This window comes from Limnohabitans sp. JirII-31 (genome assembly GCF_002778315.1).
Lineage (GTDB): Bacteria > Pseudomonadota > Gammaproteobacteria > Burkholderiales > Burkholderiaceae_C > Limnohabitans.
Genome location: NZ_NESA01000010.1, coordinates 1 through 52,470, shown reverse-complemented (window position 1 = coordinate 52,470; position 52,470 = coordinate 1). Strand labels below are relative to the sequence as shown.

The following is a 52,470-nucleotide window of genomic DNA, read 5'->3' as shown; positions in this document are numbered from 1 at the left end:
GCTCGTGCAAGCCCCCCGCTTTCAGCGTCAAGGCCGGAGCCCGCAATTCATCGCGCTCGCGCTTGGCCTGCAACTGCGACAGTTGCTGCGCCAGCAACTCTTCGGCCTTGAGCCGTTGCCAGGCAGGATGCGTGCGATCCTCCAACTGGGTCAACGACACATTGGGTGCAGGGTGATGCAAAAAATGCAACGACGCTTCGAGCGCCCAGCTGTGCGGGGGCAGGTGTTGGGCCGGAATGGTTTCTGAAAACGCGCCTTTGCGACCCGCATGCACCAAGCCACTGTGCACCGCACGGCGCAAATACGCCTGAGCCAAACCCGCCGAGGTGGGATAGACCGGCGTCAACGCTTGCGGCAACGGCGTGCCTGCGGCCTGGAAGTGCGGATGCATCATGGTGCGCCCCATGAAGCCCCCGCCTCGCACCTCCCCGCGCACACGCACACGGTTGCCAACCGCCAAGGCTTTTTGCTGCACCGGGTAAAAACTAAAGAATCGCAGCGTGCACGTGTCAGACCCATCGTCCACCACCACCAGCAATTGACGCCGCGGCTTGTAAGTGATCTCGCACGACACCACCGTGGCCTCCACCTGCACCGAGTCGCCATCGCGGGTATCCGCCAGGCGTCCTAAGCGCGTCTCGTCCTCGTAGCGCAACGGCAAGTGCAGTGCCAAATCGATGTCGCGATCCAGCCCGAGTTTGCGCAACGCTTTTTGAGGTGCGGAAAGAGGGGTAGAAGCCGTCTTGGCTTGCGGCGCAACGGCAGACTTGGAAGCGGGTGGCATGGCGCCAGATTGTGCCCGCGCGCAACCCGAGCACGCGCGCATTACAATTGCATCACACGTTTTTTGGAGTCTCGCTTTGAAAACTTCCACGCTACCAGCGCTACGCGTCAAACCTGAGCTGCGCGAAGCCGCGGAGCGCGCTTTGCGTCCCAACGAGACCTTGTCCAAACTCATGGAGTCGTCACTAGAAAGTTTCATCGCACACCGCGCCGCAGAAGATGACTTCATTGCGCGTGGCCTGCGTGCCGCAGACACGGCACGCCAAACCAACCGCTATGTCAGCGCCTCCGATGTGCTGGCCAAACTCGACGAACGCATCGCCACGGCCAAACGCAAATGACGCGTTATGCCCTGCGCTTCACAGAAGAAGCGCAAGAAGACTTGCTTCGGTTGTTCGACTTTTTGCTGCAATTCGACCTCGATGTGGCCTTGCGTGCCCGCGAAGCCATGGAGGACAGCCTCAAACTCTTGGAGCAATTTCCATTCACCTGCCGCAAAGCCGCCAACGGCGCGCACGGCCCCAGGCTGCGAGAACTCGTCATGTCATTTGGGGCGACGGGTTATGTGGCCCTGTTTGAAATTGACGATGCCACCACCGTCACCGTGTTGGCCATCCGGCACCAGCGCGAAGAAGACTTTCACTGAATCGGTTCGTATCAAACAGCCGTGCCAAAATCGCGGCTGTTTTCACTTGGAACGGGCCCGTCCGGCCCTCAAGCACATGCCCCAGACCTACACGCTCAGCGACTTCGACTTTCACCTCCCCGAAGCCCTGATTGCCCAGCACCCCGCCCCTGAACGCAGCGCCTCACGCTTGCTCGACGGCCGCAGCAGCCCCTTCATCGACCGCACCTTCAAAGAGTTGCCCAGCCTGCTGCGCGCCGGTGACTTGCTGGTGTTCAACGACACCCAGGTGGTCAAAGCTCGCTTGTTTGGCGAAAAGCCCACCGGCGGCAAGCTTGAGCTCTTGGTCGAGCGCGTGCTCACCCACCACGAGGTGGTGGCGCACATGAAGGTGAGTAAAAAGCCGCCCGTGGGCACCGTGCTGCACATGACCGGCGGCTTCCAGGCCACCCTGCTGGGTCGCTGGCCCGATGACAACGGCCAGCTGTTTCGCTTCCAGTTCAGCGACGAGCCGCACACCCTGATGCAGCAACATGGTCACATGCCGCTGCCACCCTACATTGAACGTCACCAAAACACAGCAGATCCACAGCACGAAAGTGACGCGGACAAAGCCGAAGACGAAGCGCGCTACCAAACCGTGTTTGCCAAACACCCAGGTGCTGCCGCTGCGCCCACGGCTGCGCTGCACTTTGACCAAGGCGTGCTCGATGGCTTGGCCGCCCGTGGCGTCGCCACCGCCAGCGTCACGCTGCATGTGGGGGCGGGCACCTTCCAGCCGGTCAAAACAGAGAACTTGTCTGAACACCGCATGCACAGCGAGTGGTACAACATTCCCGCCGCCACCGTAGAAGCGATTGCGCACACCCAAGCACACGGCGGTCGTGTGGTGGCCGTGGGCACCACCAGCGTGCGCACCTTGGAGAGTTGGGCACACAGCGGGCAGACACAAGGTGACACCCAGATCTTCATCACCCCAGGGTTCGAGTTTCGGGTGGTGGACGTGCTCATCACCAACTTCCATTTGCCCAAAAGCACGCTGCTGATGCTGGTCAGCGCCTTTGCTGGCTTTGACCCCATGCATGCGCTGTACCGCCATGCCATTGCACAACACTACCGTTTCTTCAGCTACGGCGATGCCATGCTGCTAGAAAAAAACTCTGAAAGAAAGACGCCCCATGCTGACGTTTGATGTCTTGGCCACCGACGCCCCTTCTGCCGACGGGTCTTACCTAGGCACCCACGCCCGCCGAGGCCAACTCACGCTCAACCATGGCGTGGTGCAAACCCCCATCTTCATGCCTGTGGGCACCTACGGCACCGTCAAAGGCGTGATGCCGCGCAGCTTGGAAGAGATGGGCGCGCAAATCATTCTGGGCAACACCTTCCATTTGTGGATGCGTCCTGGCTTAGACGTGATGCAAAGCTTTGGCGGCTTGCATGGCTTTGAGCGTTGGAACAAACCCATCCTCACCGACAGCGGCGGTTTTCAGGTGTGGTCCTTGGGTGCCATGCGCAAGATCACCGAAGAAGGGGTGACCTTTGCGTCCCCCGTGAACGGCGACAAGCTGTTCATGTCACCCGAGGTGAGCATGCAAATTCAAACCACGCTCAACAGCGACATCGTGATGCAGCTCGACGAGTGCACGCCCTATGAAACCAAAGGCCACCTCACCACCGAGGCCGAAGCCCGCAAGTCCATGGAAATGAGCCGTCGCTGGGCGGTACGCAGCAAGGCTGAATTTGCACGCTTGGAAAATCCCAACGCCTTGTTTGGCATTGTGCAAGGCGGTATGTTCACCAACCTGCGCCAAGAGTCGCTCGACGCCTTGGTGGAGATGAATTTTCCGGGCTACGCCATTGGTGGCGTGAGCGTGGGCGAGCCCAAAGAACAGATGCTGGAGATCATGGCGCACACCCCGCACCGCCTGCCCGCACACAAGCCGCGCTACTTGATGGGCGTGGGCACACCCGAAGACTTGGTGCAAGGCGTGGCAGACGGCGTGGACATGTTCGACTGCGTCATGCCCACCCGCAACGCCCGCAACGGCACCATGTTCACGCGTTTTGGGGATTTGAAAATTCGCAACGCCCGCCACAAGGCAGACCACGGCCCGCTCGACAGCACCTGCAGCTGCTACACCTGCCATGGCCACACGCGCGCCGATGGCAGCGTCAGCGGTGGCTTCAGCCGCGCTTACTTGCACCACCTCGACCGTTGCGGCGAAATGCTCGGCCCCATGCTCACCACCATCCACAACCTGCACTACTACTTGAACCTGATGCGCGAAGTGCGTGAGGCCTTGGAGGCAGGTCAGTTTGGCGCGTTTCGCACCAAGTTCAAACAAGACCGGGCACGCGGTATTTGAGCCGCAAGCAGATCAAGCCTCGGTGGTGAACACCGTCAACACACCGGTGTAGCCATACAGGTTTTGGTGCGCAATTTCGCCGCCGGCAAAAAAGCCCACCAGCGGCACATCGCCCAAGGCACGGCGCACGATTTGCAGCTCGGCACTGGGCCCGCCAAAGTGCGGGCCGCCGCGCCCCGCGCAGCTGACATACACCGCACCCGCCATGCGTCGGGCAGGATGCGGGCTGGCCGAGGTTTCAGCGCTCAGCACACCGGCCAGTTCTGCTGTCATTTCTTCGGGCTCTAGCGCTTCACGAATTTCAGCGCCAATGCGCATCAAGTCGGCCCGCGCAGCAGCCATGTTGCGTTCGCAAAACGTCAACCGCATGCCCACCTCTACTGGCTGGGCCACTGCCACCGCACGCTGCGCAGGGTCTAAGCCAATGATGTGGCGCACCAGCACCGCATCGTCAAACTCGCCGGTGCGTTTGATCGCTGCGTCATGCGCGGGTGCCAGCCCCACCAAGGTGGCGCGCACTTTGGTCAGGGCCTGTTGGCGTTGTTCCAGGTCAATGTGCAGGTCACGCACCAAGACATCCAAGGCGGGTTCGTCGTCCAGGGTCAGCACCACATGGTTGTCCACCGACGTGATGGTGTGCACCGGGCCAATGGGCAAACACCCTTGCGTCACGCGCGACACCATGGCCACTTCGGCATCAAAGGCCACACCGCTCAAGCCGCCCGAAAACACGCCATCGGCCTGGCCCTGTCCGGCCATGTTGCCGTCGCCGCGCTGGGCAAACTGCACCACCTGTTGGCGGCTGGAGGCCAAGCCACCAAACACATGGCCACTGACCGTGCGTTGTGCCAGTTCGGCAATCAGCTCTGGCACGTCAGGCGTTTGGGCATCGGCGTGCAACAGCGCGGTGTGCGGCACAAAGTTGCTGCCGCCTTGTCCGCCTTGCGCCAGCGGTGCCACGCCGCTGAACACGCGGTAGTGCTCGGGCGAAATGTCGCACAGCATCACGCTCAGCGCGGGCTCGTCAAAATATTCCACGTTGTTGGCTGCCACGCCCACGCCCACGGTGCCAGCCCAGTCAGTGACTTCGGGCAGTTCGGCGCTCAAATAGCCCAGCAATTCTTTGGCGTGCGGCGCGTAATGGTCGGTGATGTAGAGCAGGCCCAAAGGCGGCGCACTGGCGTACTCGGGCAAAGCCATGTGGGCACGCAGTTGCGCCAGCACCAAACCGGCGGCCATGCGCCATTGCGGATGGGTGGCGTGGCCGTAGGGGAAGAGCTTCATCAGGCTTTGCGTCGTGCAGCCGTTTTGGCCGTTGCTTTGGACGCGGTTTGGCGCGTTGTCTTGCGTGCAGCTTTTGGCTTGGCCGGGGCGCTGGGCGCTGCGGCTTTTTTGGCAGGTGCCCCTGCATGTGCGGCGGCGTTGTGCGCCATGTCGTGCATGGCTTTGTTGGCAATGTGTTGAAACTGATCGGTCAACGAACTCCACCAGTGCGCGGGATCCACTCCAGCAGAAGCGCTGGCGGTGGGCTTGCTCTGCGGTTTCGCGGCTTTCGCGGCTTGTTGCGCTGCGGCCTGCTCTGGCGTTGGCTCAGACGCCGGGGCAGGCTCAGACGCTGTAGGCGTTGCATCCGGTTGGGGTTTGACCTTGAGCGACTCGGCCAGCTCTGCAAAGCTCAGGTTCATGCCTTGCAAGGTAGCCAGGGTCATGCGCTGCACCTCCAGCGCCTGGATGGTGGCACTCACCGCCTTGGTGTTTTGGTCCAACCAGAAATGCACCGTCTTCAGCTCTTGAATGCGCTTGTCCAACTCTTCAGGATCCAGCGTAGGCGCCACCCAGCCTGGCGCAGCCGTTGAGGCCGCGCCCGCACCAGGGGTGAGGTTTTTCAAAAAGTCAAAGCCCGGAACGAACTTGGTGAAATCAAAACCGCTGGGGTTGCTCATGGGTGTCTCCTGGTGGAAGTGTGTGCTGGGATTAAACCAAACCCGAGCGATCACGAAACTGACAAATCAATGCTTGTGATCGCCGTGCTGGTGCTCCATGCCCTGCCCCATCATCGGCGTTTGTGCGCTCACGGGCAGCTTGAGCTCAAGATTTGTTTTGACGCCTTTGGCATCTTGAAACACCAAGGTCACGGGGACCGTGCTGTCTTTGGTCAAGGGGGCTTTGAGGTCCATCAACATCACGTGGTAGCTGCCCGGCTTGAGCTCCACCACCTTGCCAGCAGGCAAGTCCAAGCCATTGGGCAAGGCCGCCATCTTCATGACGTCCTTGTCCATCTTCATTTCATGAATCTCGGCCACGCCGGCAGCGGGGCTGCTCACCCCTACGAGCTTGGCGCTGTCTTTGGCGGTGAGCTTCATGAAAGCACCGGTGGCTTTTTGACCGGGCACGGTGGCACGGGCCCAAGCATCGGTGATGGTGACGTTTTGCGCGAAAGCGCTGGCAGCCAACACCGTGGTGAGCGACACGGCAATCAAGCATTCAGAAAATTTCATAGGAACTCCTTGGGATCAATGGTTGTGGTGTTGGGCCGGGGCGAGCTGCACATCCAGCAAAGCGGCTGGCAGTTTCAAGCCGCGCGTCGATGTGCCGTGGGCCGGAATATCAGACCAATCATTTTGACCGCTCTCGCAGGTCTGCAAAACTTTGACCCACATCGGACCGGCAAGGTCGGGCAAGCGGCCCATGAAGGCAAATTCATCAAACTGGTCATCGGGCAACGCCGCCTCTCGGGTGCTCGCAGCCCAACGCAACTCCACCACATCGTCGGTCACGGTTTTGCCGTGGCTGGTGTAGGGCTGCGCCAGCTTGGCGGTACGCGAGCTCAAGCTCCAGCCGGGTTTGGGTTGAGGCTTGGCACCTTCAAAACCCGTGGGCACTTGCACCGCCAGGCTGGTGGTGGCAGACCCATTGCAGCCGTGCCCCACACGCAAGGTGGCTTTGTAGTAAGTGCCCGCGACCGCTTGAGGCTCGGTCAACACGATGTGCGCTTGGGCTGCTTGCGCAAGTGCGAAAAGTCCGCTGCAAAGAGCCCCTATCAGATGTTTATTTGTCATGGTTCAACTTTCAAAATTCATACAGCGCGTGGTGTTACGTCAAGTCGTACTTCAGTTCAGCAAAGAAGGTGCGCATGGGATACAGGTGGTAATTCCAATATTTGTAGTTGTTCAGGTTGTCGATGCCGCCTGCCACCGTCCATTGCCGGTCAACTTTGTAGACCGCGCGCGCATCCACCACAAAGAACTTGCTCACGCCCGTGTAGGAATAGCCATTGCTATCGGCGTTGTTCAAGCTTCCAAACTGGTGACCGCTGTAACGCGCACCGATGGAGGTGCTGAGCGTGTCGTCCCAGCGGTAGTTGGCCAACACATTGCCACGCCATGCAGGCACGCGCGGCTGGTATTGATTGATCGTATCGCCTGCACTGACGACATAACCATCGTTTTCTTTGATGCGTGAGTCCACATAGGTCACGCTCCCCAACAAGTCGAGGCCACGCGTGAGGACATCGTTGCCAGCGTAGGCCACTTCCAAACCGCTGCTCTCTATGCGCTTGATGTTTTGCACAAAGGTGCGACTGCTTCCGTCTGAGAAGGTATTGGTTTGCGAATAGATGGCGTCGCGCGTGTTTTCAAAGAACGCGGTCACACGCCACAAGCCCGAGCCTGAGTCTTTTTCCGCCGTCAACTCGCTTGTCCATGAACGCTCGGGCCGTAAATTGGGATCGTTCAAGAACGTGGTGGTCGAACCAGACAGCGAGGTGTTGCCATACATCTCTTGCGTGGTGGGCATGCGCAAAGAACGCCCTGTGGATGCCTTCAACAACAGATCAGGCGCCCACTGGTGTGAGATGGCCGCCTTGGGAGAAAAGTGCGTTTCCTGCCGCGACGCATAGCTGCTGCTCGACGTCGCCGTGGCCACATCACCACTGTGGGCTTTCCAGTCTTCTGCACGCAAGCCCAGCACCGTTTTCCAAAGCGGCGCAAAGCGCCACGCGTCTTGCGCGTACAAACTTTGCATCTCAGTTTTGCCACCGGCTTTGCTGGCCAGGCTTGCTGGTGCCGCTGCCTCCCAGTTGATGCCCGTGTTTTGGGTGAGTGTCTTGAGCGTGTAGTGGTCTTGCTGCAAGCCAAAGTCCACCACGTGCGTGCCCTTCACACCCTCGGGTCGCCAGGTGCCTTTGAGCGCTAGGTTGTTCCAGCCTGTGCCGCTTTGGTCGGTGATTTTTCCTGCGCTTGAATACGTTGTGTCGCTGCTTTGGGTGCCTGAGGCCCGGTTCAAGTCGGTTTGGTAGTTGTACAAACTCGCCTTCATTTCCCAATCAAAAACCCCTTGGGTATTGGACTTGAGCGATAGCCCGTGCATGACATGTGTCAGCGCCTCTTGTGACGCCGTGAATGCAGGAACCGAGTAGGCGTTGACACCGTTATTCACCGTCCCGGTATAGACAGCGGCACCCGTGGACGCATCGCGCAGATATGTTGCCGGGCTGCCATTGCTTGTGTTTTGCCAGTACCCCAGCGTGTACGAGGCGCGCAGGGTGGACGACAAGTCGTAGGCCAGTTTCAACTTGGCATGGTCTTGCACGGTGTGGTACTGGGTGGTGGTGCCCAACACATCCAAAGCTGTCCCCGTGGTGCTCAAGGCGCTGACGATGCCATTGACGCGTGTACCCGTCACCCCCGTTGTGGGCGTTGCACGCACAAACACCATGGGCTGACCGCTGCTGTCCAAGCGGTTCACGTTGAACCAGTAAGACCAGTCCCCCGCCTTGCTGCCCAAGGTCGCGCTGGCATTGGCACCCCCGAAGTGGCTGTTGGTGTTGTAGGCGTCAAAGTGTTGGTTGAAGGCACTGACCTTCATGTGCGCCTCAAACGCCGTGGGCATGCGCGTGACGTAGTCGACCACCGCCCCCACCGAGTTGCCAGGATAGGCGGCAGAGAACGGGCCGTACATCACGTCAACCCGCTCAATTTCTTCTGGCGTCACCAAGCCCCAACGCGGCGCATTGGTGGCGGAATTGCCCAAGTAGTTGGACAACAAAATGCCATCGGCATACACCGCGCTGCGCGCTGGGTTGTTGGCCCCAGACGCACGGCTCGCCAACACGGCATGGTTGTAGTCGCCGATATAGCGCTTGCGCACCGACAAGCTGGGCAAATACTTCAGGGCGTCTTCGCTGTCGGTGGCGTTGATGGTTTCGGCGATCTGTTTGGCCGTGACCGACTCCATCGTGGTGGGGATGTGTGTGGGCAACGATGAAGGGTGACCCGATGTCACCACCACCACGCCCAGCTCTTTGGTTTGAGAGGCATCTTGCCCCATCGCTGCACCTGAAAGCGCCAGCGCAAGTGATGCGCCGAAAAAACCTCGCCTGAGGTGTTTGTCTTGTTCCATGAAAAATTTTCCTGCTCACGCGAAGGCTTGACGACGCGCAAAGCGTCACAGTCAATCCAACGAAAAAGGTCCGAGCGCTAGCGCCCGAGACCCACGTCAACGGTCAGAGGAAAAGTGCAGGCGGCCCGCGCGACGGCAGTGGCGGGGCGGTGACAGACGCGATGTGCGCGGCTTCAAGGGCAAGCAGCGCATGCGCCAGAGGAGAGGGCTGGGTCAAGCCCGTGTTGAACGCGGGCGGTGGTGCCACGACAGAGGCACACAAGGGGCAATCCAGGGTGTGGCTGGTGGTGGCGTCATCGTCGCCCTGCACCACCAGCTTCATGCTGCCGCTGCTGGTACACACCAAGTCCATGGCCTTGGGGCTCACCATGGGCGAGGCCACGGCCACACCAACCGACAACACAAACCACACCAGCACACAGCGGGTGAGGAGGATGGCGTGGCGCAGGTGTTGCATGGCGACGGATTCTAACGAAGCACTTTCACCAGCTTGCCCAAGTTCAACCTAAACGCGATTTCAGCGGGTTTGCATTTCGCGCACACGCGCCACATCAAACTCGGTGACCGCGCCTGCTGCGTTGCCCCATTGGGTGCGAATGTGGGTCAGCACATCGGCCATGTCACGGTCGCTCAGGGTCAACACAAACGGCGGCATGCCAAACGGCTGTGGTTGGGCAGATGTAGTGACCGAAAACCCGCCGTACATGACGGTTTGCACCAGGTTGGTGGTGTGGGCCATTTGCACCGCCAGATTGCCTGCCAAAGCGGGATACGCCTGCGCTACGCCCTGGCCTTGCTTGCCGTGGCACACGGCACAGTGGTCGTCGTACAAGGCCGCGCCGCGTTGGCTGGCGCGCAGGCTGGGCGCGCGCGGCGTGGGGCGTGGCACGTCATCCGCTCGCACATGGGCACGGGCACGCGCTTGCAAGTAGGTGGCCATGGCCGTCAAGTCAGCCACGCTGAGGTGTTGGGTGCTGTTTTGCACCACCTCACGCATGGGCCCATTCACCCAGGCGTGTGGGGCATGACCGGTTTGCAACAAGCGCACCGTGTCTTGCACGGGCACATCGCCCAAGCGCGTTTCACGTGCGCTCAGCAGCGACGGCGCGTACCAGTTGACCACGGGGATCAAGCCACCACTCAAGTCATCCAACGCGCCGCTGCCACCCAAGTCGTCACGCGGGCCATGGCAGGCGGCACAGTGGCCCAAGCCTTCGACCAAATAGGCTCCACGGTTCCATTCGGCGCTGTGCTGCGGCTGCTCCGTGAAGCGGGCTGGCTTGAAGTACAGACTGCGCCACACCGCAAAGGCGGCCTGGGTGCCAAAAGGCCAACGCAGCTCAGCAACGGGGGTAGCCTGTGCCACAGGCGCCAGGCTTTTGAAATAAGCGAACAAGGCGTCGGCATCGGCACGCGTGACCAAGCTGGTGTGGTTGTACGGAAACGCTGGGGCCAGCAAGCGCCCGTCGTAGGAGCGGCCATGGTGCAACGCACGCCAGAAGTGCTGGGCATTCCAGCGCCCCAAGCCGGTGGCGTCATCCGGCGTGAGATTGCTGGCGTAGACCTTGCCAAAGGGTGTCTCAATGGCACGTCCTCCCGAGAACGGCACTTGGCCCGGCACGGTGTGGCACGACATGCAGTTGCCCGCACGCGCCAAGTAAGCGCCTTGGGCTACCTGCTGTGCACCGTGCGTCAAGACTGGAGACATGTTGGCAGCAGGGCCCACATCCACACCGTCGGCATAGTTGTCAAACACCACCCAAGCGGTGGTGGCTAGGCACAGGGCCAGCACAAGGCCCAACACACGTTGCATCATGGCTGCCCCTTTGCCAGTGGGGCGCTGCCACAGCGCCAGGTGTCGCTGCTGCTCAACAGTTTGGCGCGCACGGCACCTTGTGCCGCAGCAGCGGGGGTGGCGTCGCTGGGCAGCACTTGCCGCACCAGGTAGTTGGCCACGGCCATCACGTCATCTGGGCTCAAGCGTTGCACTACCTGCGCCATGCAGTCTGGCGCGTGGGCGCGGCGTTGGCCCGACTGCCAGGCACCCAGCTGTCCGTTCAAATAATCGAGTGGCAACCCCAGCAAGCCGGGCACCGCAGGCGCTACCCCAGTGAGCTTGTCGCCGTGGCATGCCACGCAGGCCGGCAAACCTTTGCTGGCGTCGCCCTCACGGGCCAGCACTTGACCACGCGCGAGCAACGCAGGCGAAGCACTGTTGGCCTGCAAGGCTGGCGCTGGGTAGGGCACCTTCAAAGCAGAGAAGTACTGCGCCATGTCTTGCAAATAGGCGTCAGACAGGGGGTCGATCAAGCGCGCCATCAGGTCGTAATGGCGTCGCCCTTGTTTGAAGTTTTGCAACTGGTTGTACAGATAACCCGCAGGCTTGCCCGCCAAACGCGGGTAATAGCCATCGGGCCCGGCTTTGCCCTGCTCGCCATGGCAGGCGGTGCAGGCACGGGTGCGCTCGGCCATGGTGTTTTCAAAGCCATGCGCAGACAGCACCACGCACACCATCAGCCAAGCAGACAAAAATAATTTCATGGGGGGATTGTTTCAGATGCCTGCCTGACAGCACGGAGCCCCTTTTTGTTTTGACTGAAAATCCAAGACACTCGCTTTCCTCATGCTGCGCAAACACCCCTTTTTCACACACCCACAGACAAGCCTGCTGGGTGGCTTGCTGTGTCTATGTCTGGGTGCGCGTGCGGATGGTGTGTCGCTGACACCCCCCCTTTTGCCGCTGTTGACCGAGGTCGAGGTCACCGCCGAGCGCCGCAACGCCTTGGGCACCAGCGAGGCGGCGTCGCAAGGTGTGATTCATGCGCAACAACTGCAAGCCGGTGCGCTGCTGCGCCCGGCCGATGTGCTGGAGCACATCCCCGGCATGGTGGTCACACAACACTCAGGCGACGGCAAAGCCAACCAGTATTTTTTGCGCGGCATCAACCTGGACCATGGCAGCGACTTCGCCACCACCGTCAACGGTGTGCCTGTCAACATGCCCAGCCATGCCCATGGGCAGGGCTACAGCGATTTGAATTTTTTGATCCCTGAGCTGGTACAGCGCGTGGACTACAGCAAGGGGCCGTACTTCGCTGAGCAGGGCGACTTCTCGTCCGCAGGCTCTGCCAACTTTGTCTACCGCACGCGGCTGGACCAACCCTTTGCGGACCTCACAGTGGGTCAACGCGGCTACCGACGGGCACTGAGCGCCGGCTCCAGCCAGGTCGGCGACGACCTGCACTTGCTCAGCGCCATCGAAGTGCTCAACCACAACGGGCCGTGGACCGTGGCCGAGGGTTTGCGCAAGCGCAATGCGCTGCTCACGCTGAGCGGCGGCAGCACCGCGCGTGGCTGGTCCACCAGCTTGACGGCCTACAGCGCCCACTGGACAGCCACCGACCAAGTGCCACAACGCTTGATCGATGCAGGCAGTTACCAAGGCCTGCCCTTTGGTCGCTTTGATGCCATGGATGCGAGCGACGGTGGCAGCACCTCGCGCCACAGCCTGTCGGGCGAATGGCATGACCGCGACGCCGAACAAGCCACGCACATGAGCTGGTATGCCATGCGCTACGACCTGGACTTGTATTCCAACTTCACCTACCAAACCGCGTCCAATGGCAACGGCAACAGCGACCAGTTTGGGCAACGGGACCAACGCACGGTCTATGGCGGCAAAGCCTCACAGGCCTGGTCACTGGAGGGCGTGAATCACACCCCCATGGTCAACACGCTCGGCGTGCAGGTGCGGCAAGACCTGATTCGGGTGGGCTTGTTTGACACCACGCAGCGGCGCATCACCCACACCGTGCGCGATGACACGGTGCGACAACAACTGCTGGGCGTGTATGGGCAAAACGACAGCAGCTGGCACGACACCCTGCGCACCGTGCTGGGTTTGCGTGTGGACCAATTCACAGCCCATGTGGACAGCCGCTTGCAGGCCGAAAACTCGGGCGTCAGCAGCAGCTACCAGGTGTCGCCCAAGCTGTCGCTGATCTTGGGCCCGTGGGCGCAAACCGAGGTGTTTGTCAACGCAGGGCGTAGTTTTCACAGCAACGACGCACGCGGCACCACGGCGCGTGTGGACCCACGCACAGGCACCGCTGTGGACATGGTGCCCGGCTTGGTGAGCTCGCGCGGTCATGAAGTGGGGCTGCGCAGCCAAGCCACGCCACAGTGGCAAACCGCGTTGGCCCTGTGGCGTTTGCGCTTTGACTCAGAGCTGGTCTACGTGGGAGACGCAGGCACCACCGAAGCCGGGCGACCCAGCGTGCGCACGGGGCTGGAGTGGAACAACCACTGGACGCCCAGCGACACGTTCTGGCTGGACGCCAGCATGGCCTGGACACGCCCCCGCTACAGCGACAGCAGTTCAGAAGGCAACGCCATTCCCAATGCCGTGCGCAAAGTGGCGCACGTCACAGCGGCAGTGCGCCAGCTGGGCCCGTGGTCGGGCAGCTGGGGACTGCGCTACATCGGGCCGGCAGCGCTGACCACCGACGCCAGTGTGTCGTCGCGTGCCAACATCACCAGCAACCTGCGCCTGACACGGCACATGAGCGCCGCGGTGGACGTGTCGCTCGATGTACTGAACCTGGCCAACCGACACAACAACGACATTCAATACGCCTATAGCTCGCAGGTGGCGGGCGAGTCAGTGGCCGTCACCGACAGCCACGTGCACCCGGCAGAGCCACGCAGTGTCAGGCTCAGCACACGGATTCGTTTTTATTGACTTGATGAAGCGCAATGACAGCCGCCCATGATGGGCGCATGATGGGCTTGTTACAACAGGAGATAAACACATGGACGCATCGCATGCCAACGCTTTCAAGCAAGCCCTTGAAACACTGCGCACCAATTTATTGACCCAAATTGCCGAGCAACGTGGCGGCACCATAGGCCGCGCCGAAGTGGCCACCGAGCACTTTGCCCACAGCGAAGACTCCACGGCACAAGTGGCCACTGAGCGGGAGTTGGAATTCGCGCTCAATGAACGTGAAACCGAAGAGCTGACTGCCCTCGATGCGGCCTTGGCACGCATTGCAGCAGGCACCTACGGTCGCTGCATTGCCTGCGACGCACACATTCCGCAAGCCCGCCTGGAGGCCACGCCCGAAGCCGCGCGCTGCATCCCCTGCCAAGAAAAAGCAGAACACACCCGCCACTGAGGTCAACTGGTATTCTTGGGCGCATGAAAAGCCTGTTTCATTTCGCCTTCAACATCACCGACCTCGACACCGCACGCCGTTTCTATGGCGGCGTGCTCGGCTGCAAAGAGGGACGCAGCACCGACACCTGGGTGGACTACGATTTTTTTGGTCACCAAATTTCCATGCATTTGGGAGAACCCTTCCTCACGGCCAACACCGGCCATGTCGGAGACACCTTGGTGCCCATGCCGCACTTTGGCTTGGTGCTGAACTTGCCCGACTGGAACGCGCTGGCCGAGCGCCTGCGCGCCGCTGGCACGCAGTTTGTGGTGGAGCCTCATTTGCGCTTTGAGGGTCTGCCAGGCGAGCAATGGACCATGTTTTTCCGCGACCCCTTTGGCAACCCGATCGAGGTCAAAGGGTTCGCGTCGCTCGACACGATTTACAACGCCTAAAGCGCTGCCTGCCCGTCAGGCCAGGGGCACAATTTTTTGATCGATGGCACCAAACACGCTTTGGCCATCTTTGCCCTTCATTTCGATGCGGATGGTGTCGCCATAGCGCATGAACTCGGTGCTGGGCTGGCCGTCCAGAATGGTCTCGATGGCGCGCTTCTCGGCAATACAGCTGTAGCCCTTGGGCCAGTCTTTCTTGCCCTTGACTTCTACCCCTTGGTTGCTGATGGTGCCGCTGCCCACGATGGAGCCTGCACGCGCGCGGCGGGTTTTGCAGAGGTGTGCAATCAGTTGACCAAAGTGAAACGTCATGTCGGGCCCGGCATCGCACATGCCCACCTTGCGACCGTTCCAAGTGGATTGCATGGTCAGGTGCAAACGTCCGCCATCCCAGGCGTCGCCCAACTCGTCGAGCGTCACGGCAACGGGGCTGAAGGCCGTGGCGGGTTTGCTTTGAAAAAAGCCAAAGCCCTTGGCAAGTTCATTGGGAATGAGGTTGCGCAATGACACATCGTTGGCCAGCATGAGCAAACGAATGCCTTCGAGCGCTTGCTCAGGCGTGGCTTGCATCGGCACGTCACCCGTGATCACCGCCAGTTCGGCTTCGAAGTCAATGCCATACGACTCACTGGGGCACACCACATCGTCGGTGGGGCCAATGAAGTCATCGCTGCCACCTTGGTACATCAAGGGGTCGGCGTAAAAGCTCTCGGGGACCAAGGCATCACGTGACGCACGCACCAACTCCACATGGTTGATGTAGGCCGAACCATCTGCCCATTGGTAAGCGCGCGGCAGCGGTGCCATGCACAAGTTGGGGTCAAAGGGGAAGGCGTGGCGTGCTTTGCCCTGGTTCAAGGTTTCATAAAGGTCTTGCAGCTGGGGGGCGATGAAGCCCCAATCGTCCAGCAGCTGTTGCATGCGACTGGCAATGCCCGTCGCATAATGTGCCGTGCTGAGGTCGCGCGAGACCACCACCAATTGGCCGTCGCGTGATCCGTCTTTGTAGGTGGCCAGTTTCATGGCTTTCTCCAGGTTAGTCCGCCCAGGCCAGGCGGGCCCGAGACACATCAGATAATTACGTATAGGTAAACAAATTTAACTAAACGTAATTTTTAAACCTGATTCTATAAGATACTTAGACGCATGAAAGAACGTGCTGGCATCCAATCGGTCGAAGTCGGTTTTGCACTGTTGGCGGTGCTGGCCAAGTCGGAAGGCGCGCTGATGCTGCGCGACCTGGCGAGTGCTGCGGGCATGAGCGCGGCCAAGGCCCACCGCTATTTGGTGAGTTTTCAGCGCCTGAACCTGGTGCACCAAGACCACGCCAGCACTCGCTACGACTTGGGGCCTGCCGCCTTGCAACTGGGCTTGGCCGCCCTCACCCGTCTAGACCCGGTCAAGTTGGCCCGTGAGCGCATGGCCCCGTTGATGGCCAAGATTGGCCACACCGTGGCACTGGCGGTGTGGGGCAACCAAGGCCCCACCATCGTGCACTGGCAAGAGTCACCCCACGCCATGACAGTTTTGCGCTTGGGCGATGTGATGCCCTTGCTCACCTCTGCCACGGGGCGTTGCTTTGCCGCCTACATGCCGCGCGACTTGACTGGCCCCATGCTGAAGGCCGAATTGGCACGCGCACAAAAAATGAAACGCCACGACGTGCCCCTGACCCAAGCCGACGCAAAAGCCATGCTGGACGAAGTGCGTGAGCGCGGACTGGCGCGCGTGGTGGATGCGTTGCTGCCTGGCGTGGCTGGCTTTTCTGCCCCGGTGTTCGATTCAGACGGGCACTTGGCATTGGCCATGGTGTCGCTGGGGCCCACCTCCAGTTTTGACGCGTCGTGGGACGGCGCCCCGGCCAAGGCGCTGCGTCATGCAGCCCAGCAACTGAGCGCCGAGTTGGGCCAAGTCACCGCTGGCGCTTGACGCGGCCCGCCATGCGCCGCCCTGCACAGACCATCTCACCACGCTGGTGGTCACGCACACACCCATTCGTGTTGGTGGCTGGCGTGTTGCTGGTGCACCTGTGGTTGCTGGGCGGCAGCGCACGGTGGTTCTCGCCCACCGCACCCCAAACCACCACAGTCAAAGTGTTGACCACCCGCCACGTTGAAGTTGAAACCCCAACACCACGCGCACTGCAAAAGCCCACACCTGTCGCCGCGACCTTGGCACCCACAACGCCAGCGCAGTCCCCCGCTCTGGCCAGCGAACCGGTGCACGCACGCCCCCCCGTGGTCACCCATGCGTGGGCCTCAGCCCAAGAGTTGGAAGACTTGCATGCCCAACTCACCGCTCCGGTGGCGCTGCCAGCGCGCAGCGCAGAAGCGGTGGATTTGCCACCGTTCAACCGGGTCGCTTCTGACGCATCAGGCCAGACACAGATGACGGCGTTCAAGGCGCCAAACTCGGCCCGCTTGCAGTACGACGTGAAAGGGCAGGCACGCTTCATCGGGTACTCGGCCTGGGCCGATTTGCGCTGGCAGCAAGATGGCCAACATTACGAGGCCCGGCTGGAGGTTGGCGCGTTTTTGCTGGGCTCACGGGTGCAAACCAGCACCGGACTGCTGGGCGCCGAGGGGCTGATGCCGCTGCGTTTTGGCGACAAGTCGCGCAGCGAGTTGGCGGCGCACTTTCAGCGCGACAAAAACATCATCAGCTTCAGCGCCAACACGCCCGATGTGCCGCTGCTCAAAGGCGCGCAAGACCGCCTGAGTGTGGTGCTGCAACTGGGTGCCCTGCTGGGGGCAGAGCCAGATCGTTTTCCGCCTGGCACCATGCTGTCGTTTCAAACGGTGTCCCAACGTGAAGCGGAGATGTGGCAGTTTGTGGTGGAGAAAGAAGAGCTGCTACGCCTGCCCTACGGTGAGCTCCACACCATCAAGTTGAACCGCAATCCACGGCGCGAGTTTGACCAGCGCATTGAGTTGTGGCTGGCCCCCAGCCTGGGTTTTTTGCCGGCACGCCTGCGCATCACCAACGCAAATGGCGACTTTGTGGACCAGTTGTTGCGCACGGTGGATGCGCCAGGGTCTTGAATTCGTGGGTTTCGAGCCGATATGTTGTGTCACACTGGCACCAAAGCCTTTTGACTCGGATCGACACCATGGACATGCTCTACAACTCTGATACTTTCTCTGTGATGCACCTCAAAGGGCAGGACGAAGGCTTGGAGCCTGCACGTCCTGATGTGCCGATGCTGTCGCGCCACGGGTTTGAAATTGTCGACAAGCGCTCGGGCAAAGAGGTCTACCTCGAAGGTTCGTGGGCGGAGCTGTTTCAGGCCCATTTGCGCGCATGGCAAGAAAACTCCCCCTCGCAAGAAGAGGTAGAAGACACTCTGGCTGGTTACGCCGAGTTGGCGCAAAACCCGGTGGTGGTGCACTGATCGTCTGCGCCCGCGCGACCCCGCGCAAGGTGGGTGCTCATGCGCAAACCTACAATCGCGGCCATGACTGCTTACATCCTCAACCTGTCTTGCCCTGACCGCCAAGGCATCGTGCACGCTGTGTCTGGCTTTTTGCTGGAACGCCAAGGCAACATCGAAGAAGCCGCCCAATACAACGACCATGACACCGGTCTGTTTTTCATGCGGGTGCAGTTCGCATGTGACAGCCTGAGTCAAGACGATTTGCGCACGCAACTCGCCGCCTTGGCCGACACCTTTGGCATGCGCTGGACCTTGCATGACACCACGCAGCCCATGCGCACCGTGATCATGGTCAGCAAGGAAGGCCATTGTCTTAATGACTTGTTGTTTCGCTGGAAGAGCGGTTTGCTGCCTTTGGACATTCGTGCCATCGTCAGCAACCACCGCGAGTTTTATCAACTCGCGGCCAGCTACAACGTGCCGTTCCACCACATTGCGGTCACCGCAGCCACCAAGGCACAGGCGGAAGCCAAGCAGTACGAGATCATCCAAAGTGAGGGTGCAGAGCTGGTGGTGCTGGCGCGCTACATGCAAATCTTGAGCGATGACTTGTGCCAAAAACTGAGCGGACGTGCCATCAACATTCACCACAGTTTTTTGCCCAGCTTCAAAGGTGCCAAGCCCTACTACCAGGCGCACGACCGTGGCGTGAAGCTGATTGGTGCCACCGCGCATTACGTGACGGCAGACCTGGACGAAGGCCCCATCATTGAGCAAGACGTGGCGCGCGTGGACCACAGCAAAACCGTGGAAGACCTGACCACCCAAGGCCGTGACACCGAAAGCCAGGTGCTGGCCCGCGCCGTGAAGTGGCACAGCGAACACCGCGTGCTGCTCAACGGCCACAAAACCGTGATCTTCAAATAAGCCGGCATGACCAGCCGCATCCCGCCCATTCAGTGCTTGCTGACGTTCGAGGCGCTGGCCCGGCTGCGCTCGGTCACCCAAGCGGCCGAAGAACAATGCGTGACACCCAGTGCGGTGAGCCACCGGGTGAAGCAACTTGAACAGTTGCTGGGGGTGAAGTTGTTTGGGCGGGCAGATTTTTCGCTCACCACCGAGGGCAGCGAATACCTGGCGCATGTGCGTGAAGGGCTGTCGATCCTGGAGCGTTTTCCAGGCAAAGATGGCAGCAGCAACGGCGGCAAACGCAAGCTGCGCTTGGCGGTGACGCCCACTTTTGCGCGTTCCATCTTGATGCCACGTTTGCGCCACTTTGCCGAGGCCTACCCCGAGATCGACCTGACCTTGCAAGTGACCATCCCGCTGTTGGATGTGGTGGCAGAAGACGCCGATCTGACCATCCGTTTTGGCACCGGGCGCTATGCCGACGTGGAACACGTGTGCGTGATGAAAGACGAAGTCACGCCCATGGCATCACCCGCGTTCATCCGTGAAAACGGACCTTTTGAAACCCCGGAAGACTTGGCCGACGTCACGCTGCTGCGCAGCCCCTTAGAACCGTGGCGCACCTGGTTTGCCGCCCACGACCTGGACTGGCCGGAGCCCGTGGATGGCTCGTGCTTCAACGACATCGGTCTGATCTGCGATGCCGCCGCCCAAGGCCTGGGGGTGGGTCTGGTGCGTTTGAAGCTGGGCGCACCTTGGCTGGAGAACGGCACCTTGGTGCGTCTTTTCCAGCGTCAGGTGCCCAGCCCGCATGGGCATTACCTGTGTTGGCGCACCGGCGCGATGGACCGCTGGGAATGTGCGGCATTTGCCGACTGGCTCAAAAAGTCGGTCTCCTGAGCGCATGTAATCCGCCTCAAACGAGGCTGTAACTTTCTTCACGCGCCGGGCACCACTTTTGCCGTAAAGTGCGCCCATGAACGCACCACTCTCACCCGAACAGACGCAACACATGCAGCGCGCCGAACGACAGCGCCAAGTGGTGCAAGCTTTGCTGCATGTACTGCCTACACATGCCCTGCTCTACACCGCCGAGGACACGGTGCCTTATGAGTGCGATGGGCTCACCGCCTACCGTGCGCGCCCCTTGTGTGTGGCCCTGCCAGAAACCGAGGCTCAGGTACAAGCGGTGTTGAAAACCTGCCACACGCTGGACGTGCCCGTGGTGGCGCGTGGTGCGGGCACCGGCTTGTCGGGTGGTGCCATGCCGCACACCGACGGGGTGACACTGTCGCTGGCCAAGTTCAACCAAATTCTCAACCTCGACCCCGTGGCACGAACAGCGGTGGTGCAGTGTGGTGTGCGCAACTTGGCCATCAGCGAAGCCGCCGCGTCACACGGCTTGTATTACGCACCAGATCCGTCGAGCCAAATTGCCTGCACGATTGGCGGCAACGTGGCCGAAAACTCAGGCGGTGTGCATTGTTTGAAATACGGGCTGACGGTGCACAACGTGCTGCAAGTCAAAGGCTTCACCATCGAGGGTGACCCGGTGACGTTTGGCAGCGCCGCACTCGACACCCCGGGCTTGGACCTGCTACCAGTGGTGGTGGGCAGCGAAGGCATGCTGGCGGTGACGATGGAGGTGACGGTCAAGCTCATTCCCAAGCCCCAGTTGGCACGCTGCATCATGGCCAGCTTTGACGATGTGCGCAAAGCCGGTGACGCGGTGGCGGCGGTGATTGCTGCAGGCATCATCCCGGCAGGCTTAGAAATGATGGACGGCCCCATGACAGCGGCCGTGGAAGACTTTGTGCACGCGGGCTACGACCTGAACGCGGCCGCGATTTTGCTGTGCGAGAGCGATGGCACACCCGAAGAAGTGGAAGAAGAAATTGGCCGCATGAGCGACGTGTTGCGCGGCTGCGGTGCCACGGCCATCACGGTCAGTCGCGATGAAGCACAACGCCTGAAGTTTTGGAGTGGTCGCAAAAATGCGTTTCCCGCCTCAGGCCGCATCAGCCCCGACTACATGTGCATGGACAGCACCATCCCACGCAAGCGCGTGGCCGACATCTTGCAAGCCATCTCAGAGATGGAAGACAAATACCAGCTGCGTTGCTTGAACGTGTTTCACGCCGGTGACGGCAATTTGCATCCGCTGATTTTGTTTGATGCCAACGACGCCGATCAAATGCACCGTTGCGAGCAGTTTGGTGCCGAAATTTTAGAAACCAGCGTGGCCATGGGCGGCACGGTGACAGGCGAGCATGGTGTGGGCATTGAAAAAGTCAACAGCATGTGCGTGCAGTTCAGCGCTGACGAAAACGAGCAGATGTTTGGCGTCAAACGTGCGTTTGACAGCAAGGGCCTGCTCAACCCCGGCAAGGTGATTCCGACCCTGCACCGATGTGCCGAGTACGGCAAGATGCTGGTGCGCGCCGGGCAAATCAAGCATCCGGATTTGCCGAGGTTTTGATTTGGCTTCGGTCTAACGCGAGAAATCACGCGGCACGTTTCTTTGACTCACGCTGTTAACAATGTGCAGCGTTGAATTTTTGCCAAGGCCTCCCCCATTTTTTCGCGTGCAACGACTGTGTCGTAGTTGGTCTGCCCACGCAACCACCAACCATCGCTCAAGCCAAAGTAACGACACAAACGCAGATCTGTATCCGCAGTGATGGACCGTTTGCCCGCCACGATGTCGCCAATGCGTTGAGCAGGCACGCCAATTTCTTTAGCCAATCGATATTTGCTCAAACCTAAAGGCTTGAGGAATTCTTCTTCCAGCATTTCGCCGGGTGTTACGGGTGCAACTTTTCTCATGTCATTTCACCTCAGTGGTAGTCCACGATTTCCACATCAAACGCGCCTTCAGCACGCCACATAAAACAGACGCGCCATTGGTCGCTGATGCGAATGCTGTATTGACCTTTTCGATTGCCCTTCAATGCTTCCAGCCTGTTTCCGGGGGGCGCACGCAAATCATCCAATACCAGTGACCAATCCAGCTGTTCCAACTTGCGCAAAGCAGGGCGTTCAATGTTGGCCCAACGCGCAACGCGTTTGCCATCAAACAGCTTTTGTGTGTCTAAGCATTTGAAAGACTTGATCGCCATACGCGGATAGTAACGAGGCGCGTGATTAATGTCAATGACTACGCATCAAACTGAGTAAGTACGCCCGCCAAAGATCGCCGTGCCCACCCGCACCATGGTGCTGCCAGCGTGGATGGCGGCTTCCAGGTCGCTGGTCATGCCCATCGACAAGGTGTCGAACTGCGGCAAATTCAAAACAACCTTCATCTCGTCAAACAAGGCGCGCGCTTTGTTGTGTACGGCCACTTGTGCCTCAAAGCCATCAGCAGGGTCAGGAATGGTCATCAAGCCGCGCAGGCTCAGTCTGGGCAGCTTGGCCACGTCGAGCGCCAGCGTCAACACGTCGGCGGGCGCGACACCAGATTTAGTGCCACCCCCATCGATGTTGACCTGCAAACACACTTGAAGTGGCGGCAAATGCACAGGGCGCTGGTCGTTCAAGCGTTGTGCAATTTTGAGGCGATCGATGGTGTGGACCCAGTCAAAATGTTCGGCAACCAATTTTGTTTTGTTGCTCTGAATGGGGCCGATGCAGTGCCAGACTAAGGCGGGGACGTGAGGGTCAGCGCGCAGGGCCACGATTTTGTCGACCCCTTCTTGGATGTAGTTTTCACCAAAGTCACGTTGGCCACAGGTCGCCACGGCACGCACGTCGTCGGCACTGAAAGTTTTGGACACGGCCAACAGCTTCACGCTGTCGGGGTGGCGATCACACGCCACGCAGGCAGTGGCGATGCGTGTTTGCACGGTATGGAGGTTGTCGCTCAAGCTTGTCATCTTGTGGCTGACTTTAACAAGACGGAGGTCTTCATTTGATCCGTTGCTTGGGTGACAGTCTGCGCATGTGCGCACCCCCTATGATTCAGCGCACATTCCACAACCTTTGAGACAAGACATGTCCAGCATCAACGCCAAAACCTACGAATCCGCCCCCTCCACCCATGTGGCCTTCATTGGCATGGGCGTGATGGGCTACCCCATGGCCGGGCACCTGGCCAGTGCAGGGCACGCCGTGACGGTGTACAACCGCTCGCCCGCCAAGGCCCAAGCCTGGGTGAGCGAGTTTGCCAACAGCAAAGCCCCAAAAAGCGCAGCCACACCGCGTGAAGCTGCCAAAGACGCAGACATTGTGTTTTGCTGCGTGGGCAACGATGCAGATTTGCGCTCGGTGATTTTTGGTGCCGATGGCGCGCTGGCAGGCATGAAGCCGGGCGCAGTGTTGGTCGACCACACCACCGCATCGGCTGACGTGGCACGCGAGATTTACACGGCCGCCAAGAACATTGGCATCCACTTCATTGATGCGCCCGTTTCAGGCGGACAAGGTGGCGCACAAAACGGCTTGCTGACCGTCATGTGCGGCGGGGACGCGCCTGTGTTTGAACGTGTCAAACCCGTCGCCATGGCCTTTTCGCGTGCCTTCACGCTGATGGGTGAACCCGGCGCTGGTCAGTTGACCAAGATGGTCAACCAAGTGTGCATTGCCGGTTTGGTACAGGGCTTGAGCGAAGCCGTTGCCTTTGGCCAACGTGCCGGTTTGGACATGAACCTGGTACTGGATGTGATTGGCAAAGGCGCCGCACAAAGCTGGCAACTCGACAACCGTGGCAAGACCATGGTGGCCGACAAGTTTGACTTTGGCTTTGCCGTGGACTGGATGCGCAAAGACTTAGGCCTGGTGATGGACGAAGCCAAACGCAATGGCGCTCGCTTGCCGGTGACGGCACTGGTCGACCAGTTTTACGCTGACGTGCAGCAAATGGGCGGCAAGCGCTGGGACACGTCGAGCTTGATCAAGCGCTTGAAATAAGCCGTCACTCGCCACAGCAAAACGGCCCGCAAACTTGCGGGCCGTTTTGTATGGGCGACCCTCTTGTCAGAGGGTATGTGTCATCACTTGATCGGCGTTGCAACGGGCACGTTGGAGGTGACGGGCATGCCTGAACCCGACATCACTGGCATCGGTTGGGTCGGCTCTGCGGTTGTCGACTTGGGACGCAAGGCTTGCAACTCGGCATCGGTGATGTATTCGAACACGCGCACCACGCGCTTGACGCCACTGACTCCGCGCGCAATATCGGTGGCACGGTTGGCTTCACGCTGGGTCACACGGCCCATCAGATAGACCGTGCCACGCTCTGTCACCACTTTGTAGATGGAGGCAAACACGTCTTCGCTGTCGACCATGGCGGCTTTGACGCGCGCAGTGATCAAGGCATCTGCAGAACGGTCGCCAATGCTGGAAGCCGGGCCCACTGCGAGTTCATTGACCACGCTGCGCACGTTCTCGACGCGACCGATCAATTGTTCGATTTGCTGGCGTTCGCGTGCTGTGGGCACCTCACCTGTGATGAGCACTTGGCGGTTGTAGCTGGTGAAGTTGGCGTGCACATTGCTGCCAAAGTTTTCGCGAATGGCGCTGGCGCTGCGCATCTCAATGCCTTCGTCTTCGACTTGCGCACCAGAGGTGCGGCGATCCGACGCCACCATGACACCGCCCACCATGCCCCCAACCATGACGGGTGCACACGCCGACAAGCCGAAGCTCAAAACCAATGCGGCCAACAGGCCCTGGGTTGAAGTGTTCAATTTTTTCATTCGCTACTTTCTTGATCGCCAAGCAATTGGGTGTCGACACCATCGCACATGCAATGGATGACCAACAAATGCACTTCTTGAATACGGGCCGTGCGGTCGTGCGGCACGCAAATGTGCACATCGGTTTCGCGCAAGGCCTGGCCCATCTTGCCACCGCCCTTGCCGGTCAAAGCCACCACCGTCATTTCGCGCTCATGGGCAGCTTGAATGGCGGCCAACACATTGCTGGAGTTTCCGCTGGTGGTGATGGCCAACAAGACATCGCCCGCTTGACCCAGCGCACGCACCTGTTTGGAGAAGATGTGGTCGTAGCTGTAGTCGTTGGCAATGGCCGTCAGGATGGAGCTGTCGGTGGTCAAGGCAATGGCGCCCAGCTCTGGGCGCTCACGCTCAAAACGTCCCACAAATTCAGCAGCAAAGTGCTGTGCATCTGCGGCCGAGCCCCCGTTGCCACAGGCCAAGACCTTGCCGCCACTGGTGACGCTCGCCAAGATGGCCGAGACCGCAGCAGCAATGGGTTTAGACAGCACTTGGGCAGCCTGGTATTTCAGGTCGGCGCTGTCGATGAAGTGTTGTTCAATGCGTTGTTCGAGCATGGGGCAATGATACCTGCGCCACCTTTAACTTGCGTCAAAGGCGGCAGGGAACCATTGCAGGCCTTGAGGCTCGCAAGCCACCACATCAAAGCGGCAAGGCGGCTCATGGGCCAGGCGCATGAGGAAGTGGCGGGCCGCAAAAATAATGCGTCGTTGCTTCCCCGGTGTGATGCTGGCCAGAGCACCGCCATGGTCGATGCGACTGCGCTGGCGCACTTCGACAAACACCAAGGTGCCTTCAGCGTCGCGCATGATCAGGTCAATTTCACCGCCGCCTCGTCCAGGGGTCCGATAATTGCGCTGCACCAGTTGCAGGCCTTGGGCTTGCAGATGGCGCAACGCCAGGTCTTCTGCCGCATCCCCCGTTTGCTTGGTGGTGGCGTGACCTGTTTTTTGCACCTTGAGGTTATCCATAGTCCCCTTCGTGATGAGCGCCAACTTTGACTCAGCCTTGTCGGCCGCGCATGCGGCGGCTTCGGCACAACATTATCCGACCGGGGCCCTCTATGTCGTGGCCACGCCGATTGGCAATTTGGCTGATATCAGCCTACGCGCCCTGCATGTGCTGCAACTGTGTGACACCTTGGCCTGCGAAGACACGCGCCACACGCAAAGCATGGTGCGCGCTTACGGCATCGACAAAGCCTCGTCGCAATGGTTGGCGGTCCATCAGCACAACGAGGCTGAAGCCTCGCAAGAGGTGGTGCGACGCCTGCAAGCAGGTCAACGCGTGGCCTATGTCAGCGATGCGGGCACACCTGCGGTAAGCGACCCAGGCGCACGCTTAGCGTGGCAAGTGCGTGCTGCCGGTTTGCGTGTGGTGCCTCTGCCAGGCGCGAGCAGTGTGACAGCGCTGTTGAGTGCTTGCGGTACCCCGGCACACGATGCTTCTGGTTTTGTGTTTGTGGGTTTTCTCTCCAGCAAAGCCACGGAGCGCCAACATGCGGTGCAAGCCCTGAGCGAAGACCCACGCACCCAGGTGCTGCTGGAGGCACCCCATCGCATCGAAGCACTGGCCACTGCACTTGGCGTGTTGGGCGAGCGACCCATAACGGTGGGTCGCGAGCTGACCAAACAGTTTGAAGAAATTGCCACCATGACCGCACAAGACTTCAGCGCTTGGCTCGATGCGAACCCGCAACGCTTGAAAGGTGAGTTCGCCTTGGTCGTACATGCCCGCGCCGAGGTGTCTCCAACGGGTCAAGACCATGACCGTGTGCTGCGCGTGTTGTTGGCTGAACTGCCACTGAAAACTGCGGTCAAACTCGCCTCAGAGCTGACAGGCGAGGGACGCAATGCGCTGTATGAGCGCGCTCTGGCATTGAAAAACGCCACTTGAGATGGTGCGGCTGGCGGGGATCGAACCCACGACCCTTGGCTTCGGAGGCCAATACTCTATCCACTGAGCTACAGCCGCATCGTTGAGCCAAGCTATTGTAGGGGGCACCGCTATAATTTCGGCTGTTTTGAAGACATTCCAAGAGGATCTATCCATCATGAGCGACCATTCACACGACGAAGACCACACAGGCCCGATCAAGACGCCCAAGCAATTGCTGCTGGCTGTGTTTTATTCGTTTGTTCTTCCGGTGTTCATCATCATCGGTTTGGTCTTTTACGTGACCTCTGCCAACAAACCACAAGCTGGTTCGTCCAACGCACCTGAGGCAGTGGCTGAGCGCATTCAAAAGGTGGGTTCGGTTGAAATCCGTGATGCCAACCGCGCCATGAAAACCGGCGAAGAAGTGTTCAAGGCGCAATGCACAGCTTGCCACACAGCAGGTGCTGCTGGCGCACCCAAGTTTGGTGATGCCAGTGCTTGGGGCCCACGTATTGCGAAGGGCTTTGATACCTTGTGGAACTCTGCTCTCAAAGGCAAAGGCGCCATGGGCGCACAAGGTGGTGGCGATTTTGACGATATCGAAATCGGCAATGCGGTGGTCTATATGGCCAACGCAGGTGGTGCCAAGTTCAAAGAACCCAAGAAGCCTGAAGCTGCCAAGTGATTGACGCTTTCTCCAAAAAACCGGCCTAGGCCGGTTTTTTTATGCCTGCTGTTGAAGCGCGTTCTGTGGGCTCAGGACAAAACCAAATCGATGCGCCATATCTTGTGTCTGTATGTGCTGCGGCACCCACAGCCCCGTTTCAACGTGCTGCGCCGCAACGCCCACATCTTGGCTGTGGACGAGGCCAAAACCAACATCGGTTTCTAGGTACACATGGCCTTGTTCGTCGACAAAGCAACGTTGCGGGCACACGGTCTGCCCTGTGTGTGCCTGCACCGAGCCATCGGGTTGCAACAACCACACCCACGGTGTAATTTCTAGTTCCACAAAGACACGCTGCGGACCGTTTTGAAAATACCACCGCCCTTGTGCATCGGCCAAATAATTGCGTGCAATGAAGGCCTTGAGTTTGTCGTGCTGAAGCTTGGAGCCTTTGTTTCGTGAAAAAGGCCCCAAGGCTTGTACGCTGTCGTCACGCATGTACCAGTCACCGCGTGCATCGAGCCCGAGCCAGCCATAGCAGTCGGGTACGTTGGGCCATTTGGCCATGGCTTGTTTGACCAGTTCGTCCATGTCTGTCTTTCAGGGCAACGTCGTTTGCAACCAGTCGAGGACGGCGCAGGGCATGGCGTCCACATGGGCAGGGAAAGGCCCTGCGGGAAAACCGACATGGCCGCCAGTCTGCGGTTGCCACAGTGTCACGCAATTGCTGACTTCATTCGCCCGCGGCAAACACCAAGCAGGCACAAAGGGGTCGTTGCGCGCATTGAGTACCAATGCGGGGACACGGATGTCCGCCAGAACGGGTTTGGCTGAGGCGCGCAGCCAATAGTCATCCGTATCTTTAAAACCGTGCAGTGGCGCAGTGAAGACGTTGTCAAACGCGTACAAGGTGTGTGCTGCCAGCAGTGCATCGCGGTCAAACAAGCTCGGGTATTGCACCAGTTTTTCCAAAGCACGTGGTTTCATGGTTTGCAAAAACATACGCGTGTAGACCCACCGGTTGAAGCCTTGACCCATCGCTTGTCCACTGGCGGTCAAATCTAGCGGTGCGCAAACAGATGCTGCGCCCTGAATCATGTGGTGTGCCGCATGCCCTGCTTCTCCGGCCCAACGTAGCAACGCGTTACCGCCGAGCGAAATGCCTGCGGCCAGCAAAGGGCCCTGGTGTAACTGTTGGCACTGCTGCAACATCCAATCAATTTCTTGAAAGTCTCCCGAGTGGTAAGCCCTCGGAGCCAAATTGATTTCACCGCTGCATCCTCTGAAATGCGGCAGCGCCATACGCCAACCACGCTGTTTGGCCTGTGCTGCAAAGGATTGTGAGTAATGGCTGCTTGAAGAACCTTCCAAGCCGTGAAAGAGCACCAGCAGCGGCCTGGGTCCAGTCAGGTCGCGATTGACCCAATCCACATCCACAAAGTCGCCGTCAGGTGTGGGCCAGCGTTCGCGCTGCCAGGCTGCATCTGGCAATGATTGTGCAGTTGCCAGTTTGGCGGCATAGATGGTTTGGAGGTTGCCCCCAGGCAGCCACCCAGGAGATCGGTAAGCCCAAGTCAATGCAACACCTGAGGTACGCCCTGTGTATCGGCCACACCCGCCGCCGTGCCTGGACTGGCGTGGTGGGCGACCATGCGCCAACCTTGTGGCGTGCGTTGGTACACATTGGTCGCGACAACTAGCGCCTCTTGCGCGCCTTCATTGGTCAGAATGGCAATGCGTTCAACCACGTTGTGCATGGCACTGGTCAAAGACTCCACCTTGCACACCTGTTGGGGCTTTGCGTTGATGGTGCCATTTGCAAACATGGCCTCAAAAGCTGTGCGTATGGCTGTACTGCCAATCAAACGCGGCCCGCCGGGGTGAACACAGACGATGTCATCGTCATCGGACCAGCAAGCCATGAGTTTGTCGAGGTCGCCGGTTTGCAGCGCCTCATAGAACGAAGATTCGATCTCATCGGCAGAACCGCCAACTGTGGCTGCGCGTAATTTGGCTTTGGGCATAGCTCAAATTGTCTCTTGATTTCGTGCCTCCATGAAAAAAAGCCCCAGTCCAAAGACGGGGGCTTTTCATATTCAGCGTTGAGGTCGGTTATCGTTTGCCGCGATAGCGACGCAAGGCAGCCAGCTCAGCAACCAAGATGCTCAATTCAGAACGCGCACGCGCCATATCGACATCGCTTTTTGCATTCTTGATGGCTTCTTCTGCCGCTTGCTTGGCTAGGTTGGCTTTTTCTTCGTCCAGGTCTTTGCCGCGCACCGCAGTGTCAGACATGACCGTGACGCAGTCAGGCTGCACTTCAAGAATGCCACCAGCCACGAACACGAATTCTTCGCCACCATCAGCCGTTTGGATGCGCACCGAACCGGGTCGAATGCGCGTGATCAGTGGCGTATGGCGCGGATAGATACCGAGCTCGCCAGCTTCGCCTGGCAAAGCCACAAAAGTGGCTTCGCCAGAGAAGATGGACTCTTCTGCACTGACGACATCTACGTGGATGGTACTCATAGGATCTCTCAGATCTTTTTAGCTTTTTCGAAGGCTTCGTCGATGGTGCCGACCATGTAGAAGGCCTGCTCTGGCAGGTGGTCACACTCGCCGTTGGTGATCATCTTGAAGCCACGAATTGTTTCAGCCAAAGTCACGTATTTACCGGGCGAACCAGTGAACACTTCTGCGACGTGGAAAGGCTGTGACAAGAAGCGTTGAATCTTACGAGCGCGGGCAACGGCCAGCTTGTCTTCGGGAGCCAACTCATCCATACCCAAAATTGCAATGATGTCACGCAATTCTTTGTAGCGTTGCAAGGTGCCTTGCACGGCACGCGCAGTGGCGTAGTGCTCTTCACCAACAACCAGCGGATCCAACTGACGGCTGGTGGAGTCCAAAGGATCCACAGCGGGGTAGATACCCAGTGCAGCAATGTCACGGCTCAACACAACCGTTGAATCCAAGTGAGCAAAGGTGGTCGCAGGCGATGGGTCGGTCAAGTCGTCAGCTGGCACGTACACGGCCTGAATGGACGTGATCGAACCCACTTTGGTAGACGTAATACGCTCTTGTAAGCGGCCCATTTCTTCTGCCAATGTAGGCTGGTAGCCCACAGCAGAAGGCATACGACCCAACAATGCTGACACTTCGGTACCAGCCAAGGTGTAACGGTAGATGTTGTCCACGAAGAACAACACGTCGCGGCCTTCGTCACGGAAGGACTCGGCGATGGTCAGACCCGTCAAGGCCACGCGCAAACGGTTACCAGGTGGCTCGTTCATTTGACCGTACACCATGGCCACTTTGGATTCACCCAAGTTTTCCAGGTTCACCACGCCAGAGTCAGCCATCTCGTGGTAGAAGTCGTTACCTTCACGGGTACGCTCACCCACACCTGCGAACACGGACAAACCGCTGTGCGCTTTGGCGATGTTGTTGATGAGCTCCATCATGTTCACGGTCTTGCCCACACCGGCGCCACCAAACAAACCGACCTTACCGCCTTTGGCGAACGGGCAAACCAAGTCAATCACTTTGATGCCGGTCTCAAGCAACTCTTGCGAGGGGCTGAGTTCGTCATAAGCAGGTGCCTTGCGGTGGATCGACGCGCTTTGCGTCATGTCAACAGGACCACGTTCGTCGATGGCGTTACCCAACACGTCCATGATGCGGCCCAGCGTGGCTTTACCCACAGGAACCGTGATCGCAGCACCGGTGTTGGTAACCATCAAACCGCGACGCAAACCATCAGAGGTTCCGAGTGCGATGGTACGGACGATACCGTCACCCAGTTGCTGCTGCACTTCCAGCGTCAGGGCCGTGCCCTCGAGCTTGAGTGCGTCATACACCTTGGGCATGTGGTCGCGTGGGAACTCGACGTCCACCACAGCGCCAATACATTGAACTATCTTGCCCTGAACGCCAGCGTTCATGTGGGTGGTCTCATGAGCCATACTCTTTGCTCCAAAAATTAAAATCAGACAGCAGCCGCACCAGCGACGATCTCGGAGAGTTCCTTCGTGATCGCTGCTTGACGCGTCTTGTTGTAAACCAGTTTGAGTTCGTTGATCACGTTCCCAGCGTTGTCGGTCGCGGACTTCATCGCCACCATGCGTGCCGACTGCTCGGACGCCATACTTTCAGCCACGGCTTGATAAACCAAGGCCTCTACGTAGCGAATCAACAGCTCGTCAATGACGACATGTGCATCGGGTTCGTAGATGTAATCCCAGCTGCGCTGGCCTTCGTGCACCTTGAGTTTGTCCGCAGACAAAGGCAGCAATTGCTCAACAACGGACTCTTGCTTCATCGTGTTGATGAAACGCGTGAAGCACAGGTACACCGCGTTGATTTCGCCGTTCACATAGGCATCCAACAACACTTTGACGGGGCCAATCAGCTTGTCCAAGTGAGGCGTGTCGCCTAATTGAGTGGCCTGCGATACAACTTTGACGCCTGAGCGGTTCAAGAAACCCAAGCCCTTGTTGCCAATGGCCACAGCTTGTGCTGACATGCCTTCCGCTTGCAAGTCACGCAACTTGTGCGTCACAGCGCGCAGCACGTTGGTATTCAAACCACCGCACAAGCCTTTGTCTGTGGTCACCACGATCAGGCCTGCAGCCTTAGCTTGGTTGATCTCCATGAATGGATGCACATACTCAGGATTGGCTTTGCCCAGGTTGGCGGCCACGTGACGAATTTTTTCGCTGTACGGACGCGCAGCACGCATCCGGTCTTGCGCTTTTCGCATTTTGGACGCGGCCACCATTTCCATGGCCTTGGTGATCTTCTTGGTGTTTTCCACCGATTTGATCTTGCCGCGTATTTCCTTACCTGCTGCCATCAGAGGCTCCTTGTATGGTCAGGTAAGTTCAAGCAAAAGTTTTCTTGAATGCGGCAACAGCTGCATTCAATTCAGCTTCAGCGTCTTTGTCCATGGCTTTGTCGGCTTCGAGTTTGGCCAACAAAGCGGCATGCTTGTCTTTGAGGTAAGCATGCAACTCATGTTCAAAGTGCAGCACTTGCTTGACTTCAACATCATCCAAAAAGCCTTTGTTCACGGCGAACAACGTGGCACCCATCAAGCTGATCGGTTGCGGGCTGTATTGAGCTTGCTTGAGCAGCTCAGTCACACGCGCACCACGGTCGAGCTGTTTACGTGTGGCTTCGTCCAGGTCAGAAGCGAACTGCGCAAACGCGGCCAATTCACGGTATTGCGCCAAGTCGGTACGAATACCGCCGGACAAATTCTTGATCAGCTTGGTTTGAGCCGCGCCACCCACACGAGACACCGAGATACCGGCGTTGATCGCAGGGCGGATACCAGCGTTGAACAACGAGGTTTCCAAGAAGATTTGACCGTCAGTGATCGAAATCACGTTGGTTGGCACGAAGGCGGACACGTCACCGGCTTGGGTTTCAATGATAGGCAATGCCGTCAATGAACCTGTTTTGCCTTTGACTGCACCTTTGGTGAAAGCTTCGACGTAGTCGGCGTTCACACGGGCAGCACGCTCCAGCAAGCGGCTGTGGAGATAGAAAACGTCGCCAGGGTAAGCTTCGCGGCCTGGAGGACGACGCAACAGCAAAGACACTTGGCGGTAAGCCACGGCTTGTTTGGACAAATCGTCGTACACGATCAGGGCGTCTTCACCACGATCGCGGAAGTATTCGCCCATCGTGCAACCTGAGTAGGCTGACACGTACTGCATGGCAGCAGACTCAGAGGCCGAGGCCGCCACCACAATGGTGTATTCCATCGCGCCAGCTTGTTCCAAGGCACGCACCACGTTTTTGATCGATGAGGCTTTTTGGCCAATCGCAACATAAACGCAGGTCATGTTCTGACCTTTTTGGTTGATGATGGCGTCAATCGCGACAGCGGTTTTACCAGTCTGACGGTCACCAATGATCAATTCGCGCTGACCGCGACCCACGGGGACCATGGAGTCAATGGACTTCAAACCCGTTTGCATGGGCTGGCTCACTGATTCGCGAGCGATCACACCAGGCGCCACTTTTTCAATCACGTCGGTCATCTTGGCGTTGATGGGGCCTTTGCCGTCAATAGGCTGACCCAATGCATTCACCACACGGCCAATCAGCTCGGGGCCAACAGGCACTTCCAAGATGCGACCGGTACATTTGACAGTGTCGCCTTCGGAGATGTGCTCGTACTCGCCCAAGATCACCGCACCCACCGAGTCACGCTCAAGGTTGAGGGCCAGGCCAAAAGTGTTGTTTGGGAACTCCAACATCTCGCCCTGCATCACATCAGACAGACCGTGGACACGGACGATACCGTCGGTCACCGACAACACGGTGCCTTGGTTGCGAACATCGGCGCTCGACGTCAGACCTTCAATACGGGTCTTGATAAGTTCAGAGATTTCTGCGGGATTGAGTTGCATGACTCTTTCCTTCTTTCTTGTTAGGGTTGACGCTCCTGAAGCCGGCGGCTCAGGCGGTCAACGCCACTTTCATTTGATCCAGACGGGCTTTGATAGAAGTGTCCAACACCTCATCACCCACCACCACACGAATACCACCAATCAGCTCAGGCTCCAGCTTGACGGACACGTTCAAAGCACGCCCAAAACGCTTTTGCAAAGCGTCGCTCACTTGAGCAAGAGAGGCTGCATCGATGTCGTATGCGCTGTAAACCACGGCATCTGACGAACCATTTTGTTTGTTCAAATGCTCGCGGAACTGAGCTGCGACTTCTGGCAATGCGCTCAATCGACCGTTGTCGATCACGGCACGCAAAAAGTTTTGCGCAGTTGTTGGCAGTTTGGATTTGGCAATGCCAGAGATCAGCTGAAACACTTGCTCAGCGGTCACTTTAGGATTGTCAGCAAACTGTAGCAACTGAGCGTTGGCGCCAATCGCTACCAGCTCATCAAGCCAAACAGCAGTGGCGCTCAAGTCAGACAGCGAAGCTTTGTACAAGGCTTCCGCGTAAGGGCGGGCAATGGTGGCAAGTTCGGCCATGTCTTCCTCTTACAGCTCAGTCTTGAGACGGCCCAACAAGTCGGCATGGACACTGGCGTTGACTTCCTTACGGAGAATCTGCTCAGCACCTTTGACAGCCAGCACGGCAACTTGCTCACGCAAGGCTTCACGGGCTTTCACGACTTGTTGCTCGGCTTCCACCTGAGCAGCAGCAACAATTTTCTTCGCTTCTTCCGAGGCGCGAGCCTTGGCTTCGTCGATCAAGTGTTGCGCGCGGCGCTCAGCGTCAGCCAACAAAGTAGTGGATTCATTGCGGGTTTCAGCCAGCTTGAGTTCCACCTCTTTGTGTGCATTAGAGAGTTCAATCTTGGCATGTTCGGCCGCAGCCAATCCATGGGCAATTTTTTCTGAACGTTCGTCAAGCGCGTTTGCGATTGGGGGCCACACGAATTTCATCGTGAACCACACCAGAACCGCAAATACGATCATCTGGACGAACAGGGTTGCATTGATGCTCACGGCAACACCTTTCTTATGGTTGTTGCTGGATTACTTCAGGACGAAGGGGTTCGCGAAAGCGAACATCATGGCGATACCAACGCCAATCAGAAAAGCCGCGTCAATCAGACCAGCCAGCAAGAACATTTTGGTTTGCAATTCGTTCATCAGTTCAGGCTGACGAGCGGCTGCTTCGAGGTATTTGCTACCCATGATGCCGATACCGATACAAGCGCCGATAGCGCCCAGACCAATGATGAGACCGGCTGCGAGTGCGACATAACCGAGGACGTGTTCCATTTTTGTTGCTCCTATGAATGGATGAGTGAGAAAGTTAAGAAAAGGAAATCAGTGGGCGTCGTGCGCCTGACCCACATACACAAGCGTCAGCATCATGAAGATGAAGGCCTGCAATGTGATGATCATGATGTGGAAGATGGCCCAGATAGAACCAGCGATGACGTGCCCGATAGGCAACAATACCCCCGGCAAAGTGGCCGCCGCAGCGCCCCCCATCAAGGCAATCAGCATGAACACCAGCTCACCAGCGTACATATTGCCGAAGAGTCGCATGCCGTGCGAAACGGTCTTGGCCGCAAATTCAATCATCTGCATGATGAAGTTCACAGGCCACAACAGGGGATGCGCACCAAAGGGAGCACAGAACAGTTCGTGGACCCAACCACCAATGCCTTTGATCTTGATGTTGTAAAACACACAAACCAATAACACCGAAGTTGACAGGCCCAAGGTCGTTGACAGGTCAGCCGAAGGCACCACGCGCATGAACGCATGATGCGCATCATGCCCTGCGGCACCGTAAATCATTTCCCAGATTTTGGGAAACAGGTCCACGGGAAACAAGTCCATGGCGTTCATCAGGAAAATCCAGACAAACACCGTCAAAGCAAGAGGCGCCACCATTTTGCGACTCTCCGCGCTGTGAATGATGCCTTTGGCCTGGCTGTCCACCATTTCGACCAAGATTTCAACAGCTGCCTGGAAACGACCCGGCGCATGAGCCGTTGCGCCGCGCGCAGCCTTCCACATGAAAAAGCTAGCCACAAGACCCAGCACAACCGACCAGAAGATAGAGTCAAGGTTGTACACAGAAAAGTCAATGACGCCAGCCATCGGCTTGTTTTGCAGATGGGTTAAGTGGTGAACTATGTATTCACCAGCGGTCGGACCATGTTCAACTGACATTCGTTCGCTCTTTTTAAGTTGGACTCGTTGGATAAAACACCCGGCGCATGCCAAGTGCCAACCAATACACCTTCATCGTCACCACCAAGCCCACCAACATGGCAGGCCAGCTCAAATCTTTCACCCAGTGAGGGGCCGCAAACAATATTGCAAGCGTCAGGCCAATTTTGACCAACTCCCACAGGAAAAAACCAAACACTGCAGCTCCCGCGTTGACCGATGCCACCGGACTGGTTAAGCCCCTGGCAAACAACGCAGCAGGAAGAATGACCGCAAACGCGCCGCAAGCCGCCGAGTAAGCGACCGCCTGGCGACCAGAGATCCACCAAGCCAATAGCGCGACCAAGACACCCACCACCACCTGAACACCCACCACTCGCCACACGGACAAGAGAGGCTGACGCTCCCGTAACTGCTGGACTTGTTCAGCCGTTAGCGGCTCGAACACTTCTTGGTTTGCATTCTCTTCATCTTCGGGAAGCATTCTGGCCATGTTTGTTTACGCCCAGGTTACATCCACGCGATACTGCAAAGCCTGCCATTGTACGTGATAACACATACGTTTTGATGGATAAACACACCAGAGAGGATAATTGAGTACATGACATCCCCTCCCTTGCCCCCGGGCACCTCGCGCCAAGACTCGTTGATTGAATACCCATGCCGCTTTCCCATCAAAGTCATGGGCAGCAAAGTGGACGGATTTGTCCACGCCATGACTCAGATTGCTGAGCAATTTGACCCCAGCTTTGATGCCTCGACGTTGGAGTTGCGCGATAGCAAAAACGGCAATTACCTAGGGATCACCCTGATGATCACCGCAACAAGCCGCGAACAACTTGATGAGTTGTACCGCACGCTGTCCACGCACCCCATGGTCAAGATCGCTTTATAAAACCAACATCACCCCTAGTTCATGCAAATCGACATGCGCGGCCTGACGCCCTACCTGCAGACCTACCAGGCCATGCAGGACTTCACGGCCACCCGCACCGCTCAAACGCCAGACACTCTGTGGGTTTGCGAGCACCCCCCCACTTTCACCCAAGGCTTGGCCGGACAGGCTAGTCACTTACTGGCACCAGGCGATATCCCCATCGTGGCAACAAATCGGGGCGGGCAGGTCACATACCATGGCCCGGGTCAAGTGGTGGCGTATCCATTGATCGATTTGCAACGTGCAGGCTATTACGTCAAAGAATATGTCCACCGCATTGAAGAAGCGGTCATTCGAAGTTTGCTGCACTTCGGGGTCACGGGCCATCGCGTGACGGGAGCGCCGGGTATTTACGTACGCATCGACGACCCAGCCAGTCACGCTCTCTTACCACAGCGCCCTCAAAAAGACGCCGCGCAGCCCCCCAACTTTCAAGGCCTTGGAAAAATTGCAGCCCTAGGCATTAAAGTCAGCCGTCACTGCACGTACCACGGCGTTGCCCTCAACGTGGCCATGGACCTTTCCCCTTTTCTGCGCATCAACCCTTGCGGCTATCAGGGCCTACAAACAGTCGATCTTTCTACAATCGGCGTATCGGTCAGTTGGCAAGAAGCCTCTGATGTTTTGAGTCAAAAACTCGCCACTTACTTGGCCCCATGAACCGGGCCTGACAACAGGTTTACTGCCATGCCCACCCCTGACAACCGCGTCGTGCGCGACGTACAAAGCGTCGACACATACAACGCATCCGATAAACAAAAAGCCGCAGCCAAGCTGTCACGCATTCCGGTGAAGGTGGAAGCAGGTGAAGTGTTGAAAAAGCCGGATTGGATTCGCGTCAAAGCGGGCTCTCCCTCCACGCGTTTTTACGAAATCAAAGACGTGTTGCGTAGCAACAAATTAGTGACCGTGTGCGAAGAAGCCTCCTGCCCCAACATTGGCGAATGCTTTGGCAAAGGCACGGCAACGTTCATGATCATGGGCGACAAATGCACACGACGCTGCCCATTTTGCGATGTCGGCCACGGACGCCCAGACCCATTGGATGTGAATGAGCCTGAGAACTTGGCCAAAACCATTGCAGCACTCAAACTGCAATACGTGGTGATCACCAGTGTCGACCGTGACGATTTGCGCGATGGCGGCAGTCAGCATTTTGTGGATTGCATTCGTCGCACACGTGAGCTCTCGCCTCAAACACAGATCGAGATTTTGGTGCCTGACTTCCGAGGCCGCGATGACCGTGCCCTAGAGATTTTGAAAGCTGCGCCACCCGACGTCATGAACCACAACATGGAAACCGTGCCGCGTCTGTACAAAGAAGCGCGCCCCGGCAGCGACTATGCATTCAGCCTGAACTTGCTCAAGAAGTTCAAAGCCTTGTTCCCCCATGTACCTACCAAAAGCGGTTTGATGGTGGGCCTGGGAGAAACCGATGAAGAGATCTTGCAAGTCATGCAAGACATGCGGGCCCACCACATCGACATGCTCACGATTGGCCAATATTTAGCGCCCAGCACCAGCCACATCCCCGTTCGTCGCTATGTGCACCCAGACACTTTCAAAATGTTTGAAGCCAAAGCCTATGAAATGGGATTCAGCCACGCTGCCGTAGGCGCAATGGTCCGCTCGAGTTACCACGCGGACCAACAAGCGCATGCAGCGGGTGTTTAAAAAGAGCTTGTGCAGCGACGTTAGACACCCATCAACTCTGCAGGCTCTTCGCTGGCGAGCACTTGCTGAGCCCAAGCTTGCAGGCGGCTAGTATCTGCACGCAGCACTTCTTGCTTGACCGCGAGAATTTGGGTGGGATGCATTGAAAAGCTGCGCAACCCCAAACCTAGCAATAGACGAGTGAGTGCGGGGTCTCCAGCCATTTCGCCGCACACACTCACGCTCTTTCCTTGAACGCGGCATTCGGCCATGGTGTCGGCAACTAGCCGCAGCACCGCCGGATGCAGCGGGTCATACAAATGAGCCACTGACTCATCCGCACGGTCGATGGCCAAGGTGTATTGAATCAAGTCATTGGTGCCAATCGACAAAAAGTCGAAGTAGCGCAAGAACATTTTCACGCTCAGTGCGGCGGCGGGAACTTCGATCATGGCCCCCACCTTGAGCGGACCAAACGCTTCGCCGCGGGCATCCAACTGAGCGCGTGCTTGCTCAAGCAAGGCAAAGGTTTGCTTGATCTCGCGGGCGTGCGCCAACATCGGAATCAACAAGTGCACTTGCCCATGTGCCGCAGCCCTCAAAATGGCGCGAAGTTGTGTCAAAAACATCGCTGGATCAGCGAGGCTCCAACGGATAGCACGCAAACCTAAGGCGGGGTTGAGATGCGACTCGTCTTTCAACGATCGGTCCAGGGGTTTGTCCGCGCCGATATCTACGGTTCGAATGGTCACGGGCAATCCCTTCATGCCTTCTACTGCACGACGGTAGGCCAGGTATTGCTCTTGCTCATCAGGCAGTGATCCGACTCGCCCCATGAACAAAAACTCGCTGCGGAACAAGCCCACGCCCACAGCACCCACATCCAGCGCAGCCGGAGAGTCTTCGGGCATTTCAATGTTCGCCAACAGCTCCACCCGTTGCCCATCCAGGGTCACAGCAGGCGTATGTCGCAACCGGGAAAGGCGCTCGCGCTCCAACTCTGCCTGGCGTTGCTTGAAGCCGTATTCAGCCAAGATGATGGGCGAGGGATTGACGATCACCACGCCCGCGTCACCGTCGATGATGATCCAGTCATCTTGCCGCACCAACTGACTGGCAGTACGCGCACCAACCACGGCAGGAATATCCAAACTGCGCGCAACGATGGCTGTATGCGATGTTTTACCGCCCACATCGGTTACGAATCCGGTAAACACACTTTGCTTGAATTGCAGCATGTCAGCCGGCGACAAGTCATGTGCCACCAAAACCAATGGCACATCCATGCTGTCTTCAAGCTGCAAGTCTTGTTGCCGCGATGCACCTTGGCGCTTGTGTGCCACCGTAGGCACCACGTGATGTGCCACGCCTTTGATGTGCCGCAACAAACGCTCGACCACTTGTTCTAAATCACCCTTGCGCTCACGCAAGTACGGGTCGTCCATCTCGTCAAACTGACGCGCCACCACATCCAGTTGCGAGGTCAGAGCCCACTCTGCGTTGTAGAGCCGGTCTTTGACCCAGTGTGTAACACCCTCAGCCAACATGCTGTCTTGCAGCAACATGAGGTGTACCTCCAAGATAGCCGCCAGCTCTGGTGGCGCATCTTTGGGCAAGGTGTCGTGCAGGGTTTGCAGCTCAGATTGCACCGCCATGCGTGCTTTGGCCAAACGACGCAACTCTGCGTCTACCTGCGTAGGTTCAATGAAATAGTGTGCGACATCCACACGACTCGACGCCACAAGAACGGCGCGTCCAATGGCAATGCCGCGTGCAACTGCAAGACCGTGAATGGCAAATGTCATGCGAGAACCTTACTCACCTTCACCAAACTTGTCGTTGATCAAAGCCAACAAAGCATCCATCGCTTCTTGTGCTTGCTCGCCGTCGGTTTCGAGCTCCACTTCGCTGCCTATTCCGGCAGCAAGCATCATCACACCCATGATGCTTTTGGCATTCACGCGGCGGTCGCCTTTGCTGATCCATACCTCGCACGGAAAACTACCGGCCAATTTGGTGAGCTTGGCAGACGCACGGGCATGCAAGCCTAATTTATTGCTGATGGTCGCGATGGTTGTGATCATGGGTTCTACGGTTCTGATTCTGATTCTGAGGGGCGGTGATGGCCACTTGCATGACGCCTTGGGTGCCACCGGTCAAGGCACGCGCCACCAAAGCATCCAAGGGCTCATGCCTGTAGCAAACGGTTCGAAAAAGCATGGGCAAATTCACACCGGCAATGAGCTTGGCATGGCTGCCCGCCACCAGCTTTTGCGCCACATTGGCAGGCGTCGCACCAAAAATATCGGTCAACACCAATACGCCCTCGTCTGCAACATCAGCAAGTGCTTTGCGAGCGGCCACCAAGGTTTCTTCCGGCTCGGCGTTGGGCAACACATCAATGGCAATCACCGATTGAGCGCACTCCGGATACACATGCAAAGCACAATCACGCAGGGCCTGAGCCAGGGGTGCGTGCGCGATGATAAAAATGCTGTTGCTCATAAACGAGATAGACGGTTACAACAGATTATCGACGGTCTGACTTATGTTTAAGAAAGTACGCATAAGCAACAATGCAACAGACCAGAAAAACTGCAATGGATGCCCTGAACGCTTGTGGCTCATCGAGGCCGCCCGACTTGAATGCATCGATCATCAAGCCGATCCCCCATTGCACAACAAAGACGCCCAAAAACAACACCAAGTTATAAGCTGACAAAGCACGTCCAGCCAATGCCGGGGGAAATGACAGGCCCACGGCAGGTTGGGATAGCGCAACGAAGCTGCTGCTGATGCAAAACAAGGCCCAGGACAAAGCACCTGCATCTGCGCCAGACAAGATGATGTAGAGCTGAACGCAAAAATTGATGGGTACGCCATAAGTCATGAGTTGATTGGCCGTAAAGCCACGCGCATACAGACTCGGTGTCACCAACCCCCACAACCAAAAGGTGACCAACATCGAGACGTTCACCCAAAAGAGACCTGTTGCGGCTTCCAAAGGGGTGTAGCCTGCGACCTTGACCATCCAAGGCCCGGCCCACAGGGTTTGCATTGCAATCAACCCGCCGTAGCTAAAAAAGCCCATGGGCACCAAACTTCTGAAATAAGGCGTCTGCCAAACTTGGCTATAACTCGCCAAGATCCCTTTGGACGCGGGTCGACTTGCAGCGTGGTCATCGGTGGTATGCGACGGTGCCGTGCGCCACTCGGGAACTTGCCAGCGCATCAACCACATGGAGAGCACCAGCAAAAAAGCCAACCCCACAAACATCCAGCGCCATCCGGTCAAAGGCAGCAACCACTGCACGGGCAAAGTAGAGGCCAACATGCCTAAAGAGCCGGTCATCAACATCCAAGAATTTGCTCGTTGTTGTTTGTCCAATACCAGCCAGCGTCGATAGCCCGTCAAAGGCGCCATCAAGCAGGCGCTGACACCAACGCCAATCAAAACACGCGCCAACAACAAACCGCTAAAGCTGGTTGACCAGGCAAACGCCAGGCAGCCGAGCACGGCAACGCCCAAAAAAGCTTGCACGACTTTTTTGGGTCCTCGCTGATCCAACCAATGCCCCATCGGCAACTGAGTGGCAGCAAAGCCCAAGAAATAGCCCCCAGCCAACAACCCCAAGTCTTGGGCGTGTAGGCCAAACTCAACGGTCAGTCCAGGCGAGAGTGTGGCAGTGATCGCACGCAAGAGCGCTGACAAAAAGTAAGCCGATGCAAACGCCACAAACACCCAGACAGCCGCACGACGCGGCAACACATCGTTGTTCATTGCAATTTAATTCCTGAAAAATAAACGTCTGCGGTTTCGTCGAACGACTTCGTTTTGGCCGCGCCATACATCGCTACTTGGTACAGCTTGTTGCCATGCATGAACCATCCAAATTCAACTTGAAGCGCGGCTGTTTTGACCCGACTGCGTACCGCCTGAGGCGCTGATACGGCGCCAGCCAAAGCCCAGGGCTGTGTGAGCGCGTCCTGTGTACGCACACTCAAAGGTGTCAGGCTGGCTTGTTGCCAGGCGTTCAACATCACGTCTGGCAAAACTCCTGCGGGCAATGCGATTTGCCCCAAAGTGAATTGCAAGTCACTGGCTTCACACCCCTGCAGTTGCAGACTGGCTGGAAGGGCATCTTGTCCTGACTGCAACAAAATATTGCGCACGGCTTGATCCGGTTTGCATGGCATCAACACGACGACATCCCCTGCGTCAAACCGTACCTCACGCCAATTCAAAGCCGGAGTACAGGCGGTGCAAACACACACAGCCATGGCACATAGCAAGTAAACCCAACTTTTTGTCATAGCGCACATTATCTGGTGCGAGTGATACAACCAACTGCTCACAGATGACATGTGAGACTGCTGAGAGCCGACAAGACAAAATTTGCCCGACAATTTGCACATGAACTCACTTGAAGGCATTCGCATCTTGGACTTGTCGCGCGTACTCGCGGGTCCTTGGTGTACACAAACTTTGGCCGATTTAGGCGCAGACGTGATCAAGATTGAGCGCCCCGGCGCAGGCGATGACACACGTGGATGGGGCCCTCCTTTCCTCAAGGACCCATCGGGTGCGGATACCCGAGACGCTGCGTATTACCTAGGTACCAACCGCAACAAGCGCTCGGTCACCTGTGACATCGCCACCCCTGAAGGGCAAGCCTTGATCCGCAAGCTGGTCATGTCTTGTGATGTGTTCATCGAGAACTTCAAAGTGGGCGATATGGCGCGTTATGGGCTGGACTACGCCTCGTTGTCCAAGCTGCATCCGCGTTTGGTCTATTGCAGCGTGACAGGTTTCGGCCAAACGGGCCCTTATCGTGAACGCGCAGGGTACGACTACGCAGTACAAGGCATGGGCGGCTTGATGAGCATCACGGGCGAGCGTGATGACTTGGGCGGTGGGCCCCAAAAGGTAGGGGTGGCTGTTGCCGATTTGTTCACTGGCATGTATGCCACCGTGGGCATCTTGGCTGCATTGCGTCATGCCGAAAAGACAGGGCAAGGTCAGTATGTTGACATGGCCTTGCTCGACACCCAGGTGGCGATGCTGGCTAATCTGGGCGCCAATTATTTGGTAGCCGGACAAAAGGAAGGCAAAGTACCAGGACGCTCTGGCAACGCACATCAAAACATCGTCCCCTACCAAGTCTTTGAAGTGGCCCCCGCCGAAGATGGCCACAAAGACCATTTGATTTTGGCTGTCGGCAACGATGGTCAATTCGCCAAGTTCTGTGCTGTCGCGGGTCATCCGGAATTGACCAGTGATCCAAGGTTTGCTAAAAATGCAGATCGCGTGCGCCACCGCGACATCTTGGTCCCACAACTGGAAGCGATTTTCATGACGCGCCGCAAAGCCGATTGGCTCAGCGCGCTAGAAGCCGCGAAAGTTCCTTGTGGGGCCATCAACAACTTGGCTGAAGTATTTGCCGATCCCCATGTACGTTCGCGAGACATGGTGACCACGTGGCAACACCCCGCCAGCGGTCCAGTTGAGTTGGTATCGAGCCCTATCAAACTCAGTGCAACGCCCGTGCGCCGAGACATGCCTCCACCTTTGCTGGGACAACACACCGAGCAGGTGTTGCAAGAGGTTCTGCATCTGAGCGCCGATGAGTTGGCTACGCTGCGTAACAAACACATCATTTGAAGTAGGTACACCCATGGCAAATTTTGTCTTGGTTCATGGTGCCTGGCATGGCGCCTGGTGCTGGCGACGCGTGACAGAGAGACTCACACAACAAGGGCACCGTGTCCACGCCGTCACATTGACAGGTGTCGGTGAACGCGCGCATTTGTTAACGCCGGACATCCACCTGAGCACACATATTCAAGATGTCGTGTCCACAATTGACACCGAAGAGCTCAACGATGTTGTGCTGGCGGTTCACTCTTATGCCGGCATGGTGGGGACTGGCGTTGCAGATGTCATGCATGAGCGTCTGCGCCATTTGGTGTATGTTGACGCCATGGTTCCCAAGCCAGGAGAAACTTGGAGTGCGACACACACGCGTGCCACGCGTGAAGGCCGCTTGGCTGCTGCCAAAGCCAGCCCGACCTATAGCTTTCCTGCCCCAGGTCCTGAGTTGTTTGGTTTGAGTGGCGATGACGCCGATTGGGTCGGTCGTCGACAAACACCCCATCCTGGTCATCCTTACACCGACGTCTTGAACTTTTCACCCGAACGGGTCGCTTCTGTCCCACGAACCTACATTCGCTGTACGAAACCGAGCTTGGCAACAATGGATGCCATTTGGCCTCGTGTCACGGATCCCGCGTTTTGGGATGGGTTGTGGTTACCTGGTTCGCGTACGGTTGAAATGGCAACGGGGCACGACCCAATGGTCAGTGCCCCGCAGGAGCTCACGCAAGTACTCTTGGACTGCGCTACGCTGTGATGATTGAAACTCTATTTATTTAGCTCTGAAATCATCGTGACAGGCCTTGCAAGTGCCTGCTGTTGCGCTAAATGCAGATTTGAATGCATCTTCTTTTCCTGAGTGTGCAGCAGCAGCCAATTTCACAGACTCTGCTTGCAACTTGTCTGCGGCCTCTTTGAACTTAGCAGATTGTTTCCAGATTTCTGGTTTGGCCTTGGTATCGCCTGAGTCAGATCCTTCCACAAAGCCAGCCCAAGGCAGTTTGGCCATGCTCGCCACAATATCAGCATTGTCTGCAGCGACCTTGGCATCAAAAGGCACCTTGCCTTGAGCCATGGCACCTAGACGACCGAAATGGGCCCCCATCACCGTCAAGGCTGATTTGCGGTACTTGATGGCATCTTCCGGTTTTGCAAATTGTGCTGCGGCAGATACGCTGAATGTAGCGGCGCTTACTACCAACAGAGCGAGGGTCAACTTCTTCATAGGTGTCATCCTTTAGGTTCAAAATAGGGGATTGTTCGACGGCACTAAGTTTACGGACTTTGTGGCGTTTTGTCTTACGCGCACATAGGAATGGTAATTGCCATGAATCACACCACATCAGCGGTTCGGATTTGGGATCTGCCCACACGCCTTTTTCACCTCACCCTTGGTTTGTCAGTCGTTGGACTCATCATCACTGGCGAAGTTGGTGGTGACGCCATGCGCATTCATTTTTGGCTAGGCTATGTGGTTCTTACCCTGGTTTTCTTTCGCATCGTCTGGGGAGTGTTTGGTGGCCATTGGTCTCGGTTTGTCAATTTCTTTCCTTCGCCACAACTCGTGCAAATTTATGTTGCAGCATTGCGCCGCAAAGAACAGCCTAAGTCCATCAGCCATAACCCGCTGGGAGCACTGTCCGTGTTGGCGATGTTGACCATCTTGTTGCTGCAAGTAGCGAGTGGGCTGATCAGTGATGATGAGATTTCAATATCAGGACCATTGACGTCACTCGTGTCTGGTGCCTGGGTATCCTTTGCTACGAATTACCACACGGAAGTCGGCAAAGTTTTGCTTATTTTTCTACTGGTTTTGCATGTTGCTTCTATTTTGTTTTATAAATTTTTCAAAAACGAAGATCTGATTACGCCCATGATTGACGGTGATAAGCAACTGCCTAGCACCACGCACCCTTCCCGCGACAGCATCACGTCACGCGCATTTGCTCTTGGTGTTTTGGTTGCTTGTGCTTATGCTGTCTACCGACTTGTGCAGCTTGGCGGCTGAGTCCTTAGTGAATGAAAAAAAGCCGCGCATTGCGCGGCTTTTTTATTGGGGCACCAGGACTCAAGCTTTTGCCAAACTCAGCATGGTGTCAGCATCACTGACTTCAAATTTACCAGGTGCCTCTACATTCAGTGCAGCAACTTTGCCGTCTTTGATCAGCATCGAATAACGATTACTACGCAAGCCCATCCCGCGTCCAGACAAATCCAGCGTCAACCCTGTTGCTTTGGTGAAATCGGCACTGCCATCGGCCAACATGCGAACTTTGCCGTTGGACTTTTGATCACGCGCCCATGCACCCATGACAAATGCGTCGTTCACACTCACGCACCAAATTTCATCGACGCCAGCTGCTTTGAGTTGGTCAAATTTTTCCACGTAACCAGGCACGTGCTTGGCTGAGCAAGTCGGCGTGAAGGCACCTGGCAATGCAAACAATGCAATGGTTTTTCCAGCAGTAGCTTTGGCAACATCCACTGCATTGGGGCCAATGCTGCAGCCCTCACCCTCTACCTCAGAATATTCCATCAGTGTGGTGTGAGGAATGGTGTCTCCGACTTTGATCATGGGATGCTCCTATCAATTGAAATGGGATCAGGAAAAAGAAAAGCGACCCACATTGTGGGTCGCTTTCAGAGGTCTTGCAGAACCTAGGTCCTAAAGACTTAAACCGCAGCAGCCTTTTGAACCAAACGGGTCGCAACCCAGTTTTTGGTTTTGGAGATGGGTTTGCTTTCGGTGATTTCGATCAGGTCGCCCAGATGGTATTCACCAGTTTCGTCGTGCGCGTGGTACTTGCTCGACTTGGCAACGATCTTGCCGTAGAGCGCGTGCTTGACGCGGCGCTCGACCAACACAGTCACTGTCTTCGTACGTTTGTCGCTGACCACCTTGCCAATCAAGGTGCGCTTGAGGGATTTCTTAGCTTCCGTCATGTGGGCTCCTTTACTTGGCGGCTTGCTTTTCAGCAAGAATGGTTTTGGCACGTGCGATGCTGCGACGGGTAGAACGCAGTTGTGACGTGTTGTTGAGTTGTTGCGTGCCTTTTTGCATGCGCAAGCCGAAATGGGCTTTTTGCAGCTCTTTGACTTCGGCTTCGAGGCCTGCAACGTCTTTTTGGCGCAGTTCAGCAGCTTTCATTTCTTATTTCTCCTGAATTTACTGGCCGATCAAGCGAGCCACGAACGTGGTACGCAAGGGCAACTTTGCAGCGGCCAAACGGAAGGCTTCACGGGCCAACTCTTCAGGAACGCCTACGATTTCGTAGAGGACCTTGCCGGGTTGGATCTCTGCCACGTAGTACTCGGGGTTACCTTTACCGTTACCCATACGCACTTCAGCAGGCTTTTGAGAAATCGGTTTGTCAGGGAACACACGAATCCAGATACGACCGCCACGTTTGACGTGGCGTGAGATCGCACGACGTGCGGACTCGATCTGGCGGGCCGTCAAGCGGCCGCGATCGGTGGACTTCAGACCGAAATCACCAAATGCCACGGTGTTGCCACGAGTAGCGATGCCGGTGTTGCGGCCCTTTTGTTCTTTGCGGTATTTACGGCGTGCTGGTTGCAGCATGCTTATTCTCCTGTTCCGTCCGCAGCCGTGCCAGTGGATGCGGGCGCGGCAACCTTGCGGACGCGCTTGACGGCAGTTGTAGGGGCACCAGCGGCTTCAGCGGGTTTATCGCTGCCATCCGTTGGTGCGGCATTGGTCCCTGCAGGACGGCGTGCGCCGCTGCGTGCTGGACGATCGCCTGTGGGGCGAGCATCACGGCGAGGACCGCGAGGACGACGCTCTTCTTCAGCACGGGGTTCCACGGCGGCCGGCAGATCGTTACGACCCAGGGTATCGCCTTTGTAAACCCACACCTTGACACCAATGATGCCGTAGGTGGTTTTAGCTTCAGAAGTAGCGTAATCGATGTCTGCACGCAGGGTATGAAGTGGCACGCGACCTTCACGGTACCACTCGGTACGTGCGATCTCAATGCCATTCAAACGACCTGCCGACATGATCTTGATGCCTTGGGCACCCAGACGCATGGCGTTTTGCATGGCGCGCTTCATGGCGCGACGGAACATGATGCGCTTTTCGAGCTGTTGGGTGATGCTGTCAGCAATCAATTGAGCATCGATTTCAGGCTTACGCACTTCTTCGATGTTCACGGCAACAGGCACGCCCAAGCGAATGGCGAGTTCTTTCTTCAAGTTCTCGATGTCTTCGCCTTTCTTGCCGATCACCACGCCCGGACGAGCCGAGAAAATGGTGATGCGTGCGTTTTTGGCAGGACGCTCGATCAGCACGCGAGACACAGCGGCGTTTTTCAACTTCGCTTTGAGGTACTCACGCACTTTGATGTCTTCAGCCAGCATGCCGGCGAAGTCACGGTTGTTGGCATACCAACGGCTTGCCCAGTTGCGGCTAACTGCAAGGCGAAAGCCTGTGGGGTGGATTTTCTGTCCCATGTCTTTCTATACCTTTCAGTTGCCAACCGTCACGTACACATGGCACGTGGGCTTGCTGATACGGTTGCCGCGGCCTTTGGCGCGGGCGGTAAAGCGCTTGAGCGTGGCACCTTGTTCGACGTAGATGGTTTTCACCTTCAACTCGTCGATGTCAGCACCATCGTTGTGTTCAGCATTGGCAATCGCAGATTCCAAAACCTTCTTGACGATACCTGCAGCTTTTTTCTGCGTGAACGTCAGGATGTTCAGAGCCTGGTCAACTTTTTTGCCGCGAATCATGTCGGCTACCAGACGGCCTTTGTCGACCGACAGACGGACGCCCCTAAGGACTGCACGTGTTTCCATGGTCTTTCCTTATTTCTTCTGGACTTTTTTGTCCGCGGGGTGACCTTTGAAGGTGCGCGTCAAGGCGAATTCGCCCAGCTTGTGGCCCACCATTTGGTCGGTGATGTAAACAGGGACGTGTTGTTTGCCGTTGTGCACAGCAATGGTCAAGCCGATGAACTCGGGCAAGATCATGGAACGACGCGACCAAGTTTTCACTGGTTTTTTGTCTTTGTTGGTGACAGCCTTGTCGACCTTGGCCACCAAGTGATGGTCAACAAACGGACCCTTTTTGAGAGAGCGAGTCATTTGTTACCCCTTACTTTTTGCGACGCGACACAATCATCACTTGTGTGCGTTTGTTGTTACGGGTACGGTAGCCTTTGGTCAGGTTACCCCACGGATCGACTGCATGACGGCCTTCACCGGTGCGACCTTCACCACCACCGTGTGGGTGGTCGACTGGGTTCATAGCAACGCCACGCACGGTTGGGCGAATACCCATCCAGCGCTTGACACCTGCTTTACCCAATTGGCGAAGGCTGTGTTCTTCGTTTGCAACTTCACCAATGGTGGCGCGGCATTCGATGTGGATTTTGCGGACTTCACCTGAGCGCATACGCACTTGAGCGTAAGTGCCTTCACGCGCCAACAAAGTGGCCGAAGTACCTGCCGAGCGGGCGATTTGAGCGCCTTTGCCGACTTGCAATTCGATGCAGTGAATGGTGGAACCCACAGGAATATTGCGGATGGGCAATGTGTTGCCTGCACGGATCGGGGCTTCCGAACCGCTCATCAACGATGCGCCAACTTCCAAACCACGGGGAGCAATGATGTAGCGACGCTCGCCGTCTGCATAACACACCAAAGCGATGTGGGCAGTACGGTTAGGGTCGTATTCGATGCGTTCCACTTTTGCAGGAATGCCGTCTTTTGTGCGACGGAAATCCACCACGCGGTAGTGGTGCTTGTGGCCACCACCCTTGTGACGGGTGGTGATGTGACCGTTGTTGTTACGACCCGATTTTTGGTGCTGGGGTTCCAGCAACGGAGCGTAGGGCTCACCTTTATGCAGGTGATCACGGGTAACCTTCACCACGCCACGTTGGCCTGGTGAGGTAGGTTTCATCTTGATGACTGCCATGATTAAGCGGCCTCCCCAGAGATGTTCAGTTCTTGACCGGCTTTGAGCGTTACATAGGCCTTGCGCACGTTGTCGCGACGACCGATGGATTTGCCAAAACGCTTGGTTTTGCCTTTGGTGTTCACCACAGAAACGCCTTGCACTTCGACCTTGAACATCAGCTCAACAGCTGCTTTGATCTCGGGCTTGCTGGCGTCTTGCAGCACTTTGAACGTCACGGCATTGCTTTTTTCAGCAACCATGGTGGCCTTTTCAGACACCACGGGTGCGACCAGCACTTGCATCAAGCGACCTTCGTCAAACTTGGTTTTTTTGTGTCCGTGGCTCATGCGAACATCTCCTTGAGTTTGTCGATGGCAGCCTTGGTCACGAGCACCTTTTTGTAGTGCACCAGAGACAGAGGGTCTGCGTAACGAGGCTCAACCACCAGCACGTTAGGCAGGTTGCGCGAGGCCAAGTACAAGTTGTCATCAACTTCATCAGCAATCACCAGCACCGACTCAAGGTTCATCGCCTTGAATTTGGCCGCCAGTAATTTGGTTTTGGGGGCATCAACTGTGAGCGAATCCACCACAGCCAGACGACCTTCGCGGGCCAACTGCGAGAAGATCGAAGCCATACCAGCGCGGTACATCTTCTTGTTGATCTTCTGGGTGAAGTTCTCTTCGGGGCTGTTCGGGAAAATCCGACCGCCGCCACGCCACAGAGGCGAAGACGTCATACCAGCACGAGCGCGACCCGTACCTTTTTGTTTGAACGGCTTCTTGGTGGAGTGCTTGACCTGCTCACGGTCTTTTTGGGCACGGGTGCCTTGACGCGCATTCGCTTGGTAAGCCACCACGATCTGGTGAACCAAATCTTCGTTGTATTCACGACCGAACACAGTTTCAGGCGCATCCACTTTGGAAGCGGCCAAACCTTGGTCGTTCAGGAGTTCGAGCTGCATCAGTTCGCTCCTTTAGCTTTGACGGCAGGACGCACAGTCACGAAGCCACCGGCCGAACCAGGGACAGCGCCACGGATCAACAACAGTTGGCGCGCTTCGTCAATGCGAATCACGTCGAGGTTTTGAGTGGTCACGATGTCGGCGCCCAAGTGGCCTGACATGCGCTTACCTGGGAACACGCGACCAGGATCTTGTGCCATACCAATCGAGCCAGGCACGTTGTGCGAACGGCTGTTACCGTGCGATGCGCGCTGTGACTTGAAGTGGTGACGCTTGATGGTGCCAGCAAAGCCTTTACCAATGGTCGTGCCTTGCACGTCCACCTTTTGGCCCACAGCAAACACATCTGTCACCGGCACAGTGGCGCCCATGGCGTACTTGGCAGCGGTGTCAGCGGACACTTGAAATTCTTGGATAATTTCGCCGGCTTCGACGCCTGCTTTCGCAAGGTGGCCAGCCATAGGCTTGGTCACGCGCGAAGCTTTGCGCGAACCGAATGTGACCTGCAAGGCCACATAGCCGTCGTTTTCTTGGGTTTTCACCTGGGTCACGCGGTTGTTGGACACATCCAACACCGTGACAGGAACTGCGTCCCCATCATCAGTGAACAGACGCATCATGCCCACCTTGCGGCCCAGCAACCCCAAACGGATGCTTTGACTCATTGTTTTCTCCAAAACTCTCACCGTAGCCACTTCAATTGGCAGCCACGTTTTGATGTGAAAGACGGTTGATAAATCCCCACACAATATGTGCAGAGCCCGCGAGTATATCGCGAAAGTCGCACCAAGGGCAACTACCCTTGTGTGCGACTGCTGGGGCAGGCTTTAGACCTGCCCCAAAATTGCATTACTGCAACTTAATTTCGACGTCCACACCTGCTGGCAAGTCGAGCTTCATCAAGGCATCCACGGTTTTATCCGTAGGGTCCACGATGTCCATCAAACGCTGGTGTGTACGAATTTCGAGCTGGTCACGGCTGGTCTTGTTGACGTGCGGTGAACGCAAGATGTCAAAACGCTTCATGCGGGTTGGCAAAGGCACAGGACCTTTGACAATTGCACCTGTGCGCTTAGCCGTGTCAACAATTTCAGCAGCCGACTGGTCGATCAGCTTATAGTCAAATGCTTTGAGGCGGATGCGGATTTTTTGCTTAGAGGACATGGTGATTCCTCAATTAAGCAATGATCTTAGCAACCACACCGGCACCAACCGTCTTGCCACCTTCACGGATAGCAAAGCGCAAGCCCTCTTCCATCGCAATCGGGTGGATCAACTTCACCGTGATCGACACGTTGTCACCTGGCATCACCATCTCTT

68 protein-coding genes, 1 tRNA gene and 1 pseudogene (1 of these 70 only partly in view) are annotated in these 52,470 nt (G+C 57.3%); 22 read left to right on the top strand and 48 right to left on the bottom strand.

Annotated elements, in window-relative coordinates; all coding sequences use genetic code 11:
• A protein-coding gene (gene recG, locus B9Z41_RS12825; protein ID WP_100147550.1) for an ATP-dependent DNA helicase RecG crosses the window boundary here: on the bottom strand, positions 1–784 show its beginning. Its footprint begins 1,445 nt before the window's first position; only the first 784 of its 2,229 coding nucleotides appear in the window; the start codon lies at positions 782–784; its stop codon lies beyond the left edge, outside the window.
• Positions 785–860: 76 nt separating this feature from the next.
• On the opposite strand from recG, the gene B9Z41_RS12820 reads away from it, so the two are divergent.
• The 4 genes from B9Z41_RS12820 to tgt all read left to right on the top strand — a co-directional run bounded on the left by B9Z41_RS12820 (position 861) and on the right by tgt (position 3,777).
• Positions 861–1,124, top strand: a complete 264-nt coding sequence (locus B9Z41_RS12820) for a YlcI/YnfO family protein (protein ID WP_100147466.1) — start codon at positions 861–863, stop codon at positions 1,122–1,124.
• Positions 1,121–1,429, top strand: coding sequence for a type II toxin-antitoxin system RelE/ParE family toxin (locus tag B9Z41_RS12815; protein ID WP_100147465.1), 309 nt, complete (start codon positions 1,121–1,123; stop codon positions 1,427–1,429). The genes B9Z41_RS12820 and B9Z41_RS12815 overlap by 4 nt, the downstream gene beginning before the upstream one ends.
• Before the next feature lie 76 nt (positions 1,430–1,505).
• On the top strand, positions 1,506–2,600 hold the full coding sequence (queA, locus tag B9Z41_RS12810; protein WP_100147464.1) for a tRNA preQ1(34) S-adenosylmethionine ribosyltransferase-isomerase QueA: 1,095 nt from the start codon (positions 1,506–1,508) through the stop codon (positions 2,598–2,600).
• Positions 2,587–3,777: a tRNA guanosine(34) transglycosylase Tgt gene (tgt, locus tag B9Z41_RS12805; protein WP_100147463.1), complete on the top strand. Its 1,191-nt coding sequence runs from the start codon at positions 2,587–2,589 to the stop codon at positions 3,775–3,777. The genes queA and tgt overlap by 14 nt, the downstream gene beginning before the upstream one ends.
• Before the next feature lie 12 nt (positions 3,778–3,789).
• Here the strand turns inward: tgt and B9Z41_RS12800 are convergent, their stop codons facing one another.
• The 8 genes from B9Z41_RS12800 to B9Z41_RS12765 all read right to left on the bottom strand — a co-directional run bounded on the left by B9Z41_RS12800 (position 3,790) and on the right by B9Z41_RS12765 (position 11,718).
• Positions 3,790–5,061: an FIST N-terminal domain-containing protein gene (locus B9Z41_RS12800; RefSeq protein WP_100147462.1), complete on the bottom strand. Its 1,272-nt coding sequence runs from the start codon at positions 5,059–5,061 to the stop codon at positions 3,790–3,792.
• Positions 5,061–5,720, bottom strand: coding sequence for a PhaM family polyhydroxyalkanoate granule multifunctional regulatory protein (locus B9Z41_RS12795; RefSeq protein ID WP_100147461.1), 660 nt, complete (start codon positions 5,718–5,720; stop codon positions 5,061–5,063). The genes B9Z41_RS12800 and B9Z41_RS12795 overlap by 1 nt, the downstream gene beginning before the upstream one ends.
• A gap of 66 nt (positions 5,721–5,786) precedes the next feature.
• Entirely contained in the window at positions 5,787–6,275 is a 489-nt protein-coding gene (locus B9Z41_RS12790) for a copper chaperone PCu(A)C (protein ID WP_100147460.1), read from the bottom strand.
• 15 nt (positions 6,276–6,290) lie between these two features.
• Complete coding sequence (locus B9Z41_RS12785) at positions 6,291–6,836, bottom strand: YcnI family protein (protein ID WP_100147459.1); 546 nt, start codon at positions 6,834–6,836, stop codon at positions 6,291–6,293.
• A gap of 34 nt (positions 6,837–6,870) precedes the next feature.
• Complete coding sequence (locus B9Z41_RS12780; protein ID WP_233202670.1) at positions 6,871–9,177, bottom strand: TonB-dependent receptor; 2,307 nt, start codon at positions 9,175–9,177, stop codon at positions 6,871–6,873.
• Positions 9,178–9,280: 103 nt separating this feature from the next.
• A complete protein-coding gene (locus B9Z41_RS12775; protein ID WP_100147458.1) occupies positions 9,281–9,634 on the bottom strand; it encodes a DUF2946 family protein in 354 nt (117 codons plus the stop codon).
• A 60-nt stretch (positions 9,635–9,694) separates the two neighbouring features.
• The gene (locus B9Z41_RS12770) at positions 9,695–10,993 is read right to left on the bottom strand and encodes a c-type cytochrome (RefSeq protein WP_369823333.1); all 1,299 of its coding nucleotides are present in this window, start codon (positions 10,991–10,993) and stop codon (positions 9,695–9,697) included.
• Positions 10,990–11,718, bottom strand: coding sequence for a c-type cytochrome (locus B9Z41_RS12765; protein ID WP_100147457.1), 729 nt, complete (start codon positions 11,716–11,718; stop codon positions 10,990–10,992). The genes B9Z41_RS12770 and B9Z41_RS12765 overlap by 4 nt, the downstream gene beginning before the upstream one ends.
• Before the next feature lie 82 nt (positions 11,719–11,800).
• Here B9Z41_RS12765 and B9Z41_RS12760 point away from each other — a divergent pair, with 82 nt between their 5' ends.
• The 3 genes from B9Z41_RS12760 (at position 11,801) to B9Z41_RS12750 (ending at position 14,791) form a co-directional block, all read left to right on the top strand.
• Positions 11,801–13,918, top strand: a complete 2,118-nt coding sequence (locus tag B9Z41_RS12760) for a TonB-dependent receptor (protein ID WP_199172991.1) — start codon at positions 11,801–11,803, stop codon at positions 13,916–13,918.
• 70 nt (positions 13,919–13,988) lie between these two features.
• Complete coding sequence (locus tag B9Z41_RS12755; protein WP_100147456.1) at positions 13,989–14,354, top strand: TraR/DksA family transcriptional regulator; 366 nt, start codon at positions 13,989–13,991, stop codon at positions 14,352–14,354.
• A gap of 23 nt (positions 14,355–14,377) precedes the next feature.
• Positions 14,378–14,791: a VOC family protein gene (locus tag B9Z41_RS12750; protein ID WP_100147455.1), complete on the top strand. Its 414-nt coding sequence runs from the start codon at positions 14,378–14,380 to the stop codon at positions 14,789–14,791.
• 15 nt (positions 14,792–14,806) lie between these two features.
• Here B9Z41_RS12750 and B9Z41_RS12745 read toward each other — a convergent pair whose 3' ends face one another.
• On the bottom strand, positions 14,807–15,814 hold the full coding sequence (locus B9Z41_RS12745; RefSeq protein ID WP_100147546.1) for a fumarylacetoacetate hydrolase family protein: 1,008 nt from the start codon (positions 15,812–15,814) through the stop codon (positions 14,807–14,809).
• A gap of 123 nt (positions 15,815–15,937) precedes the next feature.
• On the opposite strand from B9Z41_RS12745, the gene B9Z41_RS12740 reads away from it, so the two are divergent.
• The 6 genes from B9Z41_RS12740 to B9Z41_RS12715 all read left to right on the top strand — a co-directional run bounded on the left by B9Z41_RS12740 (position 15,938) and on the right by B9Z41_RS12715 (position 21,552).
• Positions 15,938–16,720 (top strand): IclR family transcriptional regulator, encoded by a 783-nt coding sequence (locus B9Z41_RS12740; RefSeq protein WP_100147454.1) that lies wholly within the window; start codon positions 15,938–15,940, stop codon positions 16,718–16,720.
• 11 nt (positions 16,721–16,731) lie between these two features.
• On the top strand, positions 16,732–17,832 hold the full coding sequence (locus B9Z41_RS12735; RefSeq protein WP_100147453.1) for a DUF3108 domain-containing protein: 1,101 nt from the start codon (positions 16,732–16,734) through the stop codon (positions 17,830–17,832).
• Between the two features lie 68 nt (positions 17,833–17,900).
• Positions 17,901–18,182, top strand: a complete 282-nt coding sequence (locus B9Z41_RS12730) for a DUF3567 domain-containing protein (RefSeq protein WP_100147452.1) — start codon at positions 17,901–17,903, stop codon at positions 18,180–18,182.
• Positions 18,183–18,245: 63 nt separating this feature from the next.
• A complete protein-coding gene (purU, locus tag B9Z41_RS12725) occupies positions 18,246–19,091 on the top strand; it encodes a formyltetrahydrofolate deformylase (RefSeq protein ID WP_100147545.1) in 846 nt (281 codons plus the stop codon).
• A 6-nt stretch (positions 19,092–19,097) separates the two neighbouring features.
• Positions 19,098–19,973 carry a LysR substrate-binding domain-containing protein gene (locus B9Z41_RS12720; RefSeq protein WP_100147451.1) on the top strand — a complete coding sequence of 292 codons (876 nt, stop codon included), beginning with the start codon at positions 19,098–19,100 and terminating at the stop codon, positions 19,971–19,973.
• Between the two features lie 76 nt (positions 19,974–20,049).
• The gene (locus B9Z41_RS12715) at positions 20,050–21,552 is read left to right on the top strand and encodes an FAD-linked oxidase C-terminal domain-containing protein (protein WP_100147450.1); all 1,503 of its coding nucleotides are present in this window, start codon (positions 20,050–20,052) and stop codon (positions 21,550–21,552) included.
• Between the two features lie 47 nt (positions 21,553–21,599).
• Here the strand turns inward: B9Z41_RS12715 and B9Z41_RS12710 are convergent, their stop codons facing one another.
• Genes B9Z41_RS12710 through B9Z41_RS12700 form a run of 3 tightly spaced genes read right to left on the bottom strand, consistent with a single transcriptional unit; the run spans position 21,600 to position 22,948 of the window.
• Entirely contained in the window at positions 21,600–21,899 is a 300-nt protein-coding gene (locus B9Z41_RS12710) for a HigA family addiction module antitoxin (RefSeq protein WP_100147449.1), read from the bottom strand.
• 11 nt (positions 21,900–21,910) lie between these two features.
• On the bottom strand, positions 21,911–22,192 hold the full coding sequence (locus tag B9Z41_RS12705) for a type II toxin-antitoxin system RelE/ParE family toxin (protein WP_100147448.1): 282 nt from the start codon (positions 22,190–22,192) through the stop codon (positions 21,911–21,913).
• A gap of 45 nt (positions 22,193–22,237) precedes the next feature.
• Complete coding sequence (locus tag B9Z41_RS12700; RefSeq protein WP_100147447.1) at positions 22,238–22,948, bottom strand: YggS family pyridoxal phosphate-dependent enzyme; 711 nt, start codon at positions 22,946–22,948, stop codon at positions 22,238–22,240.
• Between the two features lie 118 nt (positions 22,949–23,066).
• Between B9Z41_RS12700 and B9Z41_RS12695 the strand changes: the two genes are divergently transcribed.
• Positions 23,067–23,981, top strand: a complete 915-nt coding sequence (locus tag B9Z41_RS12695) for an NAD(P)-dependent oxidoreductase (protein ID WP_100147544.1) — start codon at positions 23,067–23,069, stop codon at positions 23,979–23,981.
• Between the two features lie 83 nt (positions 23,982–24,064).
• On the opposite strand, the gene B9Z41_RS12690 is transcribed toward B9Z41_RS12695, so the two are convergent.
• The 3 genes from B9Z41_RS12690 to B9Z41_RS12680 are packed head-to-tail and all read right to left on the bottom strand — an operon-like array spanning position 24,065 to position 25,779.
• A complete protein-coding gene (locus tag B9Z41_RS12690) occupies positions 24,065–24,769 on the bottom strand; it encodes a BON domain-containing protein (RefSeq protein WP_100147446.1) in 705 nt (234 codons plus the stop codon).
• On the bottom strand, positions 24,766–25,365 hold the full coding sequence (locus B9Z41_RS12685) for a phosphoheptose isomerase (RefSeq protein ID WP_100147445.1): 600 nt from the start codon (positions 25,363–25,365) through the stop codon (positions 24,766–24,768). Before B9Z41_RS12685 ends, B9Z41_RS12690 begins: the two co-directional genes overlap by 4 nt.
• A 24-nt stretch (positions 25,366–25,389) precedes the next feature.
• Positions 25,390–25,779 (bottom strand): YraN family protein, encoded by a 390-nt coding sequence (locus B9Z41_RS12680; protein WP_100147444.1) that lies wholly within the window; start codon positions 25,777–25,779, stop codon positions 25,390–25,392.
• Between the two features lie 13 nt (positions 25,780–25,792).
• Here B9Z41_RS12680 and rsmI point away from each other — a divergent pair, with 13 nt between their 5' ends.
• Positions 25,793–26,704, top strand: a complete 912-nt coding sequence (gene rsmI, locus B9Z41_RS12675) for a 16S rRNA (cytidine(1402)-2'-O)-methyltransferase (RefSeq protein ID WP_100147443.1) — start codon at positions 25,793–25,795, stop codon at positions 26,702–26,704.
• A gap of 2 nt (positions 26,705–26,706) precedes the next feature.
• Here the strand turns inward: rsmI and B9Z41_RS12670 are convergent.
• Positions 26,707–26,782, bottom strand: a tRNA-Arg gene (locus B9Z41_RS12670).
• Positions 26,783–26,861: 79 nt separating this feature from the next.
• On the opposite strand from B9Z41_RS12670, the gene B9Z41_RS12665 reads away from it, so the two are divergent.
• Complete coding sequence (locus B9Z41_RS12665; RefSeq protein ID WP_100147442.1) at positions 26,862–27,371, top strand: cytochrome c5 family protein; 510 nt, start codon at positions 26,862–26,864, stop codon at positions 27,369–27,371.
• Positions 27,372–27,410: 39 nt separating this feature from the next.
• Here B9Z41_RS12665 and B9Z41_RS12660 read toward each other — a convergent pair whose 3' ends face one another.
• From B9Z41_RS12660 to B9Z41_RS12605, 12 genes are all read right to left on the bottom strand, one after another.
• On the bottom strand, positions 27,411–27,944 hold the full coding sequence (locus B9Z41_RS12660) for a DUF2946 family protein (protein ID WP_100147441.1): 534 nt from the start codon (positions 27,942–27,944) through the stop codon (positions 27,411–27,413).
• A gap of 9 nt (positions 27,945–27,953) precedes the next feature.
• Entirely contained in the window at positions 27,954–28,931 is a 978-nt protein-coding gene (locus B9Z41_RS12655) for a YheT family hydrolase (RefSeq protein WP_100147440.1), read from the bottom strand.
• Positions 28,928–29,377, bottom strand: a complete 450-nt coding sequence (locus B9Z41_RS12650) for a nuclear transport factor 2 family protein (protein ID WP_100147439.1) — start codon at positions 29,375–29,377, stop codon at positions 28,928–28,930. The genes B9Z41_RS12655 and B9Z41_RS12650 overlap by 4 nt, the downstream gene beginning before the upstream one ends.
• Positions 29,378–29,465: 88 nt before the next feature.
• Entirely contained in the window at positions 29,466–29,882 is a 417-nt protein-coding gene (locus B9Z41_RS12645) for a F0F1 ATP synthase subunit epsilon (RefSeq protein WP_100147438.1), read from the bottom strand.
• A gap of 8 nt (positions 29,883–29,890) precedes the next feature.
• Complete coding sequence (gene atpD, locus B9Z41_RS12640) at positions 29,891–31,318, bottom strand: F0F1 ATP synthase subunit beta (protein ID WP_100147437.1); 1,428 nt, start codon at positions 31,316–31,318, stop codon at positions 29,891–29,893.
• Positions 31,319–31,341: 23 nt separating this feature from the next.
• A complete protein-coding gene (gene atpG, locus B9Z41_RS12635) occupies positions 31,342–32,208 on the bottom strand; it encodes a F0F1 ATP synthase subunit gamma (protein WP_100147436.1) in 867 nt (288 codons plus the stop codon).
• A 28-nt stretch (positions 32,209–32,236) separates the two neighbouring features.
• Positions 32,237–33,775 (bottom strand): F0F1 ATP synthase subunit alpha, encoded by a 1,539-nt coding sequence (gene atpA / locus B9Z41_RS12630; protein ID WP_100147435.1) that lies wholly within the window; start codon positions 33,773–33,775, stop codon positions 32,237–32,239.
• A gap of 49 nt (positions 33,776–33,824) precedes the next feature.
• Entirely contained in the window at positions 33,825–34,355 is a 531-nt protein-coding gene (locus tag B9Z41_RS12625; protein ID WP_100147434.1) for a F0F1 ATP synthase subunit delta, read from the bottom strand.
• A 9-nt stretch (positions 34,356–34,364) separates the two neighbouring features.
• On the bottom strand, positions 34,365–34,835 hold the full coding sequence (locus B9Z41_RS12620) for a F0F1 ATP synthase subunit B (RefSeq protein WP_100147433.1): 471 nt from the start codon (positions 34,833–34,835) through the stop codon (positions 34,365–34,367).
• Positions 34,836–34,865: 30 nt separating this feature from the next.
• Positions 34,866–35,114 (bottom strand): F0F1 ATP synthase subunit C, encoded by a 249-nt coding sequence (gene atpE / locus B9Z41_RS12615; RefSeq protein WP_100147432.1) that lies wholly within the window; start codon positions 35,112–35,114, stop codon positions 34,866–34,868.
• A 48-nt stretch (positions 35,115–35,162) separates the two neighbouring features.
• Positions 35,163–36,020 carry a F0F1 ATP synthase subunit A gene (gene atpB / locus B9Z41_RS12610; RefSeq protein ID WP_100147431.1) on the bottom strand — a complete coding sequence of 286 codons (858 nt, stop codon included), beginning with the start codon at positions 36,018–36,020 and terminating at the stop codon, positions 35,163–35,165.
• A gap of 13 nt (positions 36,021–36,033) precedes the next feature.
• A complete protein-coding gene (locus B9Z41_RS12605) occupies positions 36,034–36,405 on the bottom strand; it encodes an ATP synthase subunit I (RefSeq protein ID WP_369823337.1) in 372 nt (123 codons plus the stop codon).
• Between the two features lie 216 nt (positions 36,406–36,621).
• Between B9Z41_RS12605 and B9Z41_RS12600 the strand changes: the two genes are divergently transcribed.
• The 3 genes from B9Z41_RS12600 to lipA are packed head-to-tail and all read left to right on the top strand — an operon-like array spanning position 36,622 to position 38,631.
• Positions 36,622–36,915, top strand: a complete 294-nt coding sequence (locus tag B9Z41_RS12600; RefSeq protein ID WP_100147429.1) for a YbeD family protein — start codon at positions 36,622–36,624, stop codon at positions 36,913–36,915.
• A 21-nt stretch (positions 36,916–36,936) separates the two neighbouring features.
• A complete protein-coding gene (lipB, locus tag B9Z41_RS12595; RefSeq protein ID WP_100147428.1) occupies positions 36,937–37,617 on the top strand; it encodes a lipoyl(octanoyl) transferase LipB in 681 nt (226 codons plus the stop codon).
• 27 nt (positions 37,618–37,644) lie between these two features.
• Positions 37,645–38,631 (top strand): lipoyl synthase, encoded by a 987-nt coding sequence (lipA, locus tag B9Z41_RS12590; protein WP_100147427.1) that lies wholly within the window; start codon positions 37,645–37,647, stop codon positions 38,629–38,631.
• A gap of 20 nt (positions 38,632–38,651) precedes the next feature.
• On the opposite strand, the gene ptsP is transcribed toward lipA, so the two are convergent.
• From ptsP to B9Z41_RS12565, 5 genes are read right to left on the bottom strand one after another with little or no spacing between them, the layout of a single operon-like run.
• Entirely contained in the window at positions 38,652–40,415 is a 1,764-nt protein-coding gene (gene ptsP / locus B9Z41_RS12585) for a phosphoenolpyruvate--protein phosphotransferase (RefSeq protein WP_100147426.1), read from the bottom strand.
• Between the two features lie 9 nt (positions 40,416–40,424).
• The gene (locus B9Z41_RS12580; RefSeq protein WP_100147425.1) at positions 40,425–40,694 is read right to left on the bottom strand and encodes an HPr family phosphocarrier protein; all 270 of its coding nucleotides are present in this window, start codon (positions 40,692–40,694) and stop codon (positions 40,425–40,427) included.
• Entirely contained in the window at positions 40,663–41,115 is a 453-nt protein-coding gene (locus B9Z41_RS12575; protein ID WP_100147424.1) for a PTS sugar transporter subunit IIA, read from the bottom strand. Before B9Z41_RS12575 ends, B9Z41_RS12580 begins: the two co-directional genes overlap by 32 nt.
• 25 nt (positions 41,116–41,140) lie before the next feature.
• On the bottom strand, positions 41,141–42,391 hold the full coding sequence (locus B9Z41_RS12570; protein ID WP_100147423.1) for an MFS transporter: 1,251 nt from the start codon (positions 42,389–42,391) through the stop codon (positions 41,141–41,143).
• Positions 42,388–42,924: a hypothetical protein gene (locus B9Z41_RS12565; protein WP_143474203.1), complete on the bottom strand. Its 537-nt coding sequence runs from the start codon at positions 42,922–42,924 to the stop codon at positions 42,388–42,390. The genes B9Z41_RS12570 and B9Z41_RS12565 overlap by 4 nt, the downstream gene beginning before the upstream one ends.
• A 100-nt stretch (positions 42,925–43,024) precedes the next feature.
• Between B9Z41_RS12565 and B9Z41_RS12560 the strand changes: the two genes are divergently transcribed.
• On the top strand, positions 43,025–44,272 hold the full coding sequence (locus B9Z41_RS12560; protein WP_100147421.1) for a CaiB/BaiF CoA-transferase family protein: 1,248 nt from the start codon (positions 43,025–43,027) through the stop codon (positions 44,270–44,272).
• 13 nt (positions 44,273–44,285) lie between these two features.
• A complete protein-coding gene (locus B9Z41_RS12555) occupies positions 44,286–45,020 on the top strand; it encodes an alpha/beta fold hydrolase (RefSeq protein ID WP_100147420.1) in 735 nt (244 codons plus the stop codon).
• A gap of 15 nt (positions 45,021–45,035) precedes the next feature.
• Here the strand turns inward: B9Z41_RS12555 and B9Z41_RS12550 are convergent, their stop codons facing one another.
• The gene (locus tag B9Z41_RS12550) at positions 45,036–45,488 is read right to left on the bottom strand and encodes a cytochrome c (RefSeq protein ID WP_100147419.1); all 453 of its coding nucleotides are present in this window, start codon (positions 45,486–45,488) and stop codon (positions 45,036–45,038) included.
• A 102-nt stretch (positions 45,489–45,590) separates the two neighbouring features.
• Here B9Z41_RS12550 and B9Z41_RS12545 point away from each other — a divergent pair, with 102 nt between their 5' ends.
• Positions 45,591–46,271: a cytochrome b/b6 domain-containing protein gene (locus B9Z41_RS12545; protein WP_100147543.1), complete on the top strand. Its 681-nt coding sequence runs from the start codon at positions 45,591–45,593 to the stop codon at positions 46,269–46,271.
• 60 nt (positions 46,272–46,331) lie between these two features.
• Here B9Z41_RS12545 and B9Z41_RS12540 read toward each other — a convergent pair whose 3' ends face one another.
• From B9Z41_RS12540 to B9Z41_RS12480, 13 genes and pseudogenes are all read right to left on the bottom strand, one after another.
• On the bottom strand, positions 46,332–46,838 hold the full coding sequence (locus tag B9Z41_RS12540) for a peroxiredoxin (protein ID WP_100147418.1): 507 nt from the start codon (positions 46,836–46,838) through the stop codon (positions 46,332–46,334).
• 98 nt (positions 46,839–46,936) lie between these two features.
• The gene (rpsQ, locus tag B9Z41_RS12535) at positions 46,937–47,206 is read right to left on the bottom strand and encodes a 30S ribosomal protein S17 (RefSeq protein ID WP_100147417.1); all 270 of its coding nucleotides are present in this window, start codon (positions 47,204–47,206) and stop codon (positions 46,937–46,939) included.
• A gap of 10 nt (positions 47,207–47,216) precedes the next feature.
• Entirely contained in the window at positions 47,217–47,411 is a 195-nt protein-coding gene (gene rpmC, locus B9Z41_RS12530) for a 50S ribosomal protein L29 (RefSeq protein WP_100147416.1), read from the bottom strand.
• An 18-nt stretch (positions 47,412–47,429) separates the two neighbouring features.
• Complete coding sequence (rplP, locus tag B9Z41_RS12525; RefSeq protein ID WP_100147415.1) at positions 47,430–47,846, bottom strand: 50S ribosomal protein L16; 417 nt, start codon at positions 47,844–47,846, stop codon at positions 47,430–47,432.
• 2 nt (positions 47,847–47,848) lie between these two features.
• A complete protein-coding gene (gene rpsC, locus B9Z41_RS12520) occupies positions 47,849–48,736 on the bottom strand; it encodes a 30S ribosomal protein S3 (protein WP_100147414.1) in 888 nt (295 codons plus the stop codon).
• 15 nt (positions 48,737–48,751) lie between these two features.
• Complete coding sequence (gene rplV / locus B9Z41_RS12515; RefSeq protein WP_100147413.1) at positions 48,752–49,081, bottom strand: 50S ribosomal protein L22; 330 nt, start codon at positions 49,079–49,081, stop codon at positions 48,752–48,754.
• A 9-nt stretch (positions 49,082–49,090) separates the two neighbouring features.
• A complete protein-coding gene (gene rpsS, locus B9Z41_RS12510) occupies positions 49,091–49,369 on the bottom strand; it encodes a 30S ribosomal protein S19 (RefSeq protein ID WP_100147412.1) in 279 nt (92 codons plus the stop codon).
• A gap of 10 nt (positions 49,370–49,379) precedes the next feature.
• Positions 49,380–50,204: a 50S ribosomal protein L2 gene (gene rplB, locus B9Z41_RS12505; RefSeq protein ID WP_100147411.1), complete on the bottom strand. Its 825-nt coding sequence runs from the start codon at positions 50,202–50,204 to the stop codon at positions 49,380–49,382.
• A 2-nt stretch (positions 50,205–50,206) separates the two neighbouring features.
• Positions 50,207–50,533: a 50S ribosomal protein L23 gene (gene rplW, locus B9Z41_RS12500; RefSeq protein WP_100147410.1), complete on the bottom strand. Its 327-nt coding sequence runs from the start codon at positions 50,531–50,533 to the stop codon at positions 50,207–50,209.
• Positions 50,530–51,150: a 50S ribosomal protein L4 gene (gene rplD / locus B9Z41_RS12495; RefSeq protein WP_100147409.1), complete on the bottom strand. Its 621-nt coding sequence runs from the start codon at positions 51,148–51,150 to the stop codon at positions 50,530–50,532. Before rplD ends, rplW begins: the two co-directional genes overlap by 4 nt.
• Positions 51,150–51,815, bottom strand: a complete 666-nt coding sequence (rplC, locus tag B9Z41_RS12490) for a 50S ribosomal protein L3 (protein WP_100147408.1) — start codon at positions 51,813–51,815, stop codon at positions 51,150–51,152. Before rplC ends, rplD begins: the two co-directional genes overlap by 1 nt.
• 184 nt (positions 51,816–51,999) lie before the next feature.
• A complete protein-coding gene (gene rpsJ, locus B9Z41_RS12485; RefSeq protein WP_019426908.1) occupies positions 52,000–52,314 on the bottom strand; it encodes a 30S ribosomal protein S10 in 315 nt (104 codons plus the stop codon).
• A 13-nt stretch (positions 52,315–52,327) separates the two neighbouring features.
• Positions 52,328–52,470 (bottom strand): annotated as a pseudogene (locus B9Z41_RS12480) (elongation factor Tu); the annotation flags it as partial.

Excerpts from the sequence above, each read along its gene's own strand:
- B9Z41_RS12575 (WP_100147424.1), bottom strand. The coding sequence starts at position 41,115 with ATGAGCAACAGCATTTTTATCATCGCGCACGCACCCCTGGCTCAGGCC.
- rplB (WP_100147411.1), bottom strand. The coding sequence starts at position 50,204 with ATGGCAGTCATCAAGATGAAACCTACCTCACCAGGCCAACGTGGCGTG.
- ptsP (WP_100147426.1), bottom strand. The coding sequence starts at position 40,415 with ATGACATTTGCCATTCACGGTCTTGCAGTTGCACGCGGCATTGCCATT.
- B9Z41_RS12770 (WP_369823333.1), bottom strand. The coding sequence starts at position 10,993 with ATGATGCAACGTGTGTTGGGCCTTGTGCTGGCCCTGTGCCTAGCCACC.
- B9Z41_RS12700 (WP_100147447.1), bottom strand. The coding sequence starts at position 22,948 with ATGACAAGCTTGAGCGACAACCTCCATACCGTGCAAACACGCATCGCC.
- rpmC (WP_100147416.1), bottom strand. The coding sequence starts at position 47,411 with ATGAAAGCTGCTGAACTGCGCCAAAAAGACGTTGCAGGCCTCGAAGCC.
- B9Z41_RS12580 (WP_100147425.1), bottom strand. The coding sequence starts at position 40,694 with ATGATCACAACCATCGCGACCATCAGCAATAAATTAGGCTTGCATGCC.
- B9Z41_RS12660 (WP_100147441.1), bottom strand. The coding sequence starts at position 27,944 with ATGGACGAACTGGTCAAACAAGCCATGGCCAAATGGCCCAACGTACCC.
- rsmI (WP_100147443.1), top strand. The coding sequence starts at position 25,793 with ATGAGCGCCAACTTTGACTCAGCCTTGTCGGCCGCGCATGCGGCGGCT.
- B9Z41_RS12560 (WP_100147421.1), top strand. The coding sequence starts at position 43,025 with ATGAACTCACTTGAAGGCATTCGCATCTTGGACTTGTCGCGCGTACTC.
- queA (WP_100147464.1), top strand. The coding sequence starts at position 1,506 with ATGCCCCAGACCTACACGCTCAGCGACTTCGACTTTCACCTCCCCGAA.
- B9Z41_RS12735 (WP_100147453.1), top strand. The coding sequence starts at position 16,732 with ATGCGCCGCCCTGCACAGACCATCTCACCACGCTGGTGGTCACGCACA.
- lipB (WP_100147428.1), top strand. The coding sequence starts at position 36,937 with ATGCAAATCGACATGCGCGGCCTGACGCCCTACCTGCAGACCTACCAG.
- rpsC (WP_100147414.1), bottom strand. The coding sequence starts at position 48,736 with ATGGGACAGAAAATCCACCCCACAGGCTTTCGCCTTGCAGTTAGCCGC.
- B9Z41_RS12730 (WP_100147452.1), top strand. The coding sequence starts at position 17,901 with ATGGACATGCTCTACAACTCTGATACTTTCTCTGTGATGCACCTCAAA.
- rplC (WP_100147408.1), bottom strand. The coding sequence starts at position 51,815 with ATGAGTCAAAGCATCCGTTTGGGGTTGCTGGGCCGCAAGGTGGGCATG.
- atpB (WP_100147431.1), bottom strand. The coding sequence starts at position 36,020 with ATGTCAGTTGAACATGGTCCGACCGCTGGTGAATACATAGTTCACCAC.
- B9Z41_RS12755 (WP_100147456.1), top strand. The coding sequence starts at position 13,989 with ATGGACGCATCGCATGCCAACGCTTTCAAGCAAGCCCTTGAAACACTG.
- B9Z41_RS12710 (WP_100147449.1), bottom strand. The coding sequence starts at position 21,899 with ATGAGAAAAGTTGCACCCGTAACACCCGGCGAAATGCTGGAAGAAGAA.
- B9Z41_RS12625 (WP_100147434.1), bottom strand. The coding sequence starts at position 34,355 with ATGGCCGAACTTGCCACCATTGCCCGCCCTTACGCGGAAGCCTTGTAC.
- lipA (WP_100147427.1), top strand. The coding sequence starts at position 37,645 with ATGCCCACCCCTGACAACCGCGTCGTGCGCGACGTACAAAGCGTCGAC.
- B9Z41_RS12550 (WP_100147419.1), bottom strand. The coding sequence starts at position 45,488 with ATGAAGAAGTTGACCCTCGCTCTGTTGGTAGTAAGCGCCGCTACATTC.
- B9Z41_RS12570 (WP_100147423.1), bottom strand. The coding sequence starts at position 42,391 with ATGAACAACGATGTGTTGCCGCGTCGTGCGGCTGTCTGGGTGTTTGTG.
- B9Z41_RS12760 (WP_199172991.1), top strand. The coding sequence starts at position 11,801 with ATGCTGCGCAAACACCCCTTTTTCACACACCCACAGACAAGCCTGCTG.
- B9Z41_RS12555 (WP_100147420.1), top strand. The coding sequence starts at position 44,286 with ATGGCAAATTTTGTCTTGGTTCATGGTGCCTGGCATGGCGCCTGGTGC.
- B9Z41_RS12750 (WP_100147455.1), top strand. The coding sequence starts at position 14,378 with ATGAAAAGCCTGTTTCATTTCGCCTTCAACATCACCGACCTCGACACC.
- B9Z41_RS12780 (WP_233202670.1), bottom strand. The coding sequence starts at position 9,177 with ATGGAACAAGACAAACACCTCAGGCGAGGTTTTTTCGGCGCATCACTT.
- atpD (WP_100147437.1), bottom strand. The coding sequence starts at position 31,318 with ATGGCTCATGAGACCACCCACATGAACGCTGGCGTTCAGGGCAAGATA.
- B9Z41_RS12695 (WP_100147544.1), top strand. The coding sequence starts at position 23,067 with ATGTCCAGCATCAACGCCAAAACCTACGAATCCGCCCCCTCCACCCAT.
- rpsJ (WP_019426908.1), bottom strand. The coding sequence starts at position 52,314 with ATGTCCTCTAAGCAAAAAATCCGCATCCGCCTCAAAGCATTTGACTAT.
- B9Z41_RS12600 (WP_100147429.1), top strand. The coding sequence starts at position 36,622 with ATGACATCCCCTCCCTTGCCCCCGGGCACCTCGCGCCAAGACTCGTTG.
- atpG (WP_100147436.1), bottom strand. The coding sequence starts at position 32,208 with ATGGCAGCAGGTAAGGAAATACGCGGCAAGATCAAATCGGTGGAAAAC.
- B9Z41_RS12800 (WP_100147462.1), bottom strand. The coding sequence starts at position 5,061 with ATGAAGCTCTTCCCCTACGGCCACGCCACCCATCCGCAATGGCGCATG.
- B9Z41_RS12665 (WP_100147442.1), top strand. The coding sequence starts at position 26,862 with ATGAGCGACCATTCACACGACGAAGACCACACAGGCCCGATCAAGACG.
- rplD (WP_100147409.1), bottom strand. The coding sequence starts at position 51,150 with ATGCAGCTCGAACTCCTGAACGACCAAGGTTTGGCCGCTTCCAAAGTG.
- B9Z41_RS12745 (WP_100147546.1), bottom strand. The coding sequence starts at position 15,814 with ATGAAACTGGCCACCTACAAAGACGGATCACGCGACGGCCAATTGGTG.
- B9Z41_RS12795 (WP_100147461.1), bottom strand. The coding sequence starts at position 5,720 with ATGAGCAACCCCAGCGGTTTTGATTTCACCAAGTTCGTTCCGGGCTTT.
- B9Z41_RS12790 (WP_100147460.1), bottom strand. The coding sequence starts at position 6,275 with ATGAAATTTTCTGAATGCTTGATTGCCGTGTCGCTCACCACGGTGTTG.
- rplW (WP_100147410.1), bottom strand. The coding sequence starts at position 50,533 with ATGAGCCACGGACACAAAAAAACCAAGTTTGACGAAGGTCGCTTGATG.
- B9Z41_RS12765 (WP_100147457.1), bottom strand. The coding sequence starts at position 11,718 with ATGAAATTATTTTTGTCTGCTTGGCTGATGGTGTGCGTGGTGCTGTCT.
- B9Z41_RS12740 (WP_100147454.1), top strand. The coding sequence starts at position 15,938 with ATGAAAGAACGTGCTGGCATCCAATCGGTCGAAGTCGGTTTTGCACTG.
- B9Z41_RS12690 (WP_100147446.1), bottom strand. The coding sequence starts at position 24,769 with ATGAAAAAATTGAACACTTCAACCCAGGGCCTGTTGGCCGCATTGGTT.
- B9Z41_RS12715 (WP_100147450.1), top strand. The coding sequence starts at position 20,050 with ATGAACGCACCACTCTCACCCGAACAGACGCAACACATGCAGCGCGCC.
- B9Z41_RS12545 (WP_100147543.1), top strand. The coding sequence starts at position 45,591 with ATGAATCACACCACATCAGCGGTTCGGATTTGGGATCTGCCCACACGC.
- rplP (WP_100147415.1), bottom strand. The coding sequence starts at position 47,846 with ATGCTGCAACCAGCACGCCGTAAATACCGCAAAGAACAAAAGGGCCGC.
- B9Z41_RS12705 (WP_100147448.1), bottom strand. The coding sequence starts at position 22,192 with ATGGCGATCAAGTCTTTCAAATGCTTAGACACACAAAAGCTGTTTGAT.
- B9Z41_RS12650 (WP_100147439.1), bottom strand. The coding sequence starts at position 29,377 with ATGCCCAAAGCCAAATTACGCGCAGCCACAGTTGGCGGTTCTGCCGAT.
- B9Z41_RS12685 (WP_100147445.1), bottom strand. The coding sequence starts at position 25,365 with ATGCTCGAACAACGCATTGAACAACACTTCATCGACAGCGCCGACCTG.
- B9Z41_RS12785 (WP_100147459.1), bottom strand. The coding sequence starts at position 6,836 with ATGACAAATAAACATCTGATAGGGGCTCTTTGCAGCGGACTTTTCGCA.
- atpA (WP_100147435.1), bottom strand. The coding sequence starts at position 33,775 with ATGCAACTCAATCCCGCAGAAATCTCTGAACTTATCAAGACCCGTATT.
- B9Z41_RS12645 (WP_100147438.1), bottom strand. The coding sequence starts at position 29,882 with ATGAGTACCATCCACGTAGATGTCGTCAGTGCAGAAGAGTCCATCTTC.
- B9Z41_RS12540 (WP_100147418.1), bottom strand. The coding sequence starts at position 46,838 with ATGATCAAAGTCGGAGACACCATTCCTCACACCACACTGATGGAATAT.
- B9Z41_RS12720 (WP_100147451.1), top strand. The coding sequence starts at position 19,098 with ATGACCAGCCGCATCCCGCCCATTCAGTGCTTGCTGACGTTCGAGGCG.
- B9Z41_RS12775 (WP_100147458.1), bottom strand. The coding sequence starts at position 9,634 with ATGCAACACCTGCGCCACGCCATCCTCCTCACCCGCTGTGTGCTGGTG.
- purU (WP_100147545.1), top strand. The coding sequence starts at position 18,246 with ATGACTGCTTACATCCTCAACCTGTCTTGCCCTGACCGCCAAGGCATC.
- rpsS (WP_100147412.1), bottom strand. The coding sequence starts at position 49,369 with ATGACTCGCTCTCTCAAAAAGGGTCCGTTTGTTGACCATCACTTGGTG.
- B9Z41_RS12565 (WP_143474203.1), bottom strand. The coding sequence starts at position 42,924 with ATGACAAAAAGTTGGGTTTACTTGCTATGTGCCATGGCTGTGTGTGTT.
- rpsQ (WP_100147417.1), bottom strand. The coding sequence starts at position 47,206 with ATGACGGAAGCTAAGAAATCCCTCAAGCGCACCTTGATTGGCAAGGTG.
- B9Z41_RS12815 (WP_100147465.1), top strand. The coding sequence starts at position 1,121 with ATGACGCGTTATGCCCTGCGCTTCACAGAAGAAGCGCAAGAAGACTTG.
- tgt (WP_100147463.1), top strand. The coding sequence starts at position 2,587 with ATGCTGACGTTTGATGTCTTGGCCACCGACGCCCCTTCTGCCGACGGG.
- B9Z41_RS12680 (WP_100147444.1), bottom strand. The coding sequence starts at position 25,779 with ATGGATAACCTCAAGGTGCAAAAAACAGGTCACGCCACCACCAAGCAA.
- atpE (WP_100147432.1), bottom strand. The coding sequence starts at position 35,114 with ATGGAACACGTCCTCGGTTATGTCGCACTCGCAGCCGGTCTCATCATT.
- rplV (WP_100147413.1), bottom strand. The coding sequence starts at position 49,081 with ATGGAAACACGTGCAGTCCTTAGGGGCGTCCGTCTGTCGGTCGACAAA.